We start from the raw sequence: 57671 nt of genomic DNA on the forward strand, positions 1-57671 counted from the left end.
TCTATTTTTCAAAAAAATGATACTTTAAATACAAAAGAAAATACAAAATTACAAATACTTTTTTTGGATAATACGATTATTTCTGTAGGACAAAATTCAATATTAAAAATAAATGATTATTTATTTGAAGAGAAAAATACCAAAGCGGAATTTGCAATGGTAAAAGGTATATTTAGAACAATTACGGGGAAAATCGGTAAAATCGCACCTGAAAATTTCAAATTAAGAACTAAAAGTGCTTCTATTGGAATAAGAGGAACACAAATTGTTGTTGCACTTGAAAATAATAATGAAAAAATATTCTGTACAGAAGGTCAAATTGAAATAAAAAATAACATAACAAAAGATAGTATTATTGTTAATAAAGGTGAATTTATAACTTTTGAAGAAATAAGTAATGATAAATTCAGAACAAAAAAAATTAAAAAAAGTGATTTAAAAGAGATAAATGAAAATTTAGAGATTCAAGAGAATTTACCTATTGATCATATTTCTGTAAATAGCAATAAAGAGAATATTTCTACAAATACTAATATAAAGAATGCTACAACTACAGAGAATATTTCTACAAATACTAAAAATACCACTACTTCAGGAAATGTTTCTGCAAACAAAATGAGTAGTGAAAATATTATTAATACAGAGAATATTTCTTCTAATGAAGAATTATTAACAAATAAAGCACCAAATGCAATTAAAGATGAAACTCCAATAGTTACTATTCCTTCAACAAATGTAAGTAATACTTTAACCGAAGATTTAGATGGCTTAGATAATGTAGCAAATTTTAGTACTAAAACACCTTCATTATTTTTTAAAATAAATAATTCAACTGCGAATTATATTGGTAATTTTCCAAGTGAATTATCATCAAATAATAATTTAGTCAATATAACAGGCCAAACAGTTGCAATTCCTAGTGATAGTAGAATATCTATGGATATAGATTTTGGAAAAACTGCTAATGAGATTTCAAATGGAAAAATAAATATTAGTGATATTGGAAACGGCACAAATAAAATACTTACCTTTGATGGAGAATTAAATGGTAAATCTGCAACTTTTTCCCTAAATCCTACAGGAACAACGCAAGGAAGTGGAGGTACAGGTACATTATATGGAACTACAGCCAATTATATGAAAGGAAATATTGATTTAAAATCTACAGATAACGTAGAAATTAACTCAGATTTTAGTGCAAAAAAACAGTAAAAACAGAATATAAAATACAAAGTAACAAAAAGCATAATATAACTATTTATTAGCTATCATGCCATATTATTTAACTAAAAAATACCGATTTTACGGGAGAATTAAAAATATATGGCTTTGATAGACTTACAAAACATTTCAAAACAATACGACACAAAAATTATTTTAAAAGATGCAAATTTTACTTTAAACAGTGGACAAAGAATCGCAGTAATTGGGCAAAATGGTCAAGGGAAATCTACACTTTTTAAAATAATTATGAGAGATACAGAAGCTGATAGTGGGGAAATGGCTATTGATAAATCTCTTAAAATTGAGATGCTTGATCAACAACCAAAATTTAAAGCAAACCTTCTTGTAAGAGATGCTATTGAAGAGCAATTAGCTGAGCTAAAATCTGCTAAAAATGAGTATGAAGCAATAACAAATAAATTAGTAACAAACTATGAAGATGAAGATTTAATTCGAAGACAAAGTGAACTTGCAAGTTTTATTGATTTTCATAATGCTTGGGATTTAGATAATATGATTGAGAGAGTTTTAGTTGAATTTCAGTTAAAACAATATGAATTTAAAGATGTAAATCTTCTAAGTGGTGGAGAGCAAAGAAGAGTTAGTTTAGCAGGACTTCTACTTAAAAAACCTGATGTTTTACTTCTAGATGAGCCTACAAATCATCTTGATGTTTATATGGTTGAGTTTTTAGAACAATTGCTTTTAAAAAACAATTTCACTCTACTTTTCATCTCTCACGATAGATATTTTATTGATAATATTGCAACAGCTGTTGTTGAAGTTGAAGGTGGAACATTAAAAAAATTTAATGGCGGATACTCATTATATCTTGAACAAAAAGCACAACTTTTAGAAAATATGCAAAAAGATCATGAAAATCTTTTAAGACTTGTAAAAAGAGAAGCCCATTGGATGCAACGAGGTGTAACAGCTAGAAGAAAAAGAAATGAAAGAAGAAAATCAGAGTATTTTGATTTAAAAAAACAAGCCAGAAGTAATCCTGCACAAATAAGAAAAATGAGTCTAGAGCTTCAAAGGGAACAAAAATCATTTAATACTGATGATAATCAAAAAAATAAAAAGAAAATGCTTTATGAGTTAGATGATATTTGTAAAACACTAGGAGATAAAGAGCTTATAAAAGATTTTACAACAAGAATTTTACAAAAAGATACAATAGCAATAGTAGGTCCAAATGGAAGTGGGAAATCAACTCTATTAAAAATCTTTATGGAAAAAATGACAGTTGATAGTGGAGCTTTTAAAAAAGGTGATTTTAATATTGGATATTTTGATCAACAAAGAGATAGTCTAGATGATGAAAGAAATCTTTTAGAAACTTTCTGTCCAAATGGTGGAGATAGAGTTATTTTGGATGATGGAAGAAATATGCATGTTTTTGGATATCTAAAAAACTTTTTATTTCCAAGGGAATACTTAGATAAAAAAGTAGGTGTTTTAAGTGGTGGAGAAAAAAACAGAGTTGCTCTTGCACTTTTATTTACAAGAAAAGTTGATTGTTTGATTCTTGATGAGCCTACAAATGACTTAGATATTCCTACTATTAATATCTTAGAAGAGTATTTACAAAATTTTCAAGGTGCATTGATTTTTGTATCGCATGATAGATATTTTGTAGATAAAATTGCAAAAAAACTTTTCGTATTTCAAGGCAATGCTCAAATTATGGAAAGTTATCAACCATATACTGAGTACTTAGAAATTGAAAAAGAAATCAAAGATTTAGAGTCATTTGAAAAAGAGATCGAAAAAGAAACAAGCTCTCAAAAAGTAGTACAAGTTGCTAAGAAGCAAACAAAACTATCATACAAAGATCAAAGAGAATATGATATGTTACCCCAAGAACTTGAAAAATTAGAATTAAAACTTGAAGAAATAAATGCTTGTTTAATGGATCCTAAATGCTATGAGCAAAAAGGAATAGTTGCCATGTCGCAAGAGCTTGACGCTACAAAAGAGATTTATGAAACAAAAGTTGAAAGATTTTTAGAACTAGAAGAATTAATAGAAAGCTTTAATTCTTAAAAAGATATAATCACTTAATTAATTATAAATATAAGGACTTTATATGAGCTTAAAAGAGCAATTAAAAGAAGATTTAAAAACTGCAATGAGAGAAAAAGAAGTTGTAAAAAGAGACTCTATTAGAGCTATTAATACAATGATCAAACAAATTGAAGTAGATGAAAGAAAAGAACTTAATGATGAAGATGTTATTAAACTAATCCAAAAAGGAATTAAACAAAGAGAAGAAGCTATTACTCAATATAGTGCAGCTTCAAGAGATGATTTAGTTGCAAAAGAGCAAGAGCAAATTGATGTATTTATGTTATACCTTCCAGCGCAAGCAAGCGATGAAGAATTAGAAACTGGAATGAAAGAAATCATAGCACAAACAGGTGCAACAACTATGAAAGATATAGGGAAAGTAATGGGAGCTGCAAGTAAAAAATTTGCAGGTGTTGCAGATGGAAAAAGAATAAATGAAATGGTTAAAAAACTTTTAGCATAAAAAATCAATAATGGAGAATAATCATGATTGAAGACTTTAAAGACATTTTAGAACAATTAACAATAAAAGAGCAAGAGTTTGTAAATACAAATAATATTGATACACCTTTGAAGTTAATACCTCTTTTATTAAAAAGAGTAAGTCCACAAAATGTTCAAATACTAGCTTCACTAATCAAAAAATCAGTTCTCCCTTCAATTTGTTCTAAAACAGATAATGAAATTGATGAACTTTTCACACAAATAGAAAAAGATCCTAATCTTTTATTTAAAAAAGATTTTCAAGATAAAATAGAAGAATTTATAAATAAAAGATTTGAAAGAGATAAAAAAGTTGTAATAGAAAGAACTTCCGATATCTCAAAACTTGTATTACTTATGGAAGAATATTTAAATGATGCTATTTCAAGTAATGGTTCTGGTTCTAAAGTTGTTTTAAATATAAAAGAAAAAATAGAATCAATAAATATAAGTGAAAATGGTCTAGAGGCACTCACTAAACTTCAAAATGAATTAGTATCAGCTGCTATTTCTATTGAAAAAGAGATGAATACTGTTACAAGTAAACTTGAAACGGGTAAATCAAAAGTTCAAGAATTAGAAGAAAAAATAACAACATTAGAAGAAGAGTTAAATAAAACAAAAATAGAAAATATGAAAGATCCCTTAACTGGTCTTTTAACAAGAAAGTCTTTTACAGATGAAGTAGTAAGAATAGAGAGTTCATATGTTCGAATAAATACTCAATATGCTGTTGTTTTCTTTGACTTAGATCATTTTAAAAAAATAAATGATACTTATGGACATGAGTGCGGAGATGTTGTTTTATCAACTTTTGGAAAAATATTAAATAAAAGTATTAGAGACCATGATATTGTTGGAAGATATGGTGGAGAAGAGTTTGTAGCTATTATTCACTTCAACCTAAATAGAGAGCTTTTACAGTTCTTAAAACGCATTAAAACGATAGTTACTGAAAATAGCTTTTTATATAAAGATCAAAAAATTAAAGTAACTTTTAGTGCAGGAGTTGCACTTAGAAGTAGTTATGACTCATATGAGAATACACTACAAAAAGCTGATATGCTTTTATATCAAGCAAAAGAAAATGGAAGAAATAAAATTACTTTAGAAAATGGGATGGAAATTTAATCGACAATGAAAATAAATAAGTTTTTAAATATAGCACTATTTATTACTGCAACATCTGTATTGTTTACAGCATGTGCAAATAAAGCGCCTAAAAATATAAAAAAAGTTGAAAAGCCGAAAGTTGAAAATATCAACAATGTATTAAATGATGCGAAAGTTTTTGAATATGATTCTAGACAAAAACTTTATAGGAATAAGTTTACTCAGGAACAAAATAGAAATGATATATTAATAAAATTTGGAAAACTATGTTCAGATAAAAATGGTAAACTAGTTTATATAGATTATTTTATTAACAAAAGCTATGTTAATTCATATGCAAACAATAAAGCTTATATCTGTGAAGTAGATAATGCTCCTTATTTTTTTGGTCATATTGCAAGTCAAAATGCTAATAGTTTCTTATCTTTAAGTATAGATGAAAAGACAAAAAAAGATTATATGGATAAACAAAAGGATATGCAATTTGAATCAAGTTTAGATACAACAGTAGATTCAACGCCAGACTCAATACCTAATCCAAAATTTCAAGCAACGCCTCCAAGTCAAGAAAGTGCTGAAGATGGTAAAAAAGAAAGAGAAGAAATTCAAAAAAGAGAAAGAGCAAGAGAACAAAAGACTAAACTTTTTTTCAAACAACTATAATATTTAATGAAATTCAAGTAAGTAAATAAAGGTTGTTCCTTTATTTATTTGCGATTCAACTCTAACTTCAATTCTATTTTTTTGGCAAATATTTTTAACAATACTAAGACCTATTCCAAAGCCACCAGTTATTTTATCACCTCTGTAATATCGCTCAAAAATTTTTGAAGTATCTTTTATTCCTATACCTTCATCTTTAAATGAGAGCTTAATTTTTTTCTCTTCTTTTTGTAAAGATATTTCAATAATTGAGCTGTCTTTTGAGTATTTAATTGCATTTGAGATATTATTATCAATAATCCTATATAGTTCTATTTCATTAAAATTTATCATGACATTTTCTTCTATATATTTATTTAATACTATATTTTTAGAAATTGCTAGATCATTAAAAAACTCTACTCTTTTGGCTAAAAAAAGTGAAAAATCAATATCTCTTTTTTCATCTTTAACAGCATTTTGTTGCATGTAATATTCTAAATCTTCATATATAATTGTCATATTTTTCAAAGCAGATTTTATTCGCAAAATATTTTTATCATTTTTTAGTCTTAATTGCAGCATATCTACATTTATTCTTGCAACTCCTATTGGAGTTTTTAACTCATGCATTGCATCTTTTAGAAATTCATCTAAATATTTATTTAATCGTCTATAGGGTTCAATACTTTGTTTAATAATAAAAAAAGATGATAAGAAGATAAAAAAACTAACACATAAAAGTAAAATAATCGCATTATAAATAACTTGGGAATTATCTATATCTTTACAAACAATCAAACTTTTTGCATCTAGAATATTCTCAGAGAGATACTCTTTATAACATATTTTTGTATTTATTGTTTTAAATTCTTCATAAAAAAATATATCTTCATTTCCCAATAAAGAAAAAATTTTTTTATTATTTTTATCAAGGATTGCCGAAGTAAAGATATTAGATCTTGGATAATGAAAAACTTGAGTATTTTCTTTCTCAAAATTCTGCATTTTTGTTCTAACTAAATTTGCATAATTTTTTAAATCCATTTTATCTTTTATTGCTTGATTTTCGAAAGATGCATCCAAATAAAAATATATTGGTATTAAAGCTATAAACAAAGTTAAAAATACTTGTATTATTATATATTTTATTTCATATTGATTATTTATCAATTTTATATCCTACATATCTTTTTGTTTTGATGAAATATTTGTCAGTTTTTTCTCTAATTCTTTTTATACACATTCTAATATCTGAATAAGAAATATCTTTATTTCCCCAAACCCTATCGTGCAAGGTTTCAATAGAAACAAAAAAACTTCTATTTAAAACTAATAAAGCTACCACTTCACTCTCTTTTTGGCTTAAATCAATAGCTTCATTATCTTTATATAAAATTGATTTTTTAATATCAAATTTGAAAGAATTCTCCAATTCAAGAAAATCTTCATTTGTTTTAAAATTATTCTTTATCAGCTGCTCAATTCTAAACTTTAACTCAATCATATCAAAAGGTTTTCTAATATAATCATTACAACCTAACTCATAACCCTTACTTAAATCTTTTATATCTGTTAATGAAGTTAAAACAATAATAGGAACGTCTAATTTTTCTTTTCTTATATATTCCACTAAAGAAAATCCATCCATTCCAGGAACTCTTATATCTAAAAGTAATAAATCATAAGAATTTTCAAAAATAGCATCAAAAGCATCATCACCATTTTCAAAATCATCTACATAAAAATCAAGTTCTTCTAAAAACTCTTTTATTGATACTCTATATAAATAATCATCTTCTAATAGTAATATTTTTATCACTTTATAATAATCTCTCTTTTGTTTTTTTCTTGCATATTACTAAAACTTGAGTTACTATTTATTTCACCCATATATTCATATCTTGGTAAATACTTAAAATTTTGTTCACTCTTATCAAAACAAATTATCATTAATCCTACACTATTTTTTTCATCTATATTTCCAAGAGGTATTTGTGTAATTATTCTATTTTTATTTTCATAATAGAATTTCTCATTTGATAAAAACTCTTTATTTTGAGATAAAAAATCATATAGTTTTTTATCAGATTCCTCTTGAATAACAATATAATCATGTAAAAATATATTATCTTTATAAGATTTAGCAACTTCTAAATATTTCTTTTCTAATAAAGGAATAATTTCTATTCCCATATATTTTAATCTATTTTTTAAATCGGTATAATCCATAATAACTTCAATAGTTCCAATATATTCTTCATTTTTATCAAAAATTGGAGCAATAGCTTTTATATTAAATCTTTTTCCTAATTCATTTGAAACAAAAGGTTTTTTTGTTTCTTTTACTTTTACTAAACCTTTTCTAAAGCTTTCTAGATTTAAACCTATATCTTTATCTTCCCAGCTTCTTACAAATACATCTAAGTTTTTTGTATGAATCTGTATCTGAATGTTATTTTGATTTGTATATGTTTTTATATTACTAAGTAGTTTTAAAAGTTCAATTTTTAAATCACTTGGATTGTTTTTTTCTAAATTGTTTATAATTTCTTGATTTTTTGAAAATAAGATTGCCAAAGATAAGGCTTGATTTTTTTGATTTGTTAATTCATTTTGTACGATTTCTACTTTGTTTGAAACTAAAATATCTATTTGATTTTGATTGATTATATTATTATATTTATATAAAAAATAAAGAAGTGTTATGATAATAACTACAAAAAGTAGTATAAAGTTTTTACTTGTTTTACTCATAAGTAATTTTACCTAAAAGAAAAAGAGAATATCCTTTGATATTCTCTTTTTTATTATTTAATAATTTTTCCAAAAGGCCCAACTTGATGCTCTTTTGATTCAATTGATGGTCTATAAACATCTGGAGCTTTAACAACTTCATCAGGGAAATCATTTACTCTATTTATTTTCTCAGGTCTATAGTGTGAGTCCATATTCATATAAGCTGCAACATTATAAGCCTCTTCATCTGTTAAAATTGGATTCTCTTTAGTAGCACCTAAAGGCATGTTATATTTTATAAAGTCAGCTGCTTTTAAAATTCTATACATTCCTGCACCTTTATTATATGTGTCATCTGTTCCCCAAAGTGCAGGATACATATAACCATTAGCACGACCTTCATTTTTGATACCTTCACCATTCATACCATGACAAGCAGCACATTGTTGCTCATAAACAATTTTCCCTTTTTCAGGATCAGCAGCTGTTGTTTTAATCATTTTTCTATCAATTTTTGCTAGACCTCTACCTTCTAGGTTAGCACCAACTGGAACACCTTGACTTAACCAAAATATATAAGCTTCCATAGCTTTCATTTCTTTTCCATCTACAGGTAGTTTATATCCATTCATACTTCTTTCCATACAACCATTAATTCTATCAGATAAACTTCCAATAGTATTCTCCCTTGGTCTATATTGTGGAAATGCTGCAAATGTTCCAACAAATGGAGCCGAATATTCTTTTGTTCCTGCATCTAAGTGACAACTTTGACATTGAAGATTATTTCCTGCAAATCTCATTTTTACATCTTCAACCTCTGGACCTATATACTTAGAAGTATGAACAATTAGCTCTTTTCCATATTTAACTAGATCTCCAAATTGATTATTTGGAATTGTTTTCTCATCTGGAACTTTATACTCTAATTTAACATCAGATTTATATCCATTATCTGAACGCTCTTTTAAAACTTTAGCATCAAAACCAAATAAAGAACTAATACACAAAGCAGATATAGTTCCTACTAAAATAACCTTTTTCATAATGTTTCCCCCTACTACTATTTAGATGGGAAACTATAACATTTGTATATAACTCGAAAGTAACAAATTTTTATGCTTAGATTTTTATTTTCTCTTGTCCAATTCTATATAGTGCAAAATCATACTTAATAGGATCAAAATTATCAAACTCTTTAAGTTTTTGTGTTATTAAAAGTGCTGATTTTAAATCGTAGCTTTGTCTATCTAAAAGACCTAATTTTTGAGATACTTTAAAAGTGTGAGTATCAAGAGGTAAAATCAAATCTTTTTTATCAACTCCACTCCAAAGTCCAAGATCAAGATTATCATCTCTTACCATCCAACGCAAGAACATATTCCATCTTTTATATGGAGCATTTCCTAGTTCTTTGATTATTCCTTGTTTATCTCTTTTAAAAGGGCTTGAAATCAAAAAAGTAAAACCTTGAGATTTATAGTTTGCTATATTGTGAATAGTTTTTATTAAAGCATCTATTCCTTCTAAAATACTATTATCTTTTTTGTAAGCATCTACAAATATACTGTTTAAACTATCTGTTTGTTTTAATCTTTTAAAGGTTTTAAAAACTGTTTTTATATCTTGAGGATTTTGAAATCTATAATAAAATGAATCTAATTCCTTATCTATTATTTCATCACTTTTTTCAAGAAGCGAGAAATCAAAGGTATCTAATAGCTTTACAATTAATCTTGCATTTCCATAAGCAAACAATGCACATAAAAGTATTATAAATTCATCATCATATCTACTAGCTACTAAAAGTGGATCTGGTTTATCATATGATAATTCAAAATTATTATTTCTTTGATTTACTTCATTATCTAGAAGTTCTTTTATCTCTTTATCTTTTTTTATCATGTATTCCCTAAAATCTCTATGCAAATATTTTTGGTTATAATAGCATTTCAAAAAAGTAAAATGGATTAAAATTATGCAAAATATATTAATAACAGGCTGTTCTTCTGGAATTGGACTACAAACGGCACTTACGCTAAAAGAAAATAATTATAAAGTTTATGCAAGTGCAAGAAAAGAAAAAGATGTTGAGATGCTTAGAAATTTAGGTTTTGAAACATTTCAAATTGATGTTAGAAATAAAAAAGATATTACAAATGCTTTAAAAACAATTATAAAAAATGATTTAAAACTAGATGCTATTTTTAATAATGCAGGATTTGGACAACCAGGAGCTGTTGAAGACTTAAGTGTTGATGTATTAAAAAAGCAATTTGATACAAATTTTTTTGGTCTACATGAAGTTACCTTACAAGCAATGAGTTTATTTAGAAAACAAGGTTTTGGAAAAATCATTCAACATAGTTCAGTTTTAGGGATTATTTCTTTAAAATACAGAGGGGCATATAATGCAAGTAAATATGCAATAGAAGGAATAACAGATACATTAAGACAAGAAGTATTAGGAAGCAATATTTTTATTAGTACAATAAATACAGGACCTGTTACATCAAAATTTAGAGAAAATGCTTTAAAGAAATTTAATAAAAATATAGATATTGAAAATAGTTACTTTAGTGAAATTTACAAAAAAGAGTTAAAAGCTAGACTTGAAACAACTGAAGATAAAGCACCTTTTAATCTACCAGAGTCAAGTGTTGCAAATGTTGTTTTAAAAATCATGAAAACACAAAAACCAAAGCCTAGATACTATGTTACAAAAGCTACTTATATCTTAGGATTTCTAAAAAGAGTTCTTTCAACTTCATTAATGGATAAACTATTAAATAAAATTTAATAGTTTATGATTTTTTGAAGCTTTAATTTTTTATCATCTCTTTTGAATTTGCAAGACTTTGAAGATAATCAGATATTTGTATTAAACAAAAAGTAATTAAAAATATCATTAAACCAGGGAAAAAACTAACCCACCAAGCTATATCAATAACAGCCTTACCATCGCTTAATAAACTTCCCCAAGACATTTGTGGAGCGTTAATTCCAAGTCCTAAAAAAGAGAGTCCTGATTCTGCTAAAATTGAACCACCTACTCCAAAAGTAAATGATATTAAAAAAATTGGAGCTAATATTGGAGCAAAATATTTAAATATGATTTTAAAAGTTGAAACCTTTGAAAGTTTTAGTATCTTAATATAAGGTTTGTTACTAATAGCAAAACTCTCAGATCTAATCAATCTTGACATTCCCATCCAACCTGTAATCGAAATCACAATAATTAAAATCAAAGAAGAAGCTTGAATATAAGAAACTAAAGCCAATAGTAAAAAGAAAGTAGGAAAAGTCAAAAATAAATCAATAACAATAGTAATAGTTCTATCTGTATTCCCTTTAAAATATCCAGCTGTGATTCCTATAACTAATCCTAAGATAGATGAAATTGAAGCTGCAAGAAAACCAATAATCAATGAAGTTTGACCACCTTGTAATACTCTTGCTAGCATATCTCTTCCTAGTCTATCTGTACCAAATAAATGAGTTAAAGAAGGAGCCTCTAGTATTTTACTAGGATCTAGCTGATAAGGAGAAACCGTATAAAAAAAAGGCAATAAAAAAATAGTTAAAATAACTGTAATCAAAAGATATGAAGCTACTTTAAACATATTTTCTACTCTTGTGTATATAAATAATAAGAAAGTGCACTTTTACCAAATGTTTTGGTTTTATTTAGTGTAAATTTTCCTAAAACTTCAGGCATTTCAAGAGAACTTACATGCTCAATTATTATAATAAAAATATTATCTAATTCAATATTTTTTATCATTTCAAATGATTGTAAATATATATCATCCATTCCTTCTCTATAATCAAAAGGAGGATCAACATATAAAACTATTTCATCTTTTGAATTTCTTAAAAAATCTAAAATTAATGGGGTTTGAACAAATGTGTTTGCTTGAACAGTTTGACATTTTTCCATTTCAACAGCTTTACAGTTTTTTAATAAAATTTGATAAGAATTTCTATCTTTTTCTATAAAGTAAGCTCTTTTTGCACCTCTACTTATAGCTTCTAATCCAATAGAACCACTTCCAGCAAAAGATTCTATAAAAACTTTATCTATAATATCAAACTGTAAAACATTAAATAATGACTCTTTTAATCTAGCCTTTGAACTTCTTGTTACATCTAAAGAGGGTAAATCTAAAATTTTTCCTTTATATTTGCCAGCAATTATTTTTGTAGTTGGTCTATCATTTGCCATAAACTAGTCCTTTATATAAAAAATATTTATTATCTAGCATAACTTTCTGCTCTTATTTCTCTAATAACATTTACTTTTATTTCACCTGGATATTGTACTTTTTGTTCAATCTCTTTTGCAATTTCAGTTGCTAATAATATAGCTTCATCATCATTTACAAGTTCAGCTTTTACAATAACTCTAACTTCTCTACCTGCATTTATAGCATAAGCATTTAGAACACCTAATTTACTTGTTGAAATATTTTCAACCTCTTCTACTCTTTTTAAGAAGCTTTCAAGAACTTCTCTTCTTGCACCTGGACGTGCCGCACTTAATGCATCAGCAGCACATACAGAAGCTGATTCTACATTTATTGGTTCTTCATGTCCATGGTGGGCATAAATTCCATTTATTACTGTATCACACTCATCATATCTTCTACAAATATCAGCACCTAAATGTACATGAGAACCTGGCATTTCATGAGTCATTGCTTTTCCAATATCATGCAAAAGACCAGCACGTCTAGCTAAAATAGCATCTCCACCCATTTGTGCAGCAATCAATCCCGCTAAATGAGCCACTTCAAGTGTATGAGCTAAGGCATTTTGACCATAAGATGCTCTGTATCTTAATCTTCCAACAAGTTTAATAAGTTCTGGATGCATAGATTTAATTCCAAGCTCAAGAACAACATCTTCACCCTCTTTTTGAATATTTTTATCAAATTCAGATTTTACTTTTTTATAAATTTCTTCAATTCTTGTTGGTTGAATTCTTCCATCTTCTAAAAGTTCTTGAATAGTTCTTGTGGCAATTGCACGTCTATATAAATTAAAAGACGAGATAGTAATCATATTTGGAGTATCATCTATAATAATATCAACTCCTAATAACATTTCAAGAGCTTTTATATTTCGCCCTTCTTTACCTATTATTTTACCTTTTGTTTCTTCATCATTAATTGGTACATTATTAATAAGTCTTTCAGCTGCAAACTCACCAGCATATCTAGTAACTGCCATTGAGAACATATTATTAATTTCATTTTTAATATTTTGTTCTGCAATTTTATATTTTTTTCTAAATATAGATGCTATTTCAGCACGAGAGTCTTCTTTCACTTTTTTAAGCATTAAATCTTTTGCTTCAATTAAAGTTAAACCTGAAGCATTTTCAAGTATTTTTATAGCTTCATGAGTTTTTTCTTCATAAGTCTTTTTTTGTTGTTCAATCCCTTCTTTGAGAGTTGTTATTTTTTTATTTTTTTCAACTATTTCTTCTTTCTCAAGTCTAATAATTCTTAACTCTGACTCTAAATGTTCATTTAATTCTCTCTCTTTTTTTTCAATCTTAGAAAGCATTATGTCATATTCACGACGTGCATGTTTAAACTCTTTATCACATTCAAATTTTGCTTTTAGTTGAGCATCTTTTAGTGAAACTTCTGCTTCATGCTCGATTATTTTAGCTTTTGCTTTTGCTTGTTCAATAAAAACTTGAAACTTAGCCTTATCTAATTTTTTAACAACAAATATACTCATTGCAGAACTTATAACTCCTACAACGACACTAACAATTATGTATTCCATATTCAAAAACCTTAATTTGTAATTATATAATCAGCTTGAATATCGTAACAATCTGATAGAACATGCTCACTTTTACAAAGTATTAATTGCGTAAAAATCATTATTGGTTTATAATTTAATCTATCAAAAAATCTATCATACATTCCTTTTCCATATCCTATTCTTTTATTCAACGCATCAACTCCAATTATTGGAACTATTGCAAGGTCAATTTTCGCAGGATTGACAAAAGAATTATTTGGTTCTTTAATTCCAAACTTTTTTTTATACAAGGGCAATCTATATTTCACTATTTTAAAACTATCCCCTTGCATATATGGTACATATACACTCATATTTTTTGATTTTCTTAAACTCACGATTAATGGCTTAACATCCACTTCAATACCTAAAGGTATATATAATAAAATATTTTTTGAACCACTTCGTTCTATAAATTTTTTTAATTTTTTAACAATAATCTTATTTTTATAATACTTTAAAAAAAGGCTTGTAAATTCTAATCTTTTTATACACGATTTTCTAAAATCACTTTTGTGATAGTTTTTCATATTTAAGCCTCACTTGGGTAAAATTCCTACCCAACAAATAATTTTACCCAAAGGAATTAAAATGCAGTTTAAAACTATAGCATTTTTATCAATTTTATCTATTTTATTCTTTGCAGGGTGTGATTCTAAAGAAAATAAAGAAGAGACAAGTGACTCAAAAATAGAAAAAGTAGAGAAAATTGAAAAAAAAACAGAATTTCAACTAAAAGCAACTGATAATTCAATAATAAATATAAAACTAGAAAATGATAAAATTATAGTAAAAGAGCATCCAGGAAAGATTATACTTATAAATTTTTTCGCAACATGGTGCCCACCTTGTAAAGTAGAAATTCCTAATCTTATTAAATTACAAGAAGATTATAAAAATGATTTAGTAATAGTTTCAGTTCTTTTAGAAGAAATGAAAACAAATGATGAGATTTTAGCTTTTATCAAAGAATTTAATATAAATTATATTGTTACAAATAGTACAGATGGCTTTGAATTTGCAAAAGAATCTGGTGGTGTCAAATCAATTCCAACAATGTATCTATTAAATAAAGAAGGAACTATTTTCCAAAAATATGTTGGCTTAGTTCCAAATGAAATGATGGAAATAGATATTAAAAAAGTATTACAAAAATAAAGGTAATTTATGTTTAGTTTTTTTAAAAAGAAAAAAGAGAATGATGTTAAAAATGAAGAAGTTTTAGAAGATCAAAATTTATCTCAATTGGATAAAACAGACGAAAGCAATTCTACAACTTCGGAAATTAAACAAATTGAAACTCAAGAAGAAATAAAAATAGAGACACAAGAAGAAAAAAAAGGTTTTTTCTCAAGAGCTTTAGAAAAAACTTTTGCAAGTATAAAAACTGTTGTTCCTCAAAAACAAGAAAAAATCTCCTTTGATGATATTGAAGAACTTTTGATTGAAGCTGATATGGAGTATGAAATCATAGAAAAAGCAATGAATGGACTTCCTTCTGAAATCACAAGAAAACAATTAAGACATAGACTTGTAATGCTTTTTGAACATGCACCTAAAGTTGATTTATCATCTTTACCTAAACCTTTTGTAAGATTAATTATTGGAGTAAATGGAGCTGGTAAAACTACTACTATTGCAAAACTTGCAAATATCTCTAAAAAAAGTGGTAAATCTGTAATTTTAGGAGCTGGAGATACATTTAGAGCAGCTGCAATTGAACAGCTTTCGACTTGGGCATCAAAACTTGAGGTTCCAATTATAAAAACTAAACAAGGTCATGATGCAAGTGCTGTTGCATATGATACTATAAGTGCAGCAATTGCAAGAAATATAGATAATGTTATAATAGACACAGCTGGAAGATTACAAACACAAACAAATTTAAACAATGAGCTAAAAAAAATAGTAAAAGTTTGTGAAAAAGCAATGCCAAATGCCCCACATCAAAAACTAATGATTCTAGATGGAACACAAGGTAATACAGCTATTGCACAAGCACGAGCCTTTAATGAAATGGTAGGAATTAATGGTATTATTGTAACTAAACTTGATGGTACAGCAAAAGGTGGAGCACTATTTTCTATCTCTAATCAACTTGAACTTCCTATATTTTATGTGGGAATTGGTGAAAAACAAGATGATTTAATTGAATTTAGTCCAGATGATTTTGTTGATAGTTTACTTGATGAAATTTATACAGCTGAAAAATAATTAAAGGAGATAAATTGAGAGGAAAAAATAAATCTTTTCTTGAAGATATAATTATATTTTTTATTCTAGGAATTATAATTTATGCAATTTATAGTTTCTTTTTCGCATCTAATGAGGAAGTAGAAATACAAAATGAACCAATTACAGTAGAAAGAAATATTTCGGCAGAAGAACAAAATAAAGACTCTATAAATGATGAAAAAGTTGCTGCTGAAAAAATAAATGAAGACATTGTTCAAACACAAAAAGAAGAACCTCTTCAAATAAAAGAAACCACTAAAGATATAATTGAAAATATTCCTGATGAGAAAATTAAAACCAAAATCGATACTAAAAGTGAAATAAAAAAGACAGAAATTACAGCTGAAACTCAAAGTGTTAATGTAAGTGAAATAACTGATGTTGAATTATTTTATAGAAGTATAGAAGAAAAAATATACGCAAATATAGAAAAAAATGTAGATAAAACTCTAATTAATAATGGTTTTGTAAATATCAGAGTTACTATATTAAAAGATGGAAGATATGAACAATTAACTTTTATGGATGGAAGCAAAGATAATTTTGAACTCTTTAGATCTTCTATTACTCAAGTTTTCCCACTTAAAATGAATGATTCTTTAAAAGAAAATTTCCCAAGATATTTTAGAATGAAAATTGAAATTAAATAATTAATTTCAATTTTCTTTTAATTTAATTCTAAAAACTATATAATACTTGTAAAATATAAAGGATTATAGATGGATATTCAAGGCAGTACAAACACACTAAGTAATGCGTTAAATACTTTTACTCAAAATAGTACTGTTAAAAGTGAAAATATTGAAGTCGAAAAATCACTAGAAGAAATAATAAATGATTCAGCTGTAAAAGTATCAATTTCAATGAATGCACAATCAATACTATTTGCTATGAATTCAGAATTAATTACAAAAGATAATCTAATAACTCAAGCTAGTCTAACTTCTAATGAAAAAGATGTTTTAGATTTTTTAAGTGGAAATGAATCACAAAGTGGAATGAATCTTGAAAATATAGGATATACAGGAAAAGCTATAACCGAACTTACACAAGATGAAGCAAAAGAGCTTGTAAGTGATGAAGGCTTTTTTGGAGTAACTCAAACTTCAGATAGAGTTTCAAATTTTGTATTTAATTTTGCAGGTGATAATCTAGAGATTTTAGAAAAAGGAAGAGAAGGAATAGTTAAAGGTTTCCAAGAAGCTGAAAAGCTATTTGGGGGAGAACTTCCTGAAATATCTTATAAAACACAAGAAAGAACTTTGGCTTTAATTGATGAAAAAATCAATTCACTAAAAGAAAATAGTTGATTTTCTTTTAGCTTATAAAAATTTTATTATCTAGAATTATCTAAAAAATGTGCTTATTTTTCTAAAATATCTCTCTATATCTTCAAAAGAGTGACTTCCACCCTCTTCTATTATCAGTTCTGTATCTTCTAATTTTTCAGCCGCTTCATTGAAATCTAAAACTTCATCATCTTCTTGTAAAAGTGTTATAAAGTTTTCAGGTGTTTTAATAAAATTCACTTCATAATTCTTTAATGATTTTATATGACTTGAATTAAACTCAAATCTTGAATCATCATAATAATTTGTAACAAAATCAACGCCTTCATATCTATCTAAAGTTCCCCATGGATTAACAGCAGGGTTTATTAAAACAGCTTTTAAATCATATTTATTAGCTAAATATAAAGCATAAAAACCACCAAGAGATGAACCTATTAATTGAACTTCTTCATCAATACTAACAAAGGCCTCTATTAATTGCTCTAGGGTATTAATAGCTAAGTTTGGAATAGTAGGAAGAGAAATTGTTATTATTCCTTCATCAAAGTACTCTTTAAACTTTTCAGCTTTTGAACCAAATCCTGAACTTGCAAAACCGTGAATATATATAATCATTTTATTATTTTCCAATTTTTTTATTTGTATAATTAACGAATATTACAATAAAAGGCTTAATAATGAAATTATATTTAAAAATCATAGCTATATCTTTTATCTCCTTGAATTTAAATGCTGAAGTTATTTCTGGATTTATTGAAAATGATGTTATAAATGGTGAAGATAAACACTATACAAATGGCATAGGTTTTTCATACTTAAGTAATAAAGATACAAATGATTTAAATAAATATGATAATAGTTTTTTTGATTTTTTATCGAAAATTCCTACATTTAACAATGATACAAAATATCAATCTTTAGGAATGACATTATCTCATTTAACTTTTACTCCTGATAAAATTGAACAAAAAAATAAAATCATAAAAGATGTTCCTTATGCAGGTGTTATGACTGTTGATTTTAGCTTATATCAATGGGAAGAAGATTTTTTTCATCAATATGTGATAACCCTAGGAATGGCAGGGCCTAGTGCATCTGCACATAGATTTCAAAAAAGCTTTCATCATCTAACAGCAAATACAGAATCTAAAGGATGGGATAATCAATTAGAAGATGATTTTTTATATAATTTTTCTTATGCTTATGGATATAAAGTATTTAAGCACGATTTTTCTTATGGGAAAATGGACATTATAAATAATATTAGAATTGATTTTGGAAATTATAATAGAAATTTAATGGCTGGTTCTACTATTAGATATGGAAGCAATTATCCAAGTAATTTCAATACTATTGGAAGATTTTTAGGAGTAAATGAAAACAAACTTTTAAATCTTGATTCAAAATCAAATAAAGATTTTGGATGGGCCATATCTTATGGCTTAGGATATTCATACAATGATTATTTTTATGTAACTAATTATGATAAATCTTATGAATTAGATAAATTAAAAGATACTTTAGTTCAAGTAATCTCTTACGATACATACTTTGATAATATAGTTTTATCTTTTACCTATAAAACATCTAAATTTTTATCAGTAAATAATAAAAGTGAAAATGAAAATTGGGGAGGATTTAATATTGCTTATTTATTTTAAATAAGCAATATCTTCTCTTAAAGCATTTCTTGAAGCTTTATCTACAAGATTAAAAATATCATCAATTTCATTTTTCAAACTACTTTTTTTATGTCCTTTAACTTTTATAAAAACTAAATTTAATTCATCTAATTTTTCAAAAAATAGCTTATATAAATCATGATTATTCATCAACTTTCCTTTTGATGATTTATAATCATTTCCTTCTAGTTTTTTTCTTCTATCTTCTAAACCAATTATATTTTGACAGTCTGTATATACTTCTATGTAAGTTGTTGAAGCAACTTGTATTTCATTCAAAGCCCAAAGCAGTGTTTGAAGTTCAAGTTTAGTTGAACTCGTATTTTCAAATCTTTTTGTTTTAATATTCTTTTTCATCTCTTCTAAAGATAAAGTTTCCTCAATAAGTTTTAAAAAAGCACCAAAACCTATTTTTTCTTGAGGATTTACACTTGAGTCTGTAAATAGTTTTATTTTTTTCATAATGGATTGTATAATTTTTTATATTACAAAGTGTCATATTTTATTAGGCATAATTTTTTTTTCATTATAATTAGACTATAAAATAGCTAGGAATTAATATGGCAAAGAAAAAAACATCACTATTTGAGTGTCAACATTGTGGAGAGCAAGCTACAAAATGGCTTGGAAAATGTCCCAATTGTGGTTCATGGGATTCATTTATAGAACTAAATCAAGAGCAACAAGAGGTTTTAAAACAAACTTCAAAGGTTGTAAATAGCACTTCTAAAGCTAGACCAATAACACAAATTGAACAAGATAATGTAACTAGATTTTCATCTTATAATGATGAATTTGATTTAGTTTTAGGTGGAGGAATTGTTCCTGGGAGTTTAACACTAATTGGAGGGAGTCCAGGTGTTGGAAAATCAACACTATTATTAAAAGTTGCTGGAAGTATTGCAAAATCTGGGAAAAAAGTTCTTTATGTTTCAGGAGAAGAAAGTGCTGGACAGATAAAACTACGAGCAAATAGATTAGATGCAAATCATGATAGTTTATATTTGTTAAGTGAAATAAAACTAGAAGAGATACAAGATGAACTATTAAGAGAAAACTATGAAGTTTGTATTATTGACTCTATTCAAACAATTTATTCATCAAATCTTACAAGTGCTCCAGGAAGCGTATCACAAGTAAGAGAAATTACTTTTGAATTAATGAGAAAAGCAAAAGAGTCTAATTTAGCTATGTTTATAATTGGACATATTACAAAAGATGGAAGTATTGCAGGTCCTAGAGTATTAGAGCATATGGTTGATACGGTTTTATACTTTGAAGGAGAAGCTAGCAGGGAGCTTCGAATGCTTCGAGGTTTTAAAAATAGATTTGGAAGTACCAGTGAAATTGGTATTTTTGAAATGACAGCAGAAGGACTCATAAGTGCAAAAGATATAGCATCTAAATTTTTTGATAAATCAAAAGCTCAAAGCGGATCTGCACTTACAGTTGTAATGGAAGGAAGTCGAGCTATTATTTTGGAAGTTCAAGCACTTGTAACTGAAAGTACTTATCCAAATCCAAAAAGAAGTGCCACAGGTTTTGATGGAAATAGACTTACAATGCTTTTAGCACTTTTAGAGAAAAAAATAGATTTACCACTAAATAACTATGATGTCTTTATAAATATAAGTGGAGGAATAAGAATCAAAGAAAGTTCTGCTGATTTAGCTGTAATTGCTGCAATTATTTCTAGCTTTAGAGATAGACCTATTTCTAAAGAGTCTGCATTTATTGGAGAGGTTTCATTAACAGGTGAAATTAAAGATGTTTATTCAATAGATTTAAGATTAAAAGAAGCTCAAGCCCAAGGTATGAAAAAAGCTGTAATTGCTCAAAAAACAAATCTGAAACTTGATATTAAAACATTTGCAGTTGATGATGTATCAAAAATGATAGAACTATTTTAAAAATAGTTCTATGCTCTTCTTTTTAAAGCTCCACTCATTAATCTTTCATTTGAAACAATAGCTCTTGTGTGAGTTCCAATTCCAACTTTTCCACCTGAATCTACAACTTCAATAGAAAACTTAAAAAGCTTTCCTTCCATTCCTTCAAATGTAGCAGTTGAAATAGCAGTATCTCCTTCAAGAGTAGGTGCTAGATGCGTGATGTTAACAGAAACACCAACTGATAATTCACCCTCTTTTAGTAAAGGAATCAATATCTTTGCAGCCGAGCACTCCATTAAAGCTACCATTCTAGCTGTTGCAAAAACATCAGGGAAACCATCATATTCTGAGATATTTAGATTACTTGCTAAATCTGATTGCTTTACTTTAAATTCAATTTTATCTTGTGTTCCAATTGTTAAGTTCATAAAATACCTTTAAATTAATTTTGAATTATTTTAACATATATTTTAATTAACCTACTAATATGCATAAATTTTATATAATCAAAAAATTTTAAAGGTAAAAAAATGATTGAATTAGAAAATAATACAGATTTACAAATTGATATTTCAATACTAGAAGAAATAGCAAATTCACTTACAAAAAAAGATATTGAATTAATGCTTGTAAAAAATGATGAAATTCAAACTTTAAATAAAGAGCATAGAAATATAGATAAAGCAACTGATGTTTTAAGTTTTCCAATGGATTTTGATTTTGCTAATATGCCTTTAGGTTCTATTGTAATATCTACTGATTTTGTGCAAGAAAAAGCAAAAGAGTATAGTCATACTTTTAATGAAGAGTTTGCACTTTTGTTTATTCATGGGATTTTACATCTTTTAGGATATGACCATGAGGTTGATAATGGAGAGCATAGAGAAAAAGAAGAAGAGTTAATCAAAGAGTTTAATTTACCAAATAGTTTGATTGTCAGAAATTCATAATATGGATTTTTTAATATTTACAATTTCAATGGCAGCTTTGATATATGGAGCTGATTTTGTAATAAAAGAGAGTGAAAAAATAGCTCTTTATTTTAATATCTCTAGTTTTGTAATAGGAGCAACTTTGGTAGCTGTTGGTACAAGTTTACCTGAAATGGCTGTTTCAATGTCAGCATCTGCAAAAGGAAGTGCTGATATTGCAGTTGCAAATGTAATTGGAAGCACTATTTTTAATATTTCACTTGTTTTAGGACTTGTATTTTTACTTGCTAAAAAAATACAACCAGATAGGGATTTATTTGCAAAAGATTCAGCATGGTCGATTTTTCCTATTTTAATATTTATACTTATGGGAATTGATGGAAAAATATCTATGTTTGATGGTATTTTATTTCTTTGTATGATGGGAGCTTATTTACTGTTTTTAATAAACTCAAATAGTATTGAAAAATCTGAGGGAGATTTAAAAAAAGAAAAATTTAATTGGATTAAAACTATTATTCTACTTTTACTTGGATTTATATTCGTAATTGTTGGAGCAAATTTTGCTATTGATAGTGCTGGAAATATTGCAAGAGGTTTTGGTATAAGCGAATGGATAATAGGACTATTTTTAGTTGCATTTGGTACATCATTACCTGAATTAATCATCTCAGTTAAATCAGCATTGAAAAACAATGCAGACTTAGCAATAGGAAATATCATAGGATCAAATGTAGCAAACTTTACTATGGTTTTAGGATTATCTTCAATTATAAACCCACTAAATGTAGATTTTAATAGTTACTTTTTTGATATATGCGCTGCTTTTGTTGTATCTTTAATGTTAGTACTTATAACAGCTAATAAGTTGTATAATAAATCTGCAGGAATTGCTTTGTTAGTAGTTTTAGGATTAGTAATACAAAATAGTCTAGTTTAAACTAGACTATTTTGAACATTTTGGACAAATACCACTTAAAACAATATTTGTTGAATCAATTTTAAAAGAGCTTAAAGTTGAAACTTCATTTAATAAGCTTGTTGCATCTAAAGTTATATCTTCAATAGCTCCACAACATGAACAAACTAAATGAGCGTGCTCTGTTTTAACTAATTCATATACTGACTTTGAGTTTGGTATTTTTACCTCTGAAAGAAAAACCTTTTCTACCATAGCATTTATATTTTTATAAATAGTTGCCAATGATACAGATGGAAATTTTGATAATAATTTTTTATATAAATCATCAATATTCATATGTCCATTTTTAAAAAGTTCTTCAACTATTGCTACTCTTTGTGGAGTAACTTTTAAATCATATTCTTTTAATAAATTTGTATAATTAGTCATAATGTACTCTTCCTTTCGCGAAATAATACTAAATTAATATTTATTTTCACATAAATTATATAGTCTAATTGGAATTAAACTTATATATTTAAGTGTATTGTATCATAATATTTATTAATGGAGAATAATTTTCTTTTAAGTTTTAATATATTACAATTCTTCAAAGGATAAAAATTATCCAATAATAAAAATATAATTTAAGGAAATAGAATGAAACAATATGAAACTTATAAATGTAATACATGTGGATGTGAAGTTGAAGTACAAGTAACAGGAACAAATGCAAAATTATCTTGCTGTGGACATGAAATGGAAATGATAACTGAAAATTTAACTGCAGTTAATTTAATGAAAGCCTTTGCAGGTGAATCACAAGCTAGAAATAAATATGAATTTTTTGCACAAATTGCTTTTGATGAAGGTTTTCATAAAATTGCAAGATTTTTTAATGAAGCGGCTGAAAATGAAAAGTACCATGCAATTGCTGAGTTTAAAGCATACAATAAATTAGTACACAATATAGAATTAAACTCAACAAAAAATAATATTCAATACGCAGCTGATGGTGAAAAATATGAACATGAAGAGATGTACCCTAATTTTGAAGCAATAGCAAAAGAAGAAGGTTTAAAAGAAATAGCAAGAATGTTTAAAGCAATAGGAAAAGTTGAAGTTGAACATGAAAAAGAGTATTTAGAGTTAAAACAAGCTTTAATTGATGAAGGATTTTTAGAATCACAAGAGGAAGAAGAGTGGGTATGTGAAGTTTGTGGACATGTTCATAGAGGTAAAAAACCACCAAAACAGTGTCCTTTATGTGCAGTTGAAAAAGAGTATTTTAAGAAAAAACCAAAAGATATAACTGCTGGTTAAATTTCGTTAAATAATATTATGTTAGAATTTGAACAATAATTCATAAAGGAGAATAAATATGAAACAATATCAGTCTTATAAATGTAACAAATGTGGAAATGTAGTAGAAGTACAAAATGTAGGTGGTGGAGAGCTACACTGCTGTGGTCAAGCAATGGAAATGATAACTAAAGATTTAACTTCTGTTGTTTTAATGAAAGCATTTGCTGGTGAATCAATGGCTAGAAACAAGTATGAGTATTTTGCAAAAATTGCTCAAAAAGAAGGTTTTAGAGATATTGCTGAGCATTTCCAAAGAGCTGCTAATAATGAAAAAATGCATGCAAAACTTGAGTTAAAAGCTTATAATGTTTTAAATTATGACAAAGAATTTGGAAATACAAGTGAAAATCTTCAATATGCTATTGATGGTGAAAGCTATGAAAATGTTACTATGTATCCAGAATTTGCAAAAGTTGCAAAAGAAGAAGGTCATGCTGATATTGCAAGATTACTTGATATGATTGGAAAAATTGAAATCGAACATGAAAATATGTACAAAAGTCTAAAACATAGACTAGATTCTGGAAAAGAGCATGTTAGTGATGAAGAAGAAGAGTGGATTTGTGAAGTTTGTGGACATGTTCACAGAGGTAAAAAAGCTTTAAAAGTTTGTCCAGTTTGTAAACACCCTATTGAATATCAATCAAGATTAAACTCAAAAAAATAGTTTAACCTCTTAAACATAATATCTTCGATAATATAACAAAAAAATTTATCGGAGATATTCAATTTTGTTCAAATATCTAATTTTATTAATATTTTCAATATCATTAAATGCAAATAATATTACAATTGCTAGCTACAATGTTGAAAACTTTTTTGATTTAAAGAAAGACAATAGTGAATACAGTGAGTTTATACCAAATACAAAAAATCAATGGAATCAAAGAAATTTCAATATAAAATTAAACAATTTATTAAAAGTAATAAATGACCTAGATGCAGATATTATAGCTTTTCAAGAAATTGAAAATAGAGATTTAATGAAATTACTTTCAAGTAAACTTCCAAAATATACATATTATTCATTTATTAAGTACCCTAATTCTGCTGTTGGAATAGGATTTCTTTCTAAAATAGAAATTAAAAACAATAAAAATATTGATGTAAAATTTACAAAAAGACTCTATCGTCCAATACTAGAAACAACTTTTGAATATGAAAATATAGAATTCAAAATTTTTAATAATCACTGGCCTTCAAAAGCAGCACCTGAAAGCTATAGAATAAAATATGCAAAAAGTTTGCAAGATAGGTTAATTCAACTACCAAAAGATTATGATTATATTTTATTAGGTGATTTTAATTCAAATTATGATGAATATCAAACATTTAAAAATAATAAAAAACTAAATAATACTTCATCTATTACAGGAATCAATCAAATCTTAAATACAACATATGAAAATAAATTTGTTACCTATGATGATATTTTAAAATATGATAAAAGGGTTCATTTTAATTTATGGCTTGATCTTTCTACAAATGAAAGATTTTCAACTAAATTTAGAGGACAAAATAATACTCCTGACAGTATTATTTTAGCACCTGCATTATTTGATACAAAAAGAATTTCATATATTCCAAACTCATTTAAAGTTTTTAAAGCAAATTATTTATTTGAAAACAATAATATAAACAGATGGGAAATGAGTGGAAAAAAATATGATAAAATTCACAAAGGTTTTGGTTTTTCAGATCATCTTCCAATTTACGCAGAGTTCTCAATTAAAAAAGAAGATACAAATATACTAAAAAAGATGCAAATAAATGATGAAATAAAAAAAATTAACTCCATTTCAGATTTATATACAAAAGAAAAGTTAATAGATCCTCTTATCCTAAATGATGCAATAGTGATTTATAAAGATGATGAAAAAGCAATAATAAAAAGACAAAATGATAGAGCCATTTATATCTATCAAAATGCACAAAACTTAAAACTTGGATACTCATATAATCTTCAAATTAATCAAATATATAATTATTATGGATTAAAAGAAATTAAAGATTTTACTGTTTTAGATGAAGTCAAAAAAATAGATAATTATCAAGATTTATTTTTAAATGCAAATAGTATCAATATTCTTAATTTTAAATATGAAAATGAGATTATTACAAATCTAAAAGGAGTAATGAAAAACTCAAAACTTTATTTAGATAATAATAAATATATTAAGATTTATTCAAAAGAAAAAAAACTAATGCCAAAAGATGGTGAAAAAATCACTATTTTAAATGCACAACTAGCTTCATATAGGGGAAATATGCAAATTATAATTCATAAACAATCAGATTTTAAAGTAGGATTTTAATGTTAATCAAGTCAATTTTTACAAATAGTTTAGGAATATTAGTTTCAAGGGTTTTAGGTTTTGTGAGGGACTTATTAACAGCCTCAATTTTGGGAGCTAATATATATTCAGATATATTTTTTATTGCATTTAAACTGCCTAATTTATTTAGAAGTGTTTTTGCTGATGGTGCATTTACTCAAGCTTTTATTCCTTCATATGCAAAATCTAAACATAAAATTAGATTTTCATCTATAATATTTTTACAACTATTTGGATTTTTGATTATCTTATCTTTAATTGTAAGCTTATTTTCACATATTGTTGCAAAGGCTTTTGCAATAGGATTTACACAAGAAACAATTGATTTAGCAGCACCTTTATTTGCTATAAATTTTTATTATTTACCAATAATTTTCACAGTTACATTTATGGCAGCTTTATTACAATATAAACATCATTTTGCAACAAGTGCATATTCAACTGCTCTTTTAAATCTAGGAATGATAGCTGCACTTTTAATCGCAAAAGGCAAAGATGAATACGAGATTACATTTTATTTATCATATGGTGTAATTGCTGGGGGAATGTTACAAGTATTTCTTCATCTATACTCTATTAAAAAAGCAAATTTATGTAAAATATTTCACTTTAAAAAACATAAGAAAAAAGAAGAAAATAAATTTTACAAGAACTTCTTTTCTGCAACTTTAGGTTCTTCAACACTACATTTATCAGCATTTATTGATACATGGTTAGCATCATTTTTAATAAGTGGTTCAATTTCATATTTATACTATGCAAATAGAGTATTCCAACTTCCCCTTGCAATATTTGCAATAGCAACTTCAATCGCCCTATTTCCAATGATTGCAAAAGCAATAAAAAATAAAGATGAAAATAGAGCTCTACATTTAATGAAAAAATCATCAACAATTTTATTTGCTATTTTATCACTATCAATGTTAGTTGGAATCGTATTTAATGAATTAATTGTAAAACTTCTATTTGAAAGAGGTGCATTTAATAGTGTAGATACCCAAAATACAGCATTAATTTTAACTATGTATCTAATAGGGCTTTTGCCTTTTGGTTTAGCAAAAATATTTTCTTTATGGTTATATGCAAATGAACAACAATTTTTAAGTGCAAAAATATCTATGAAAAGTTTAGCATGGAATATAATTTTTTCATTAATTTTAATCAAACCATATGGAGCAGCAGGTTTAGCATTTGCAAGTACGTTAAGTGGTTTTATTTTGTTTTTTCTTACAATAAAAGCATTTGGATTTGATAAGTTTATTATGATGTTTAGAAAATAATTATTTATTATTTATAAACCAGATTTTAGCTTTATTTAGTAACATTAAGCTATAATTCGGGTTTTATAAATATTAACTAGGATTTAAATGAAAGAATTTTTTAAACAATATGCGCCTTATTATAAAAACTATAAACTTCAGTTTTTTTACTCATTAATCGGAATTATTTTAGTATCATCATCAACTTCAGGAACAGCTTATGCTATTCAGCCACTTTTAGATGATATTTTCATAAACAAAGATGAACAAATGCTATATATGATGCCTTTTATTATTATTGCATTATATACTGCAAAAGGCTTTGGAAGATATATTCAAGCTTACTATATATCTTTTATTGGACAAGATATCACAAGAATTGTAAGAGATAAACTTTTTTCTCATGTTTTAACTTTAGACATGAATTTCTTTCAAAAAAAACATGGTGGTGAACTTGTAAGTAGAATTACAAATGATATAAATAGAATACAATCAGCTGTATCAAATACGGTTGCAGAGTTTATCAGAGAATCTCTTACAATTGTAGGATTAATTGGTCTTGTAATTTATCATTCACCTGAACTTGCTTTTTATGGTTTAGTTGTTCTTCCTCTTGCTATTTATCCTTTATCTTTACTTGCAAAGAAAATGAAAAAATTATCTTTTAGATCACAAGAGAGTAACTCAGATATTACATCAAGTTTAAGCGAATCATTTAATAACATTGAAATAATAAAGGCAAATTCAACAGAAGAAATTGAAGCAAAGAAATTTTCTATTCATAATATGATTTTCTTCAAATATAATATGAAAGCTGTAAAAACAAATGAATTAGTATCTCCTGTTATGGAAATAATAGGTTCGTTTGCCTTTGCTGCTGTTATTATTGTGGGTGGTTCAAAAGTAATTGAAGGAGAACTTACAACAGGAACATTTACTTCTTTTGTAGCAGCTTTATTTATGCTTTATACTCCTATTAAAAAGCTATCATCTTTATATAATAAAATGCAAGATGCCCTTGCTGCAAATGATAGAATAAATGATATTTTCGGACAAAAAGCTACTATTTTATCAGGTGATTTAATTTGTCCTGATGATATAAGTAAAATTACTTTTAAAGATGTTGAACTAAATTATGATGATTTTACAGCTTTAAAAGATATAAATTTAGAAGCTTCTAAAGGTGAAACTGTAGCGCTTGTGGGAGATAGTGGTGGAGGAAAATCTTCTTTAATTAATTTGATTATTAGATTTTATGACACAACAAAGGGAAAAATATTATTGAATAATAACTCAATTAAAGAGTTTGATATAAAATCTTTAAGAGAAAATATTTCAATAGTAACACAAAGAGTTTATATCTTCAACGACACTATAGCTTCAAATGTAGCATACGGTTATGAAATAGATGAAATAAGAGTTATTGAAGTTTTAAAACAAGCCCATGCTTATGATTTTATTATGCAAATGAAAAAAGGTATTAACACTACTTTAGATGAATTTGGAACAAATTTAAGTGGTGGTCAAAGACAAAGAATAGCAATTGCTAGGGCCTTATATAAAAATCCAAAAATCTTGATTTTAGATGAAGCAACTTCAGCACTTGATAACAAAAGTGAATCAATCATAAGTGAAGTAATAAAAGAAGTAAGTGTAAATAGAATCACATTTATAATAGCACATAGGTTAAGTACAATAAAAAATGCAGATAAAATTGCAGTATTTAAAAATGGTGAAATATTATCTATTGGAAAAGAAAAAGAACTTTTAGAGTCATGTAAAGAGTATCAAAGATTATATAATTCTGCAAATATTTAAATTGTTTTTTTACTATAAAAACCATTAAAACGAATATTTAATCATTTTTAGATAAAATATCTGAATTTTAAAAAAGGGATGTATATTGTTTAGTTATAACTCACTAAAAAAAATATTATTTAAGTTTGATCCTGAAACTGCACATAATATTGCGGAATGTGGTCTTAGAGTATTAGGAAAATGCAAAATTGCAAAAGCATATATGCAAAAGAAAAACTATATTACAGATCCTAAACTAACTCAAAAAGTTTTTGGAGTAACATTTGCAAACCCAGTTGGACTAGCAGCTGGTTTTGATAAAAATGCAACGATGATAAAAGCTATGCAATCATTAGGATTTGGTTTTACTGAAATTGGAACAATGACTCCAAAGCCACAAGATGGAAATCCTAAGCCTAGAATGTTTAGATATCCAGAAGTTAATTCAGTTCAAAATGCTATGGGTTTTAATAATAAAGGTGCGCATAAAGTACTAAAAAATTTAAAAAAAGTTTATCCTTTTGATATTCCAATTGGTGCAAATATTGGAAAAAATAAAACAACACCCGAAGAGTTTGCATTAAGTGATTATAAAAGTTTAATCAAAAAATTTGAAGATACAAGTGATTATTTAGTAATAAATATTTCAAGTCCAAATACTCCAAATTTAAGAGATTTACAAAATGAAAAATTTATCACTGAACTTTTTACAATGGCAAAAGAGCTAACAGATAAGCCAATTTTATTAAAAATCGCTCCAGATATGGAAGTTGATATGGCAATAAATTTATGTAATAGTGCAATCAATGCAGGAGCGGCAGGTATTATTGCAACTAATACTACAATTGATTATTCATTAGTTCCAAACTGCCAGAACTTTGGTGGACTTTCAGGTGCTTGTTTAACACAAAAATCTGGAAACTTATTTAAAGAATTGGCTCGTGAGTTATTTGGAAAAACTATTCTTATCTCAGTTGGTGGCATATCAACAGGGAAAGAAGCTTATGAAAGAATCAAAAATGGTGCAACACTTATACAATCATATTCAGCATTAATTTTTGAAGGACCTTCAATGGTACGAAAAATCAATGAAGAGATTTTAGAGTTAATGGCAAAAGATGGTTATTCAAATATAAGTGAAGCTATTGGTGCTAATTTAAAATAAAAAGGAACAAAAAATGAATAGTATAAAAATTAATAATTATTTAAAAACATTCGCTATTCAGTTTTCATTATTAATAATAATTTCGGGAGAATTAATGAGTAGTAACTTACCAAAATATCATACAAAGACTTTAGAAAATGGATTAGAAATTGTTGCTATTCCTATGAAAAATGATTCAGGAGTTATCTCAACTGATGTTTTTTATAAAGTAGGAAGTAGAAACGAAAAAATGGGGAAAAGTGGAATTGCACACATGCTTGAGCATTTAAATTTCAAATCTACCAAAAACCTAAAAGCTGGAGAATTTGATGAAGTAGTAAAAGGATTTGGAGGATTAAATAATGCTTCAACTTCATTTGATTATACACACTATTATATAAAATCAGCTTCTAAAAATATGGATAAATCTTTAGAATTATTTGCAGATCTAATGGAAAACTTAACATTAAAAGATGAAGAATTTCAACCTGAACGTGATGTTGTAGCAGAAGAACGAAGATGGAGAACTGATAATAATCCTATGGGATATTTACAATTTAGACTTTTTAATAATGCATATATTTATCATCCATACCATTGGACACCAATTGGATTTATGAGTGATATTAAAAACTGGACAATAGAAGACATAAGAGATTTTCATAGCACTTATTATCAACCAAAAAATGCAATTGTTGTAGTTGCAGGTGATATTGATGAAAATGAAGTTTTTGCATCTGTAGAAAAACACTTTAAAGAGATAAAAAACACTAAAGAGATTCCATCAAAAGATTTACATACTGTTGAGCCAAAACAAGATGGTGAAAAAAGAGTAATGATAAATAAGGATTCACAAGTTGAAATGCTAGCAATAACTTATCATATTCCAAATTTTGAACATGAAGATCAAGTAGCACTTTCAGCACTTAGTGAGCTATTAAGTTCAGGGAAAAGCTCAATATTACAAAAAAAATTAATTGATGAAAAAAGATTAGTAAACACAATATATGCCTATAATATGGAACTTAAAGACCCAGGAATCTTTATGTTTATGGCTGTTGCAAATGAAGGTGTAACTGCTTTAGAAATTGAAAATGAAATTTTAGATACAATTGCGCAAATCAAAAAAGGTGAGGTATCTCAAAAAGATATTGACAAGCTTAAAATAAACACAAAAGCTGATTTTATTTTTTCACTTGAAAGCTCAACGGAAGTTGCTTCATTATATGGTTCTTATTTAGTAAGAGATAATATCAAACCTCTTTTAAATTATGAAGAAAATGTGGCAAAACTAACAAAAGAAGATTTAATTAATGTTGCAAATAAATATTTGACTAAAAATAATTCAACAACAGTAATTTTGAAAAAAGAAGAAAAATAATGCATTATAGCGTTAGCAAAACAGAATTTGGAAATAAACCTAGTTTTGATTATCCCAAAGCTATTTTTTTAGAAGAAATGGGAGAAGAGAAGTTAAAAAAACTATTTAGTGATTTTTATGACTTAGTAGTTGATAGTGATATTGGGAATTTTTTCCCACAAGATGAAAAAGAACTTGAAAAAATTAAAGCTCATAATGTGAAATTTTTCATCGAAGCTTGTGGAGGAGAAAAACATTATACAAATGCTGTTGGGCATTTTGATATGTTAAAAACCCATGAACAATTTTCTATAACTGAAAAAGCAAGACGTGAATGGTTAGGTTGTATGGAAGAAGTTTTAAGAAAAGTTGATATTTCAAATGAAGCAAAACAAAGTTTTTGGGACTTCTTAGAAGCATTTTCAAAGCATACAGTAAATGTAGATGAAAGACAAGAATTAGAAGATTTAGTAGTTAAAAAAGGATGAATATGGAAATTATTACAGGTGCAATGACCGCACTTATAACACCATTTAAAAATGGAAAAGTTGATTTAGAAAAATATGAATCATTAATAAAAAGACAAATTGAGCAAGGAATAGATGCAGTTGTTCCAGTAGGAACTACTGGAGAAAGTGCAACATTATCTTTTAATGAGCATAAACAGTGTATTGAAGTTGCTGTTGCTGCTTGTAAAAATACAGGTGTTAAAGTAATTGCAGGTGCTGGATCAAATTCAACACTTGAAGCCTGTGAATTAGCAAAACATGCTCAAGATGTTGGTGCAGATGCAATTTTATCAATAACTCCATACTACAATAAGCCAACACAAGAGGGTTTATATCAACATTTTAAAGCCATTGCAAATGCAGTTGAAATTCCTTTTATGCTATATAATGTACCAGGAAGAACAGCTGTTGATTTGGAAACAGCAACAACTATTAGACTTTTCGATGATGTAAAAAATATTTATGCAGTAAAAGAAGCAACAGGAAGTTTAGAAAGATCAATTGCCCTACTTTCTCAAAGAAAAGATTTTATTGTAGTTTCAGGAGATGATGCAATTGATTTTCCAATGTTAGTAAATGGTGCAAAAGGAATAATATCTGTAACTTCAAATATTCTTCCTAATTTAAAATCTAAATTAGTTCATGATGTATTTGCAGGAAATTTAGAAAGTGCTAGAAAAATCAATGATGATTTATATGCTTTAAATTCTGTACTTTTCTGTGAAAGTAATCCAATACCTATTAAAGCTGCTATGTATATAGCTGGATTATTAGATACATTGGAATACAGACTTCCATTAACTACTCCAAGTAAAGAAAGTATGAAAAAATTAGAAAAAACTTTAATAAAATATGAGGTAATAAAATAATGAGTAATGTAATGTCGGGTAAAACTTTAGTTATTTCTGGTGGTACAAAAGGTATCGGTAAAGAGTGTGTTTACAAATTTGCAAGTAATGGTATTAATGTAGCTTTTACATATAATTCAAATCAACAATTTGCTGAAGATATCTGTAAAGATGTTGAAGAAAAATTTGGTGTAAAATGTAAAGCATATCCATTTAATATCTTAGAACCAGAAAAATATAAAGAATTATTTGAAGAGATTGATAAAGATTTTGATAGAGTTGATTTCTTTATTTCAAATGCTATGATTTATGGAAGAGCTGTAGTTGGTGGATATGGTAAATTTATGAAACTAAAACCAAGAGGATTAAATAATATCTATACTGCAACTGTAAATGCATTTGTTTGTGGAGCACAACAAGCTGCAAAAAGAATGCAAAAAATTGGTGCTGGAGCAATCGTTTCTTTATCATCTACAGGAAATCTAGTATATATTGAAAATTATGCTGGACATGGAACAAATAAAGCAGCAGTTGAAGCAATGGTTAGATATGCAGCAAATGAATTAGGTGAATTTGGAATTAGAGTAAATGCAGTTTCAGGTGGTCCTATTGATACAGATGCTCTTAAAGCATTTACAAATTATGAAGAAGTAAAAGCAAAAACTGCTGAATATTCTCCTTTAAATAGAATTGGTCAACCTGAAGATTTAGCACAATCTTGTTATTTCTTATGTACAAGTGATGCTTCTTGGATTACAGGTCATACTTTAATAGTTGATGGTGGGACAACTTTTAGATAATGTCAAAAGCACTAAATCTTCCAAATACTTTAGCACTTTTTAGAATAGCATTAGCACCGCTAATGCTGTGGTTTTTTATAGATAGAGATAATTCTATCTTCTCTTCATGGCATCCTTCATGGCTTGATTATTTTGCTGGACTTATATTTGTGATTGCGTCTATTACAGATTTTTTTGATGGTTTTATTGCAAGATCTTGGAATCAAATGACAAAATTAGGTGGTATTTTAGATCCACTTGCAGATAAAATGTTAGTTCTTGCTGGCTTCTTAGGTCTTATGGTGATAGATAGAGCATCAGCTTGGGCTGTATTTTTAATACTTTCAAGAGAATTTTTTATAACTGGCCTTAGGGTTGTAGCAGTTAGTGAAGGTAAAAATGTGGCCTCGACAATGGCAGGAAAAATAAAAACTGTTATACAAATGATTGCTATTGGTTTTTTAATTATGAATTGGCCCTTTGCTACTGAGCTTTTATGGTTGGCAGTTATTTTAACAATATATTCAGGATATGAATATACAAGAGATTATTTCAAAAATTAAAGGCTTTTCTTGGGTACTATTACTTTTTTACTTGTTTTATCATTTTTAGTTTTTTTTCATGAATTAGGACACTTTTTAGCAGCTCGTTATTTTGGTGTAAAAGTTCATGTGTTTTCAATAGGATTTGGTAAACAATTATATTCTAAATATTGGATGGGAACTAGTTGGCAAATAGCACTTATTCCTCTTGGTGGATATGTAAAGATGAAAGGTCAAGATGATTCAAATCCTGCTTTAGTTGAAACAGGTGATGATTCATACAATACAAAACAACCTTGGCAAAGAATCATTATACTTTTTGCCGGTCCAGCAGCAAATTTTATTTTAGCAGCAGTTTTATACTTTTCAATAGCTATGATGGGAGCGACAACATGGGCTGCGCAAGTGGGAACTGTACAAGAAAACTCACCTGCTTTTATTGCGGGAATTAAAACTAATGATGAAATATTAAGAATAAATGATACGGAAATTAAAGCTTGGGATGAAATAGGAAAAACAATCATTAGTACAGAAGGAGCTTTAAAATTCTTTATTAGACGAGATGGGGAAATTATTGCAAAAACAATAAATCCTGAAATTTCAGATAGTGAAAATATGTTTAAAGAAAAAATTAAAAAAAGAATGATTGGAATCTCTCCATCTGGTAAAATAATTAATCTTGAATTATCTATTAGCGAATCATTAGTTTATGCCTATGAAAAAACTATTTTTGCTTCAACTATGATTTTTCAAGGGGTTCAAAAATTAATTCAAGGTGTAATTCCAAGTAGTGAAGTGGGTGGAGTAATTACTATTGGAAAAGTCATTTCAGATGCGAGTGAATCTTCTATAATAGCTTTATTTGCGATTACAGCTTTAATATCTGTAAATCTTGGGGTTTTAAACCTTCTTCCAATTCCTGCACTTGATGGTGGACATATTATGTTTAATCTATATGAAATGATTACAAGAAGAAAACCAAGTGATCAGGTGTTTTTATTTTTAACCATTGCAGGATGGGTAATACTAGGAAGTTTAATGCTTCTTGGAATTTATAACGATATTAATAGAATTTTTCTAAATAATTAAGGCAGATAAAATGAATAAACAAACAGCAACTAAAAACTTAGATGAAATTATTACAAAAGTAGAAGGGGCAAGACTTAAGATTTCAGAACATCATATTGTAAAAATAATTGGTATTTCAAAATACTCAAGTTCAGAAGATGTAGAAACACTTTATAATGCAGGCCAAAGAGCTTTTGGTGAAAACAAAGTACAAGATTTAAAAGAGAAGATAGATACCCTAGAAGAGCTACCTATTGAGTGGCATTTTGTGGGAACTTTACAAAAAAATAAAATCAATAATCTTATTGATTTAAACCCTTCATTAATTCAATCTCTTGATAGCTTAGAATTAGCTCAAGAATTAAATAAAAAACTTGAAGCAAAAAATAAAAAACTAAATGCCCTACTTCAAATAAACTCAGCTTATGAAGAAACAAAATCAGGTGTAATGCCAGAAGATGCTGTAAATATTTATAAGCAAATACTTGAAACTTGCCCAAACATTAGATTAAAAGGTGTTATGAGTATTGGAGCACATGTTGAAGATGAAAAAATTATTAAAGAATCATTCAAAATAACTAAAAAAATTTATGATAAATTAGTTTCACTTGGAGCAAAATATTGTTCTATGGGTATGAGTGGTGATTATGAACTTGCAATTGCGTGCGGATCTAATATGATTAGAGTAGGATCAACTTTATTTAAAGATTAGAATTTTTCTAATCTTTAAATAGTTCTATATTTATTTCTTAGCTTCATTTCTTATTTGAGTTACTATTTTTCCACCTATTGCATAATTATCAGTGTTAACTTCTTCAATTATAACAACAGCAGATGAGGCACCTCTTCCATTAAAAGTTTTTGCAAAAAGCTCTGTTATTCCCTTTGCTAATTGCTCTTTTTGCTCAAGGGTTGCACCACCATCTTCATGGGTCATTTTTACATTAATTACAGGCATTTTTAAATCTTTTTAACTCATCTTCAATACTTGGAACTCTCATAAAATGCTCACCTATTAAAAAAGCATCAGCACCAATAGCACTTAATCTTTTAATAGTATCAACATTTGAAACACCTGATTCTGCAACAATAATTTTTCCATTTGGAATTAAAGGAATTAACTTATCACAAAGTTCCATATCCATTTCAAATGTATCTAAGTTTCTATGATTAATTCCAATAATTGTAGCCCCTGATTTAATAGCTTTTGTTAAATCTTCTTTATCATGAATTTCAACTAAAACTTCTAAACCTAAATGAATTGCATAATCATATAACTCTTTTAGCTCTTTAGTTCCTAAGGCTTTTGCAATAAGTAAAATAAAATCAGCTCCGTAAACTAATGCTTCAACAATTTGATATTTATCAACAATAAAATCTTTTCTTAAAAGTGGCGTTGGTACATATCTTCTTATTGCAGTTAAATACTCTAAGTTACCTTGAAAATAATGTGGTTCAGTTAATACAGAAATTGCATTAGCTCCATTTTTACTATACTCTTGAGCAATAACTAAGGGATCAAAATCTTCTTTTATTATTCCCTTACTAGGACTTGCTTTTTTAACTTCTGCAATAATTCTAATAGGCTCTTCTTTAGTTGATATTAAATATGGTTTAACATCTCTTGGAGTGTAAGGGTTTGAAGATAAACTTCTTCCTAATAAATCTAATGTTATTTCTTTTTTTCTTTTTTCTAAATCTAGCTTTGTTCGCTCAATAATCTCATCTAAAATCACTCTTTACACTCCTTTATTTGTTCCCAATGTAATTTGATATCATAATCATCAGTTCCTATTTCATCAACAACTCTTTTCATTTGAATATAAGCTTCTTTACAGTTTTTCATTTTATATTCACCCCAAGCTAAAGTATCAATATATGCAATATTATTAGGTTCTACTTCTAGTGCTTTTTTAACTAATATTAAACCTTTTTTTACGTCTATATTAAAATCGATCAAAATATAGGCAAGATAATTTTCATATATATGATTACTAGTTGTTTCTAAAACTTTTTCAAATTTTGCAATAACATCTGTTAAAACACTCTCTTTATCATTTGTCATTTCAAATTCAAAAATTGCTTGTTGTGCTAAATAATCTAAATTATTTGTATTTACATATAATCTATTTAATAATTCATAAGCTTTTTCTGGTTGATTTGAGATTTTATATAAATTTAATAAATTCTCATCTTCTTCATGATTCTCTTCTAAAAAATCAATAGCTGAGTTAATATCATCTCTTGCTACATATTTTATAAATAAAATTTTAGTTTTGTTTAACAAAAATTGATTTTCACTATTTTTATAGTAAAAAAACATATTTTTTAAAAATGTAATAAGTTTTTCTTTTTGATTTAATTTTTCATAAAAAGACAATAACTGTATTGATAAATTAAAATCATAACCAGACATTTGTATATGATTTTCTAATTTCTTAATTGCTTGTTCTTTTTCTAATAAACTATTAAATTGAATATTAGTAAGTGTTAATAAAGTATTACTATTATTTGTCAATTGATATGCTAAATCAAATAAATTATAAGCTTTTTGATATTGTTTATCTTCTAAATAAATACTTCCTAATAACTGATAGTTAGTATCATTTTTATATTTGAATATCAAGTTTTCACCAATCTTTAATGCTTCTTCTTTTTCATTTAATTTAAATAATGCATATATATACAATCTTAAAATAACTTCTTCTTCTTTTATATTCTCAATCATATATTTTTTTGAATATTTCTTTACTGACTCGAAATCTTTTACAACAGTTGCAATACTTAAATATTTTACTAAATACTCATAATTATTAGTATTTTCAAATAATTTAAAATATAAACTTGTTGCATCATTATATAACTTCTGATTTTCTGATTCTAAAGCCAAAATAATATATTGATTTTCAAGATTATAAGGTTTTGTTTTTACTTCTGTAAATGTTATTTTTGATACATCATCATTCTTATCATTTAATGTTTTTGTACTACATCCATTAAGAACAAGCAATACAAAACATAAAATTAAAGATTTTTTATAGCTGGACACTCTTTATAAACCTCTTCTTCATTTTCTTTAAAATAATCCCAAAAAGGGAAAGTACGACACTGCATTGGTCTTGCATGATAAATAGAACATTGTTTTTTATCTAAATCAAAAAAATAGCATGCAAAATTATTTGAAGCTAATTGTACCTCTTTTATGCTATATTTATAGCCAATTTTATTTAAATATCTAAATTTTACTTCATCAATGGATAAATTTAAATGTAATGCAAGGTTTTTTATCTCTTGAACATTAATCCATATGTATCCACTCTCTCCAATACAACAGTTTCCTGCACATGTATCACAGCCTTTTGGATCAAAAGCAAAATTAAAACCCTCTTTTTTTATTAAACTATTCAATACTAACCTTTATACTATATGTTGATGATTTTTCATATATTTCTTGCACTTCTTTTGTAAAATCATTGTTATTTTCAAATACTATTAAAGGATTAAATATTTTTGTTAGAGATTTTGAATTTTTTTTAGCATAAACTAAAATTAAAGTTGCATCTTTTGAAACTTTTGGATGAACAAATTGTAAAGCTTCTAAATTAAATCTATATTTATTTAATAATATTAATATTTCATTTATTTGCTTAGCATCATAACAAAAAAAGAATTTACCCTCACTTGTTAAAATAGTACTAACTTTTTTAATAAACTGCTCTAAAGGTAAAGAGTCATTATATCTAGCAATTCTCAGATTTTCATTTTCACTTTTAATTACATCACTATGATAAAAAGGAGGATTTGAAACACAAATATCAAACCTTTTATCAAATTCTACTTTATCAAAAGCACCTTTGAACAAAGTTGCTTTTAATTTATTTGTTTGTGCATTTTTAGTTGAGAAGAATTGAAACATTTCTTGTATTTCACATTGATTAAGATTTAATTTCAAATACTCTCTTGCAAGTAATAATCCTAAAATACCACTTCCACTTCCAATATCTAAAAGCTCACCTTTTATATTTTTATATTTTTTCAAATTATCACAAACAAAATTATATAAAAAATGTGTATCACTATTATAACAATAACCATTTATAGGCTGATATAAAACCAAGAATATTCCTTTATTTATTTATATGAATTATATCTAAGTTAAATAAATTTGAGTTTTAATTAATATATTAACTTATACTTTTTATTATTAACTAGTTAAATAGATTAAGTAAAATTACAGTTTAATTACCTAATTTATACAAGTTAATTTTCTTGTTGCAAAATGTAACAAGAGTAAAATTCAAAAAATAAAATCCCCTATTTAAACAATCTTTAGTGCTAGTATAGGTTATTATTCAAACATAATATATTGATTTTATTCAAATATTGATATTAAAATAATTTAAGGAGAAATTATGTCTAATATGGAAGCTCCTGCAAATACTCCAGTTTGGGTTAACGAAGCTAGATGTAAAGCATGTGATAAGTGTGTATCTGTTTGTCCAGCTGGTGTACTGGCTATGAGACAAGAAGTTCATTCTACTTTAGGTTCAATGATTAAAGTTGTACATCCTGATTCATGTATTGGTTGTACAGATTGCGAATTAGCATGTCCTGATTTCGCAATTTATGTTGCTGATAAAAAAGAGTTTAAATTTGCAAAACTTACAGAAGAAGCAAAAGAAAGAAAAGAAGCGGTTATAAAAAATAATTATAGAGAACTAGAGGCGTAAGGAGAATTAATGGCAAGAGAACTAATTTCAACAGGAAATGAATTAGCAGCAAAAGCTGCGCTTGACTCTGATGTTGAGTTTTTTGGTGGATACCCTATTACTCCTTCAAGTGAAATAATGCACGTATTATCTAGCGCATTACCAGCTAGAGGACAAGCATGTATTCAAATGGAAGATGAAATTGCAGGTATTTGTACAGCATTAGGTGCTGCTATGTCTGGAAAAAGATCAATGACTGCAACATCAGGACCTGGTATTTCTTTAAAAGCAGAAAACTTGGGAGTAGGATATATTTCTGAAGTTCCTTTAGTAGTTGTAAACGTAATGAGAGGTGGTCCATCAACAGGTCTTCCAACGAGAGTTGCACAAGGTGACTTATTACAAGCTAAGAATCCAACACATGGTGATGTTAAATCAATCACTTTAGTTCCAGGAAATTTAAGAGAATGTTATACTGAAACAGTAAGAGCTTTCAATTTAGCTGATAGATTTATGCAGCCTGTATTTATTTTATTAGATGAAACAATTGGTCATATGAGTGGTAAAGCAACTATTCCTGATTTAGAAGAAGTTCAAGCAGGTAAAATCTCGAGAAAAAAATTCACAGGTGATAAAAAAGATTATAAACCTTACGGTGTTGGTGCTGATGAGCCAGCAGTTTTAAATCCAATGTTTGAAGGATACAGATATCACTTCACTGGACTTCACCATGGACCAACAGGACATCCAACTGAAGATGCTGAGATGTGTGATGCTTTAATGAAAAGATTATTTAATAAAGTTGATGCTCACCTAGATGAATTAGAATTAAATGAAGAGTATATGTTAGAAGATGCTGACATCATGATTATTGCTTATGGTTCTGTTTCTTTAGGTGTTACTGAAGCTATTAATAGAATGAGAAAAGAAGGTATCAAAGTTGGTATGTTCAGACCATTAACAATTTGGCCAAGTCCTGCAAAAAGAATCAAAGAATTAATGACAAGATTTGATAAAGTATTAGTAACTGAGTTAAATATGGGACAATTTGCTGATGAAGTACAAAGAGTAAGTGGAAGATCAGATTTTGATACATTATTCAAAGTAAATGGTAGACCATTATCTCCACTAGAAATTATTGAAAAAGTGAAAGGAATGTAATTATGGCTTTTAATTATGACGAATATTTAAGAACAGATAAAATGCCAACACTATGGTGTTGGGGATGTGGTGATGGAGTTATTCTAAAATCTGTAATTAGAGCTATAGAAAAACTTGGTTGGAATATGGATGATGTTTGTGTTGTTTCTGGAATCGGATGTTCTGGAAGATTCTCTTCATATATCAACTGTAATACAGTTCATACAACTCATGGAAGAACTTTACCATATGCAACAGGAATTAAATTAGCAAATCCTGATAAAAAAGTTATCGTTGTTGGTGGAGATGGTGATGGTCTTGCAATTGGTGGAAATCATACTATTCATGCAGCAAGAAGAAATATTGACTTAAATTATATTATTATCAATAACTTTATCTATGGATTAACAAACTCTCAAACTTCTCCAACAACTCCACAAGGTATGTGGACAGTAACGATGAGTAGAGGGAATATAGATCCTACTTTTGATGCTTGTAAATTAGTTGAAGCAGCAGGAGCATCTTTTGTTGCAAGAGAAACTATGCTTGATCCTAAAAAACTTGAAAGAGTTTTAGTTAAAGGTTTTGAACATAAAGGTTTCTCATTTATTGAAGTATTCTCTAATTGTCATGTTAACTTAGGAAGAAAAAATAAAATGGCAACTGCTATGGCAAACTTAGAGTGGATTGATTCTATATCTATGGCTAAAGCAAAATTTGATAAATTAGAACCAGAAGAGCAAAAAGGTATTTTCCCTACTGGTATCTTAAAACATGATACTGAAGCAGCAGAATATTGTGACTCTTACCAAAAAGTAAAAGACGCTCACAAAAATAAAACTATGGTTCAATTATAAGGAGATCCACATGGCAGCAAATAGAACTTTAATGAGATTTACAGGTGTTGGTGGACAAGGTGTACTTCTTGCAGGTGCGATTTTCGCAGCTGCAAAAATCAAAGATGGTGGTTATGGTTTAAAAACTGCAACTTATACATCTCAAGTTAGAGGTGGACCAACTGTTGTTGATATTACTTTACAAGATGAAGAGATTTTATACCCTTATGCAAATGATGGAGAAATTGATTTTATGTTATCAGTTGCACAAATTTCTTATAATCAATTCAAAAATGGTGTAAAAGAAGGTGGAGTAATCGTTGTTGAGCCTAACTTGGTTAGCCCAACTGAAGAAGATAGAAAAAAATGGAAAATCTATGAGATTCCAATTATTACTATCGCAAAAGAAGAAGTTGGGAATGTTATTACTCAATCTGTTTTAGCATTAGCAATGGCTAACTACTTTACAGGAGAAACTGTATCAAATGATGTATTAAGAGCTACAATGCTTTCTAAAGTACCTGAAAAAGTACATGAAATTAATAATAAAGCATTTGATTTAGGTCTTAAATATGCAAAAGAAGCTTCAGAATCTTCTGTGGTATCTGCATAAAAACAAAAGCCCCTTGGGCTTCTTGTTTTTAACTTTTAATAAAATTAATCTTTTATATACTTTCTATACTCTTCAATTTTTTCTTCTAATCTTTTTGCTAAATAAATATTTGAATTTCTTAAACACGATAAGATAAAACTAGCTTCTTTTGCATAAGACTTTATTTTTTCATTATCCCAAAAAGATGGAGGAGTTCCTAAGTTTATAATCCTATCAGCAAGTTTTACCATTTGTACTTCATAAGGTTGAGTTAAAAGTCTTTCTATACTATCTCTCATTTGCTCTTGTTTTGAAGGTAATTTTTTATTTTTTGTTAAAGCTTCAACACCATCTGCAATATCAGGACCAAACTTTGTATATAACTCATCATAAGTAATATCTGTATCTTCAATAACATCGTGTAATAAAGCACAAGTAATAGCAAAATCAGCTTTTTTTTCATCTAAAGATGATTTCTCACAAGCATGAATCACTTCCATTGCAACACAAGAAATATGACTTAGATAAGGTAAATTATGAGGTGTTTTTTGACTACCATGAGCATTTGCTGCAAAAGTAAGGAATTTTATATAATTTTCTTGATTAAACATATTAACTCTTTTTTTGATTGGAATTTATCACATTATCACTTTTTGAAAATGCAATTAAATCCTCTACTGTTTTAATTTTATTTGAATCTATATTTTCTAAACTCTTTTCAAAAATAATTGCAGTTGTTAAAGCATCATAATAAGCTCTATGATGATTTTCTATTTCTATATTTAAAAGTTCTTTTAAAAAACTCAAGCCATATCTTTCAGATTCTATTGTTCTTTTTGCTAAATCAATTGAGCAAATTTTTCTATTTAATAATTTACCAAGATTATATTTTTCAAATGATTCAGAAATAAAAGTATAATCAAATTTTATATCATGAGCTACAAAAACATCATCTTCTAAAAATATTTTAAATTCCTTTAAAACATTCTCAAGCCTAGGTGCATCTTCAATCATTTTTGGAGTAATTTTTGTAACTTCTTGAACATAAGGAGGAATTTCTTTTGCATAAACTAAAGACTCAAATTTATCTATTATTTGACCATTTTTATATTTAACAGCACCTAATTCAATAATCTGAAAACCTTTTTTTACACTTCCACCATTTGTTTCAATATCAACTATACAAAATGTTTGCTCTTCAATCAATGTATTTTTTGTTTTTAAAAAAACAAAATCACCATCAAATTCTAAAGGTAAGCCATTAGATAAAAGCAATTCAAATTCAAGTTCTGGATTTTCATACATAGTATCAGTAGCTTTTTCTAATAACTCTAGAAACTCTGTATATAATATTGATTCATTTTTCAATCTTTGTATTATATTTTGTAATTTAAAAGAAGCTTTAGGAATTATTCTTTTATTTGATTTCATTTGCTTCTTTTACAAAAGCTATCATTTTAGCTCTATCTTTTTTACCTTTAATTTCTGATTCAACACCGCTACTTACATCAATACCATAAAAACCAAGACCATCAATTTCTTTCAAGTTATCAACTGTTAAACCACCTGCAAGTATAAGCCTTGAACAATCAATATCTTCAAACCATTCCAATGCAATTCTTTTTCCAGCTCCACCAAAACTATCAACATATGCATCTACCAAATAGAAATCTTTATTTAAATTCCTTAAATCTTTTGCTTCTTTTGCTCTTAATACTTTTAAATATTTTACATTCAATAAATCATAACTTATTATTTCATTATCATCTATTATCTGTGCTAATTGCATTTTTGCTTCAAGACAAATTTCATTTATAAAATTTTCATTTTCATTTACAAAAAGTCCAACTGTTTGTACAAAAGGAGGCAATTTTTCAACTATTTCTTTTGCCTTTGAAACTTCTATATATCTAGGAGATTTACTATAGAAAACAAAACCTAAAGCATTTGCTCCTGCATTTATTGCATCAAGGGCATCTTGTAAATTAGTAATGCCACAAATCTTTACTTTCATACTTATACCTGTAAACTTTTTATTGCTTTTGAGTAATCATCACTTCCAAATACATAAGAGCCAGCAACAACTACATCTACACCTGCATCTTTTAGAATATGAATATTTTTATCATTTACTCCACCATCAACTTGGATTAAACAATTTGGGTTTCTTTTTTTAATTAATTCTTTTAATTTTTTAGCTTTTTCAACTACTGATGGAATGAATTTTTGCCCACCAAAACCAGGATTTACAGACATTAATAAAACCATATCTAAATCTTCAAGTAAATACTCAATAGCTTCAGGTGGAGTATGAGGATTTAAAACAATTGCTGGTTTTATTCCTAATGCTCTTAGTTTTTGGATAACTCTATGTGGATGTCTCTCACTTTCTATATGAAAAGAAATATACATAGGTTTTAAAGATGCAAATAAATCAATAAAAAAATTGTTATCTTCAACCATTAAATGAATATCAAGAGGTTTACTTGCAGCCTTTGCAACTGGATTTACAACAACAGGACCAATAGTCATATTAGGAACAAAATGCCCATCCATTACATCTACGTGTATTAAATCACAACCACCATCACAAATAGCTTTTATATCTTTTTCTAAATTTCCAAAATCTGCTGATAATATTGAAGGTGCAACAAGTATCATTATTAACCTTTTATTCTAAATTTTCGTCGATTATATCATTTCTACTCTTTTAGCTTGTATAAAATACATCTATTAATATATATTAATGTAGAATACGAAAAAAATTAAATGGTTGAAAATGAAAAAATTATTACCCCTATTTATTTATAGTTTATGTTTTAGTGAAGATGTAAACTCTATTTATCAAAAAGCGCAAAATTTAGAAAAAGAAGGTAATTATAAAGAAGCAATGATTCTTTATAAAAAAGCTGCTAATCTAAATACAACAAAAGAAGATACTTATATAAATGAGTTATCTACTAGTGAAAAAAAAGATACTGAAAATTTTTCAGCAGTAAAAAAAGAATTTTATGAAACACAAATAACTAAAGTTGAAGATAAAGAAACAGACAATAATCTTAAACAAATAATTACAAAAGATTTTGGTTTATATCCTTATAAGAATAATTACTTATTACCTGCAACATATAATATAAATAAAATTGATGACCGAAATCAATTTGAAACGGCTTTTCAAATCAGTATTGAGAAACCTATAACTTATGATTTACTAGGATTTGGTGAAACAATAAGTGCTGCATATACTCAAAGATCATTTTGGCAAACAGCAGCAGATTCAGCTCCATTTAGAGAATCAAATTATGAACCAGAAGTTTTTGTTGAATTCCCATTAAAAGATAATGATATTTTTAAAGCGTATAAATTATCTGTAATGCACACTTCAAATGGAAGAAATGATGAAGAATCAAGATCATGGAATAGAGCTTATTTAGAAGGATATTTCCAATTCTCAAATCTATTTTTTGTTCCAAAAATTTGGTATAGGATTCCTGAAGATGCAAAAGATGATGACAATGCTGATATTGAAGACTATTATGGAAATGGAGAATTAACATTTTTATATGCATATAAAAAACATACATTTGAATTAATGTTAAGAAATAATTTAGAGTTTCATTCTGTAAATAGAGGTGCAATTCAGTTTGATTGGAGTTTCCCATTACCTAATGTTATTTCATCAAAGAATACATATGGCTTATTACAAGTATTTTCAGGATATGGAAATAGTTTAATAGACTATGACCAAGAAATCCATAAAATAGGACTAGGAATAGCCTTTTCTAGATAAAAATAAATAAGGCTATTTAAGATTTTTTATATAATAATAAATAGCCTCAATTTCTTCTTCAACTAAAAAGTATGTTGGCATAACATTCGCATAATATATTAATTTTTCACAAACTTGTTCTTTTTCAAACTTTACATTAGGATTCTTTTTAGAGTTTACTTTCGTTGAAAAAGTATCATAATCAATATCTTTAATATTTGGAACACTTAAAACACAGTTATAAATTTTTTTATCATGCTCTTGTTTAAAATCTATAATTTTTTTACCCTTTGCATCATCACCATGACAAGAGTTACATCCTATTCCTCGTGGATTATTATATAACATCTTTCCATATTCAAACTTTGTAATAAATGAATTATTAATATCTAAGGGATTCATAGCTTCTGGATTTGAGCTTGGTAATGGAGTTAAAAATTCTTCATCTGCTGCATTGATAAAAGAATATGTACTTAATAATAAAAAGATTATAAAGAAAATTTTCATACTAAAATCCTAAATCTTTTTGATTTTTCAAAAACCAATAAAAACTAAACATTAAACCAGGAGTTTTTGCTTTAGACTCATCAAAAATTAATTCATCAGATTTCTCAATAGGTAAAAAATGAAGTTCAATTTGCTCATCATTTACTCCTCCACCTTCATGAATTTTCATTGATTCATTTATTTTTGCAAAAAATAGATGCTGACATCCACCACTAATACCTACATTTGTAAAAAAAGAAGTTATCTTTTGAATATCTTGTAAATCTACATTATATCCACACTCTTCATCTATTTCTTCTTTTACAATTTCAACCAAAGATTTATTCTTATCCACTAATCCTGCACATAATTCATAAGTATATGTTTTATTTATATCATTTAAATACACAGGCGCTCGAAACTGCTTTACAAGTAAAAAAGCTTTTTTTTCTTGATGATATAAAAGTACTGCAACACTATCATGACTACGAACAGCCTCCCAAGTTTTATCTTTTCCATTTTGGTTAAAGCTAACTTTTACAGGATGAATAAATCTCGTGTCTGTTAATTCACTTATTTTTAAATTTTTAATTACATTTATCATAAATAATCTTTATTATATTTTTTTGTATTCTAACAAAAAAAATATTCATTTTACTTTTGTAACGTCTCTTTATTTAATATTGTTGTGAAATCAATACTAAATATAGCACCTTCTTTGATTTTAGATTCAACATTTAAAGGTAATAAATATTCTTCACAAATACGTTTAACAATATCTAATCCTATTCCAAAACCACCTTCATTATTATTTCCTCTTTTATATCTTTTAAATATCTCTTTTTGTTCTTCATTACTAATACCAATTCCAAAATCTTTTACACTTAAGATGTTATTGATTAATCTAACATCAATTTGTGAATCTTTATAGCTGTATTTTATTGCATTTGAAATAAGATTATTAACAAGTTTTTGTGTTTTTGTTCTATCCATTTTTATAAAACAATTTTCTAAATCTGAATTTATTACTATGTTTTTAGTAATTGAAATATCATTGAAATATTCAACACTTTCACTCACTAATTCTTTTAAATCAAATTCTTCAAAAACATCTCCATTTATTTCATTAAAAGCTGAAAAATGGATATCATTATAAATTTGAGATATTTGTTTAGAACTACTTAAAATATATTTCATCATTTTTTGTGGATTTTTACCATTTTTTAACATAGAAACAGAAGTCATCAATACAGAAATAGGAGTATTTAATTCATGAGCTGAATCTTTTATAAATTTATCCATTGAATCAACCCTTTGACGAACTGGTTTTAATAAAATTTTTGATAATAAAAAGCCAATACAACCAATAAAAATAGAACTTAAAATAAGAATTATCAAAATAAATATTTTCAATTTATTTTTATCTTGAACTTCTTGGCATGTTTCAATAACAATATATTTAATAGGTATATTCTCATCATCCAAAGTAGTAATAAAGTAGTTGTATAATTCATTTTTATGGGTAGTTTTAGAAAAATCTATTGAAAAGCTCTCATCTAAATATGAAAATATAACTTTTTTATCTTTATCAAAAAGTCCATATTTAATATTTTCATTAGTTAATTTACTTGCATTAAACTCTTGCTTTTTCATATACTTGTTCATAATCTCAGTTTTAATATGCATTGAAGCATTATTTAATTCCATACTACAAGTTTCTTCTAACATTTTTGTTTCATTTTTATAATAGATATATAAAATTACACCTATTAAAAATATTGCTGAAACTATATAAATAGATAAAAAATTAATTAAGGCTTTTCTTTCATCTCTATTCAAATCGATATCCTATTCCTCTTATGGTCGTTATTTTATCTTTTCCAATAATTTCTCTAAGATTTTTTATATAAACTCTAATAGTTGCATCTGTTGGCATATCATCATACGCCCATATATTTTGAAGAAGTTCATCACTTGAAACTACTCTATTTTTATGAGTACAAAAATATTTTAATATATCTCTTTCTTTTTGTGCTAAATTTATAATTTTATCATCTATATATACTTGGCAAGATTGTGATTCAAAAAATATATTATCATCAATTTTTATTTTACTGTTTTGTTCTATTAAAAACTGTCTACAAAGTTTTAATATTCTTTGATCTAATTCTTCTAAGTCGAAAGGTTTTTTTATATAATCATCAACACCATTTTCAAAAGATTCTTTTAAATGTTTTGTATCTTGATAAGCTGTTAGAATAATTGCAGGTGTATTATTTTGATACTCTGTTCTTATAGTTTTTAAAACTTCAATACCACTTATTATTGGTGTATTAATATCTAGCAATGCAATATCATATTTTTGATCTATTAAAGCTTCAAGAGCTTCTTGTCCATCTGTACATAAAGTTACATCATAACCTTTATCTATTAGATGGTCATTTAACAAATCACTTAATGCAACATCATCTTCTAATAATAAAACTTTCATCTTAAATCCTAATAAACTTTAATAATTTACACTTATTATAGTCAAAGTTTGTTTACTTACTGTGTATATTTTATTTTATAAGCTTTAAAAATCTTAAAATTTTACCTTGTAAAAACACATATAAAACTGAACAAATTAAAGCAGTAATTGTTCCATATAAAATTCCAATTTTTTCATAACTAAAGTAAACAATTAAAGAGTAAATAACCACAGAACTTAATCCAAAAGGTGTATTTTTAATAATGGTTCTAGCTTGCAAGTTACTATGTCTAAAATGAATTATTAAAAGTAATGGCAAAAGAATAGTAGGAAATGATGAAAAAATTCCAGCAATATTACTAGGTACATATTTAGGTAAACTTGAAACTATCAAAAATATTGAAATTGTCAATGCAGATCTAAACATAATGTCAGATAATGAAGTTTTAACAGCTTTATCAATTGCAAAATTCTCTTTTTTTGCAAAATATATTGAAGCAATTAACATCAAAGAAATAACAATAACTGGAGTAAAAAATACATGGGGTGGAACATAAGCTAAAATAAACGCAATAACTAAATAGGAAATAAAAGAGATTAATAAAGATAAAAATATTTCAAATTTACCCTTATAAAAAGTACTAATATAATAACCAATAGAAAAAGCAAGTGCTGCAAAAAGTCCATGAATATTATATAAAGCAACTTTAGTTACATAATCAACTCCATATTCAAGAGCAAAAAAAACTAAAGTTATTGAACTTCCAACAGGAAGACCTGATAAAATACCTGAAACTTTTGGGCTAACTTTTTCTGCAATATAACTAAGAGATAAGACAAGAGTTACCACAGCAATTGCTTTTATTATTAAGAGTTCTATAATTCATCCTTTATTTAAAAGATGAATTATATATTAATTATTTGTAAATTACCTATAAATTATCTAAAGTTATCAAATACTAATGGTGCTTTTAATTCAAGAGTTTTTAAATGCTTCATTACAGTTTGTAAATCATCAATGTTTTTACCTGTAACTCTAATCTCATCACCTTGATTAACTGCAGATACTTTTAGTTTCAGGCTTTTGATTTCAGTTTGAATGATTTTTGCTTCATCTTTTTCAATAGTATCTACTATTTTATAAGTATATTTTCTATTTCCACCACTTGAATCTTCTTTTTTTAATTCTTCTAATGAATTTATAGATATTCCTCTTTTATTCATTTTTGAAATTAAAATATCTCTCATTGCATCAATTTTATTATCACTTGATGTTATTAATGTTAAAGTCTTTGCGCCTACATTTAAATCTATCTCTTTTGAAATACCTTTAAAATCATACCTTGTTTCAATCTCTTTTTGAGATTGAATAACTGCATTTTTCATTTCTTGTAAATCAAGCTTTGCAGAAATATCAAATTGATGTTCTTTTGTTGCCATTAATATCCTTCTTTAAAAATTATAATTATCTATGCTAAGAATGAAATCTTAACATTATTTTATAAAGCTTTTGGTAAAACTAAATTTAAAAATACACCAACTATTGCACCAAGACCAATTCCTGCAAAAGGCACTCCGCCAAAATTAAAAGTCATTCCACCAATAGAAAATACTAATATCATAGAAACAATTGCCATATTTCTAGGACAAGAAAAATCTACATTTGCTTTTGAAAGTGTACTCATACCCAAAGTTGCAATAATTCCAAAAAGTAACAACATAATTCCACCCATAACTGGAACAGGAATTGTTGCTAAAATCGCACCTAATTTTCCAACAAAAGCCAATAAAATTGCGCAGATTGCAGCCCAAGTCATAATAGCTGGATTATAAGCTTTTGTAACAGTAACAGCACCTGTTACTTCAGAATAAGTAGTATTTGGTGGTCCTCCAAAAAGTGATGCTAAAGAAGTTGCCAATCCATCTCCTAAAAGAGTATTTTTTAATCCAGGATTTTTTAAATAATCTTGTTTTGTTACATTTGAAATAGCTAGCATATCACCAATATGTTCAATAGCAGGCGCAATTGCAATTGGTAGAATAAAAATAATAGCTTGCCAGTTGAATTCTGGAGCTGTGAAATTTGGGATCCCAAACCAAGAAGCTTTTGCAATACCTGAAAAATCAACAATACCAAAATATAAAGAAACTAAATATCCACCAATTATTCCTAATAAAATAGGTACTAATTTAAACATTCCTTTTCCAAGTAAAGATACAAGAATAGTAATAAATAAAGCTATCATTGAAATAACTATTGCTTGCTCAAAAGGAACTATAACAATAGATCCATCACCTGATTTTCCCATTGCCATATTTACTGCAACAGGAGATAAAATAAGTCCAATTGACATAATAACAGGTCCTACAACAACACTGGGAAGTAATTTATGTAAAAAATTATCGCCTTTTAGTCTAATTAAAAAACTAAGAACTACATACACTAAACCTGCAGCAACTAATCCTGACATAGTAGCAGCAATTCCCCAAGTAGCGACACCATAAGAGATAGGAGCAATAAAAGCAAATGAAGATGCTAAAAATATTGGAGGAACACATTTTCTATTTACAAATTGAAAAAGTAATGTTCCAATTCCAGCTGTAAATAAAGCAACATTTGGATCAAGTCCGGTTAAAATTGGCACTAAAACAAGTGCACCAAAAGCTACAAATAAAAATTGTAAGCCAAGAATTGAATCTTTCATTCTAAAATTATAATCTGTGGGTTTCATAAATACCTCTAATTTTTTTGTAAAATTATAATATCTAATTATGTGTTAATAAAATTTAAATTTATATATAATTTATAAGCAATTTTTTAGTAATATAAAATTTCAAAGGATTACTATGTATAAAGAAAGTACAAACGTTGTTGTAAAACATTTAGTTAATAGATTAAGAGATGTTAGAACTACATCAAATGAATTTAGAATGACAATAGAAGAGATATCAAGAATCATAGCTTCTGAAGCCTTATGTGATTTTGAAACAGTTAGCCAAAATATCAATACATGGCAAGGACCACTTGATGTGAAAATGATAGAAGTTCAAAAATTAGTTCTAGTTCCAATCTTAAGAGCAGGAGAACCAATGCTTACAGGTATTTTAAAAACATTACCTTATGCAAGAAGTGGATTTTTAGCTATGAAAAGAGATGAAGAAACATCTCAAAGTAAACTATTTTATGAAAATATTCCAAGTTTAGAAGATAAAACAGTTTTATTATTGGATCCAATGGTAGCAACAGGTGGATCATTAATAGATGGAATTGAATATTTAAAATCTAAGAATCCAAAAAGAATAATTTGTTTAAATGTTTTAGGTTCACCATATGGAGTTGAAAAAGTACAAAAAGCATTTCCAGATGTAGATATGTATATAGCTCAAATAGATGAAAGATTAGATGAAAACAATTATATTAGACCAGGTCTTGGTGATGCTGGGGATAGAGCTTTTAACACTAATTAAAAATATAGATTAGCTTTAAATTACAAAGCTAATCTTACTTTTATACCTATATTAAATCAAATGCATTCTCATGCTTATAATTAAATCCTAAGTTTTCTATTTTAGAACCATCAATTATTCTATTTAAAAATTCTTCATTTTGAGAAAATATAGGTGAAGGAAAATCATATTTTTTTGCATTGAAACTATATAATTCTTCTTTGCTTGGATGCTCTTTACAACAAAGATTAAATATTCCATTAAGATTATTATCAATGGCAAATTTTGTAGCAGCTATTACATCATTTCTATGAACAAAATTTATTAAACTTTTTGGATATTCAACAAGTTTATTTGAAAGCCTTCTTCCTGAAACTCTATTTCCTCCAACAAGGGCAGAAACTCTAAAAATAACATTACTTTTATTTGATACTAAAGTTTCTGCATCAAAAACTATTTTTGAACTTGAATTTTTTATCTCAAAGTTTTCATAAAAAAAACCTTCAATATTTGGATAAATTGATGTTGAACTAATAAATATAATTTTTTCTATATCTTTAATTTTTTGATGACTATAAATTTTGTTTAAAAAACCTAAATAATCTTCAAATTTTGATGGAGGAAAATTTATAAATAAATAATCTGTTTCAAGTAATTGATCTAAAGATTTTAAATCATTTTCATTTAAAATATATGAAGATAAACCCTCTTCCTCATACATTCTTAATTTATCTTCACTTCGTGATGACACTTTTATTTTATAATTAAATTTAAAAGCTTTTGCTAATTCAAAACCTAACCAACCTGTACCTAATATTGTAAATGTTTTCATTGTTTTTCTTTTCTTAAATTATTAACTTCTTCTTTGAGTAATTTAATTTCTTTTAATAAAATATCTAATTTCAAACTATCTTCATGAATTTCTTGCTTCATATCAGCTTCTTGAAGTTTTTGCATTTCTCCAATAATAACAGCAACAAAAAGATTAAAAAATACAAATGCTGCAATTATGATAAAGGAAACAAAATATGTCCAAGCCCAAGGATACACTTCCATAGCTTCATACATAACATCTGTCCAATCTTCAAAAGTTAAAACTCTAAAAAGTGTCAACATTGAAACTAAAAAATTCTCCCATAATCCAGAAGGAAGTTCTTCAAAAAAGAAATTACCAATTATCGCATAAATATAAAAAATTATAAACATTAAAATAACAATATCAATAATTGCAGGAATTGCTTTGATTAACATATCAATAATAGCTTTTAACTCAGGTCTAGCTGTAAATAATCTTAGTATTCTAAATACTCTCATTAACCTTGCAATTGCAGCATAATTAGAAGATTCTAAAGGAAGAAGTGTAATAAGTACAATTATAAAATCAAATAAATTCCATCCTGATTTAAAGAAATTAATAAATTTTTTTTCTGCAATCATTTTAATTGCTAACTCAAAAACAAAATAAACTGTTACAAAATAATCTGCAAACTTTAAAAATAAATCATAATGAGTATCAACTTCATCCAAAGTTTTAAAACCTAAAATTGAAGCATAAGCTATAATAATTATAGTTGTTAAGTTAGAAAACCATCTTGAGTCTCTTATATGTTCGATTCTTTCCATAACAGTCATAAAATTAATCCTTCAAAATACCATATGATAAAGTAAGCCATGCAATAATAAGTAAAGTTCCACCTATTGGTGTAACTGCTCCTAAAATTGGCATATTTAAAATGGCTAAAAAGTATAATGAAAAAGAAAAAATTATCATACCTATTATAATAAGCCACAAAGAGATTAGGATTTTTTTAGAATTAGGTTTTAATGCATAAATAAAAGTTGCAGCAAAAAGACCTAAAGTGTTATAGAATTGATATTGAACACCTGTATTGTAAATTTTTAAAAAATATTCATCGAGAATAGATTTTAATGCATGTGCACCAAAAGCTCCAAATCCTATACCTAATGCCATCATAAAAGAGGCAATTGCAAAAAATATTTTGATTTTATTATTTAGTATCATATACTTCCTTAATTTAAAAATTTTGGGAAGTATATCAAATTAAACTTTATTTTTTTGATTTCTCTTTTTCTTTAGATGCTTTTTTCTTAGAAAAACCTGCACCTTTTTTTTCTTTTTTTTCTAATTCTAAATCATTTATTAAAGTTCTAAAATCGATAGATTCTTGATTCATTTTAGCAAAACATGTTGCAACTACTGCTATTGCATTTGGTACATGCTTTTTCTTTTTATAAGCTTGAATATTTTTTTCACTAACTTTAATAAGTTCTGTAAACTTTGGAATAGTAAGTTCAGCATCTAAAAGTAATTTTTTAAAATCTATAAAAGTCATATTTAAATCCATTTTTTAATTTTAAATCATTATACATAAAAAATATAAAATTACTTATTTAACATCAACTTCCCAAAAAAAGTCTATCCATTCATTAGCTTCTCTAACACAATAATCAGGTTTTAAAACAGCAGTTTTTTTATAAAAAAGAGTTGCTAATTTAAATTCAACTTTTGGAAATTTTTCATTTAAAACTTTTAAAATTTCTCTCATAGTTTCACCTGAATCAACAATATCATCAACTATTAAAACTTTTTTTGCATGTGAAACATCAGGAATATTAAAAATATTAAAAGTATCTAATTTTAATTCACCTTCATAATGTATTGAATTTAGTGTATATAAATTTCTCATATCCATAGCTTGAGCCATTAAATGAGAAAGTGTTAATCCACCTCTAGCAACAGCCAATAAAATTTCAGGTTCAAAATCTCTACATTTATCAACTAAAACCTGAGTATCTTTTACAAATAATTCATAACTATAATATAGTTTTTCCAAAATAATTCCTTCTTATAAAATAAATATTAATGTACAATAAATGCTAAAGCACTAATAAATGTAATAACTACAATTCCAATATTTAAGTCTTTAAACTCTTTTTTTGCTATTTTAATTATTGTATATACTAAAAATCCTGCAGCAATTCCATTTGTAATAGAAAAAGTCAAAGGCATTAAAATAACAATTAAAAAAGCTCCAGCACTTGTAGCTAAATCAGAATCTTCAAAGTTAATTTTCCCAAGCTCTGTAAACATTAAAACACCAACTACTACTAAAACTGGATAAATTGCATTTGAAGGAATTGATTTAAAAAGTGGTAACATAAATAAGGTCATAATAAAAAGTAATGCTGTAAATACAGCAGTTAAACCAGTTCTTCCACCCTCTTCTACTCCTGCTGCACTTTCTATAAATGCAGTTGTAGTTGAAACCCCTAATAAACTTCCCCCAACAGTTGCAATTGCATCTGCTTCAAGTGTTTTTTGTAAAGATTTATCATCTTTATTATTTTCTTGGAATAAATTTGCTCTTGTTCCTACTCCTGTTAAAGTTCCTAAAGTATCAAACATATCAGTAATTAAAAATGTAATAATCACAGGTAATAAAGATAAAGATATAGCACTTAAAATATCTAATTCAAGGAAAATTGGAGATATTGAAGCTGGCATAGCTAATACAGAATTTGGCGTTTCACCTAAACCAAAAAACCAAGCTGCAACAGAGGTAATTGCAATTGATAAAATAAATGCTCCTTTTAGTCTATAAGCATAAAAACTAAAAGATAAAATTAAACCTAAAACACCTAATAAAACATTAGAGTTTGAGAAATCACCAAGTCCAACTAATGTTGCATCATTTGAAACAATCATACCCATTTGTTTTAAACCAATAAAAGCGATAAAAGAACCAATACCCGCACTAATAGCTCGTCTTAAACTCATAGGAATTGAAGTCATTATCCAAACTCTAAAATTTGTTAAAGATAAGATTACAAATAAAATACCAGATAAAAATACAATACCTAAAGCAGTTTCCCAAGGTATTTTCATTCCTAATACTAATCCATATGAGAAATATGCATTTAATCCCATACCAACACTCATTGCAATGGGAGTATTTGACCATAAAGCAGAAAAAAGAGTAGCTAAAATAGTAATTAAAGCAGTTGCTGTAATAACAGCATCCATAGGAAGACCTGCATCAGCAAGAATAAATCCATTAACAGGAACAATGTACATCATTGTTAAAAAAGTAGTAAAACCAGCATAAAACTCTTTAGAAACTGTTGTATTATGCTCTTTTAATTTAAAAAAGTTCATAAACTTTTCC

Annotated in this window: 68 protein-coding genes (1 of these 68 cut by a window edge); 33 read left to right on the top strand and 35 right to left on the bottom strand. The window is 26.9% G+C overall.

Annotated elements, in window-relative coordinates:
* The 5 genes from ABVS04_RS03505 to ABVS04_RS03525 form a co-directional block, all read left to right on the top strand.
* On the top strand, positions 1–1212 hold the 3' portion of the coding sequence (locus ABVS04_RS03505; protein WP_368029284.1) for a FecR domain-containing protein. The gene continues 132 nt to the left of window position 1, outside the view; only the last 1212 of its 1344 coding nucleotides appear in the window; its start codon lies off the left edge, out of view; it ends in the stop codon at positions 1210–1212.
* A gap of 111 nt (positions 1213–1323) precedes the next feature.
* Positions 1324–3273 (top strand): ribosomal protection-like ABC-F family protein, encoded by a 1950-nt coding sequence (abc-f, locus tag ABVS04_RS03510; protein ID WP_368029285.1) that lies wholly within the window; start codon positions 1324–1326, stop codon positions 3271–3273.
* A gap of 43 nt (positions 3274–3316) precedes the next feature.
* Positions 3317–3760 (top strand): GatB/YqeY domain-containing protein, encoded by a 444-nt coding sequence (locus ABVS04_RS03515; protein WP_368029286.1) that lies wholly within the window; start codon positions 3317–3319, stop codon positions 3758–3760.
* Positions 3761–3783: 23 nt separating this feature from the next.
* Positions 3784–4911, top strand: coding sequence for a diguanylate cyclase (locus tag ABVS04_RS03520; protein ID WP_368029287.1), 1128 nt, complete (start codon positions 3784–3786; stop codon positions 4909–4911).
* Positions 4912–4917: 6 nt separating this feature from the next.
* A complete protein-coding gene (locus ABVS04_RS03525) occupies positions 4918–5556 on the top strand; it encodes a hypothetical protein (protein WP_368029288.1) in 639 nt (212 codons plus the stop codon).
* A 3-nt stretch (positions 5557–5559) separates the two neighbouring features.
* On the opposite strand, the gene ABVS04_RS03530 is transcribed toward ABVS04_RS03525, so the two are convergent.
* The 5 genes from ABVS04_RS03530 to ABVS04_RS03550 all read right to left on the bottom strand — a co-directional run bounded on the left by ABVS04_RS03530 (position 5560) and on the right by ABVS04_RS03550 (position 10179).
* Positions 5560–6708 (bottom strand): sensor histidine kinase, encoded by a 1149-nt coding sequence (locus ABVS04_RS03530; protein WP_368029289.1) that lies wholly within the window; start codon positions 6706–6708, stop codon positions 5560–5562.
* Positions 6698–7357: a response regulator transcription factor gene (locus ABVS04_RS03535; protein WP_368029290.1), complete on the bottom strand. Its 660-nt coding sequence runs from the start codon at positions 7355–7357 to the stop codon at positions 6698–6700. The genes ABVS04_RS03530 and ABVS04_RS03535 overlap by 11 nt, the downstream gene beginning before the upstream one ends.
* Positions 7354–8292 carry a cache domain-containing protein gene (locus tag ABVS04_RS03540; protein WP_368029291.1) on the bottom strand — a complete coding sequence of 313 codons (939 nt, stop codon included), beginning with the start codon at positions 8290–8292 and terminating at the stop codon, positions 7354–7356. The genes ABVS04_RS03535 and ABVS04_RS03540 overlap by 4 nt, the downstream gene beginning before the upstream one ends.
* 53 nt (positions 8293–8345) lie before the next feature.
* On the bottom strand, positions 8346–9320 hold the full coding sequence (locus ABVS04_RS03545) for a c-type cytochrome (RefSeq protein WP_368029292.1): 975 nt from the start codon (positions 9318–9320) through the stop codon (positions 8346–8348).
* Positions 9321–9396: 76 nt separating this feature from the next.
* The gene (locus ABVS04_RS03550; protein ID WP_368029293.1) at positions 9397–10179 is read right to left on the bottom strand and encodes a TIGR02757 family protein; all 783 of its coding nucleotides are present in this window, start codon (positions 10177–10179) and stop codon (positions 9397–9399) included.
* 73 nt (positions 10180–10252) lie between these two features.
* Here ABVS04_RS03550 and ABVS04_RS03555 point away from each other — a divergent pair, with 73 nt between their 5' ends.
* Positions 10253–11074: an SDR family NAD(P)-dependent oxidoreductase gene (locus ABVS04_RS03555; protein ID WP_368029294.1), complete on the top strand. Its 822-nt coding sequence runs from the start codon at positions 10253–10255 to the stop codon at positions 11072–11074.
* A 22-nt stretch (positions 11075–11096) separates the two neighbouring features.
* Here ABVS04_RS03555 and ABVS04_RS03560 read toward each other — a convergent pair whose 3' ends face one another.
* Genes ABVS04_RS03560 through ABVS04_RS03575 form a run of 4 tightly spaced genes read right to left on the bottom strand, consistent with a single transcriptional unit; the run spans position 11097 to position 14624 of the window.
* The gene (locus ABVS04_RS03560) at positions 11097–11897 is read right to left on the bottom strand and encodes an ABC transporter permease (RefSeq protein WP_368029295.1); all 801 of its coding nucleotides are present in this window, start codon (positions 11895–11897) and stop codon (positions 11097–11099) included.
* Between the two features lie 5 nt (positions 11898–11902).
* Positions 11903–12499 (bottom strand): 16S rRNA (guanine(966)-N(2))-methyltransferase RsmD, encoded by a 597-nt coding sequence (gene rsmD / locus ABVS04_RS03565; protein WP_368029296.1) that lies wholly within the window; start codon positions 12497–12499, stop codon positions 11903–11905.
* A gap of 29 nt (positions 12500–12528) precedes the next feature.
* On the bottom strand, positions 12529–14073 hold the full coding sequence (gene rny / locus ABVS04_RS03570; RefSeq protein WP_368029297.1) for a ribonuclease Y: 1545 nt from the start codon (positions 14071–14073) through the stop codon (positions 12529–12531).
* Positions 14074–14084: 11 nt separating this feature from the next.
* A complete protein-coding gene (locus ABVS04_RS03575; protein ID WP_368029298.1) occupies positions 14085–14624 on the bottom strand; it encodes a 5-formyltetrahydrofolate cyclo-ligase in 540 nt (179 codons plus the stop codon).
* A gap of 61 nt (positions 14625–14685) precedes the next feature.
* Here ABVS04_RS03575 and ABVS04_RS03580 point away from each other — a divergent pair, with 61 nt between their 5' ends.
* The 4 genes from ABVS04_RS03580 to ABVS04_RS03595 all read left to right on the top strand — a co-directional run bounded on the left by ABVS04_RS03580 (position 14686) and on the right by ABVS04_RS03595 (position 17639).
* The gene (locus ABVS04_RS03580) at positions 14686–15252 is read left to right on the top strand and encodes a TlpA family protein disulfide reductase (RefSeq protein WP_368029299.1); all 567 of its coding nucleotides are present in this window, start codon (positions 14686–14688) and stop codon (positions 15250–15252) included.
* 9 nt (positions 15253–15261) lie between these two features.
* Positions 15262–16308 (top strand): signal recognition particle-docking protein FtsY, encoded by a 1047-nt coding sequence (gene ftsY / locus ABVS04_RS03585; RefSeq protein WP_368029300.1) that lies wholly within the window; start codon positions 15262–15264, stop codon positions 16306–16308.
* Positions 16309–16322: 14 nt separating this feature from the next.
* Positions 16323–16979 (top strand): hypothetical protein, encoded by a 657-nt coding sequence (locus tag ABVS04_RS03590; protein WP_368029301.1) that lies wholly within the window; start codon positions 16323–16325, stop codon positions 16977–16979.
* Positions 16980–17048: 69 nt separating this feature from the next.
* Entirely contained in the window at positions 17049–17639 is a 591-nt protein-coding gene (locus tag ABVS04_RS03595) for a hydrogenase-4 component G (protein ID WP_368029302.1), read from the top strand.
* A gap of 36 nt (positions 17640–17675) precedes the next feature.
* On the opposite strand, the gene ABVS04_RS03600 is transcribed toward ABVS04_RS03595, so the two are convergent.
* Positions 17676–18236, bottom strand: a complete 561-nt coding sequence (locus tag ABVS04_RS03600) for a YqiA/YcfP family alpha/beta fold hydrolase (protein WP_368029303.1) — start codon at positions 18234–18236, stop codon at positions 17676–17678.
* 62 nt (positions 18237–18298) lie between these two features.
* Between ABVS04_RS03600 and ABVS04_RS03605 the strand changes: the two genes are divergently transcribed.
* Positions 18299–19282, top strand: a complete 984-nt coding sequence (locus tag ABVS04_RS03605) for a lipid A deacylase LpxR family protein (RefSeq protein WP_368029304.1) — start codon at positions 18299–18301, stop codon at positions 19280–19282.
* On the opposite strand, the gene ABVS04_RS03610 is transcribed toward ABVS04_RS03605, so the two are convergent.
* Complete coding sequence (locus ABVS04_RS03610) at positions 19274–19765, bottom strand: ribonuclease HI (protein ID WP_368029305.1); 492 nt, start codon at positions 19763–19765, stop codon at positions 19274–19276. The genes ABVS04_RS03605 and ABVS04_RS03610 overlap by 9 nt on opposite strands.
* A gap of 98 nt (positions 19766–19863) precedes the next feature.
* On the opposite strand from ABVS04_RS03610, the gene radA reads away from it, so the two are divergent.
* Positions 19864–21213 carry a DNA repair protein RadA gene (gene radA, locus ABVS04_RS03615; RefSeq protein WP_368029306.1) on the top strand — a complete coding sequence of 450 codons (1350 nt, stop codon included), beginning with the start codon at positions 19864–19866 and terminating at the stop codon, positions 21211–21213.
* 8 nt (positions 21214–21221) lie between these two features.
* Here radA and ABVS04_RS03620 read toward each other — a convergent pair whose 3' ends face one another.
* Positions 21222–21623 (bottom strand): thioesterase family protein, encoded by a 402-nt coding sequence (locus ABVS04_RS03620; protein WP_368029307.1) that lies wholly within the window; start codon positions 21621–21623, stop codon positions 21222–21224.
* 102 nt (positions 21624–21725) lie between these two features.
* Here ABVS04_RS03620 and ybeY point away from each other — a divergent pair, with 102 nt between their 5' ends.
* The gene (gene ybeY / locus ABVS04_RS03625; RefSeq protein ID WP_368029308.1) at positions 21726–22145 is read left to right on the top strand and encodes an rRNA maturation RNase YbeY; all 420 of its coding nucleotides are present in this window, start codon (positions 21726–21728) and stop codon (positions 22143–22145) included.
* 1 nt (position 22146) lies between these two features.
* Positions 22147–23067, top strand: coding sequence for a calcium/sodium antiporter (locus ABVS04_RS03630; RefSeq protein WP_368029309.1), 921 nt, complete (start codon positions 22147–22149; stop codon positions 23065–23067).
* A 6-nt stretch (positions 23068–23073) separates the two neighbouring features.
* On the opposite strand, the gene ABVS04_RS03635 is transcribed toward ABVS04_RS03630, so the two are convergent.
* Positions 23074–23478: a Fur family transcriptional regulator gene (locus ABVS04_RS03635; protein WP_368029310.1), complete on the bottom strand. Its 405-nt coding sequence runs from the start codon at positions 23476–23478 to the stop codon at positions 23074–23076.
* Positions 23479–23688: 210 nt separating this feature from the next.
* Between ABVS04_RS03635 and ABVS04_RS03640 the strand changes: the two genes are divergently transcribed.
* From ABVS04_RS03640 to ABVS04_RS03700, 13 genes are all read left to right on the top strand, one after another.
* A complete protein-coding gene (locus tag ABVS04_RS03640; protein WP_368029311.1) occupies positions 23689–24351 on the top strand; it encodes a ferritin family protein in 663 nt (220 codons plus the stop codon).
* A 58-nt stretch (positions 24352–24409) separates the two neighbouring features.
* A complete protein-coding gene (locus ABVS04_RS03645) occupies positions 24410–25060 on the top strand; it encodes a ferritin family protein (RefSeq protein ID WP_368029312.1) in 651 nt (216 codons plus the stop codon).
* Positions 25061–25124: 64 nt separating this feature from the next.
* On the top strand, positions 25125–26708 hold the full coding sequence (locus tag ABVS04_RS03650; RefSeq protein WP_368029313.1) for an endonuclease/exonuclease/phosphatase family protein: 1584 nt from the start codon (positions 25125–25127) through the stop codon (positions 26706–26708).
* A complete protein-coding gene (gene murJ, locus ABVS04_RS03655) occupies positions 26708–28009 on the top strand; it encodes a murein biosynthesis integral membrane protein MurJ (RefSeq protein ID WP_368029314.1) in 1302 nt (433 codons plus the stop codon). Before ABVS04_RS03650 ends, murJ begins: the two co-directional genes overlap by 1 nt.
* An 87-nt stretch (positions 28010–28096) precedes the next feature.
* A complete protein-coding gene (locus ABVS04_RS03660) occupies positions 28097–29806 on the top strand; it encodes an ABC transporter ATP-binding protein (RefSeq protein ID WP_368029315.1) in 1710 nt (569 codons plus the stop codon).
* 85 nt (positions 29807–29891) lie between these two features.
* A complete protein-coding gene (locus ABVS04_RS03665; protein WP_368029316.1) occupies positions 29892–30950 on the top strand; it encodes a quinone-dependent dihydroorotate dehydrogenase in 1059 nt (352 codons plus the stop codon).
* Positions 30951–30963: 13 nt separating this feature from the next.
* Positions 30964–32310 carry a M16 family metallopeptidase gene (locus tag ABVS04_RS03670; RefSeq protein ID WP_368029317.1) on the top strand — a complete coding sequence of 449 codons (1347 nt, stop codon included), beginning with the start codon at positions 30964–30966 and terminating at the stop codon, positions 32308–32310.
* A complete protein-coding gene (locus ABVS04_RS03675) occupies positions 32310–32777 on the top strand; it encodes a globin (protein ID WP_368029318.1) in 468 nt (155 codons plus the stop codon). Before ABVS04_RS03670 ends, ABVS04_RS03675 begins: the two co-directional genes overlap by 1 nt.
* Positions 32778–32779: 2 nt before the next feature.
* A complete protein-coding gene (gene dapA, locus ABVS04_RS03680) occupies positions 32780–33667 on the top strand; it encodes a 4-hydroxy-tetrahydrodipicolinate synthase (protein ID WP_368029319.1) in 888 nt (295 codons plus the stop codon).
* The gene (locus ABVS04_RS03685; RefSeq protein WP_368029320.1) at positions 33667–34446 is read left to right on the top strand and encodes an enoyl-ACP reductase; all 780 of its coding nucleotides are present in this window, start codon (positions 33667–33669) and stop codon (positions 34444–34446) included. The genes dapA and ABVS04_RS03685 overlap by 1 nt, the downstream gene beginning before the upstream one ends.
* Positions 34446–34988, top strand: coding sequence for a CDP-diacylglycerol--glycerol-3-phosphate 3-phosphatidyltransferase (gene pgsA / locus ABVS04_RS03690; RefSeq protein ID WP_368029321.1), 543 nt, complete (start codon positions 34446–34448; stop codon positions 34986–34988). Before ABVS04_RS03685 ends, pgsA begins: the two co-directional genes overlap by 1 nt.
* Before the next feature lie 9 nt (positions 34989–34997).
* Positions 34998–36056: an RIP metalloprotease RseP gene (rseP, locus tag ABVS04_RS03695; RefSeq protein WP_368029322.1), complete on the top strand. Its 1059-nt coding sequence runs from the start codon at positions 34998–35000 to the stop codon at positions 36054–36056.
* A gap of 10 nt (positions 36057–36066) precedes the next feature.
* Positions 36067–36747, top strand: a complete 681-nt coding sequence (locus ABVS04_RS03700; RefSeq protein ID WP_368029323.1) for a YggS family pyridoxal phosphate-dependent enzyme — start codon at positions 36067–36069, stop codon at positions 36745–36747.
* A gap of 30 nt (positions 36748–36777) precedes the next feature.
* Here ABVS04_RS03700 and ABVS04_RS03705 read toward each other — a convergent pair whose 3' ends face one another.
* Genes ABVS04_RS03705 through ABVS04_RS03725 form a run of 5 tightly spaced genes read right to left on the bottom strand, consistent with a single transcriptional unit; the run spans position 36778 to position 40152 of the window.
* Positions 36778–36993, bottom strand: coding sequence for a 4-oxalocrotonate tautomerase family protein (locus ABVS04_RS03705; RefSeq protein ID WP_368029324.1), 216 nt, complete (start codon positions 36991–36993; stop codon positions 36778–36780).
* Entirely contained in the window at positions 36980–37771 is a 792-nt protein-coding gene (trpC, locus tag ABVS04_RS03710; protein WP_368029325.1) for an indole-3-glycerol phosphate synthase TrpC, read from the bottom strand. Before trpC ends, ABVS04_RS03705 begins: the two co-directional genes overlap by 14 nt.
* A complete protein-coding gene (locus ABVS04_RS03715) occupies positions 37768–39045 on the bottom strand; it encodes a hypothetical protein (protein ID WP_368029326.1) in 1278 nt (425 codons plus the stop codon). Before ABVS04_RS03715 ends, trpC begins: the two co-directional genes overlap by 4 nt.
* Before the next feature lie 14 nt (positions 39046–39059).
* Positions 39060–39443, bottom strand: coding sequence for a YkgJ family cysteine cluster protein (locus ABVS04_RS03720; protein WP_368029327.1), 384 nt, complete (start codon positions 39441–39443; stop codon positions 39060–39062).
* The gene (locus ABVS04_RS03725) at positions 39436–40152 is read right to left on the bottom strand and encodes a tRNA1(Val) (adenine(37)-N6)-methyltransferase (protein WP_368029328.1); all 717 of its coding nucleotides are present in this window, start codon (positions 40150–40152) and stop codon (positions 39436–39438) included. The genes ABVS04_RS03720 and ABVS04_RS03725 overlap by 8 nt, the downstream gene beginning before the upstream one ends.
* 295 nt (positions 40153–40447) lie before the next feature.
* On the opposite strand from ABVS04_RS03725, the gene ABVS04_RS03730 reads away from it, so the two are divergent.
* From ABVS04_RS03730 to ABVS04_RS03745, 4 genes are read left to right on the top strand one after another with little or no spacing between them, the layout of a single operon-like run.
* Complete coding sequence (locus ABVS04_RS03730) at positions 40448–40765, top strand: 4Fe-4S dicluster domain-containing protein (RefSeq protein WP_368029329.1); 318 nt, start codon at positions 40448–40450, stop codon at positions 40763–40765.
* Positions 40766–40774: 9 nt separating this feature from the next.
* A complete protein-coding gene (locus ABVS04_RS03735; protein WP_368029330.1) occupies positions 40775–41905 on the top strand; it encodes a 2-oxoglutarate synthase subunit alpha in 1131 nt (376 codons plus the stop codon).
* Between the two features lie 2 nt (positions 41906–41907).
* Positions 41908–42741 (top strand): 2-oxoglutarate ferredoxin oxidoreductase subunit beta, encoded by an 834-nt coding sequence (locus ABVS04_RS03740; RefSeq protein ID WP_368029331.1) that lies wholly within the window; start codon positions 41908–41910, stop codon positions 42739–42741.
* A gap of 10 nt (positions 42742–42751) precedes the next feature.
* Complete coding sequence (locus ABVS04_RS03745) at positions 42752–43333, top strand: 2-oxoacid:acceptor oxidoreductase family protein (protein ID WP_368029332.1); 582 nt, start codon at positions 42752–42754, stop codon at positions 43331–43333.
* Between the two features lie 44 nt (positions 43334–43377).
* Here ABVS04_RS03745 and ABVS04_RS03750 read toward each other — a convergent pair whose 3' ends face one another.
* From ABVS04_RS03750 to rpe, 4 genes are read right to left on the bottom strand one after another with little or no spacing between them, the layout of a single operon-like run.
* Complete coding sequence (locus ABVS04_RS03750; protein ID WP_368029333.1) at positions 43378–43923, bottom strand: HD domain-containing protein; 546 nt, start codon at positions 43921–43923, stop codon at positions 43378–43380.
* A 1-nt stretch (position 43924) separates the two neighbouring features.
* Positions 43925–44743: a 3'-5' exonuclease gene (locus ABVS04_RS03755; RefSeq protein WP_368029334.1), complete on the bottom strand. Its 819-nt coding sequence runs from the start codon at positions 44741–44743 to the stop codon at positions 43925–43927.
* Positions 44730–45326: a phosphoribosylanthranilate isomerase gene (locus tag ABVS04_RS03760; RefSeq protein WP_368029335.1), complete on the bottom strand. Its 597-nt coding sequence runs from the start codon at positions 45324–45326 to the stop codon at positions 44730–44732. Before ABVS04_RS03760 ends, ABVS04_RS03755 begins: the two co-directional genes overlap by 14 nt.
* A 2-nt stretch (positions 45327–45328) precedes the next feature.
* Positions 45329–45970 (bottom strand): ribulose-phosphate 3-epimerase, encoded by a 642-nt coding sequence (gene rpe, locus ABVS04_RS03765; protein WP_368029353.1) that lies wholly within the window; start codon positions 45968–45970, stop codon positions 45329–45331.
* Positions 45971–46091: 121 nt separating this feature from the next.
* Here rpe and ABVS04_RS03770 point away from each other — a divergent pair, with 121 nt between their 5' ends.
* Complete coding sequence (locus ABVS04_RS03770) at positions 46092–47102, top strand: phospholipase A (RefSeq protein WP_368029336.1); 1011 nt, start codon at positions 46092–46094, stop codon at positions 47100–47102.
* A 12-nt stretch (positions 47103–47114) separates the two neighbouring features.
* Here ABVS04_RS03770 and ABVS04_RS03775 read toward each other — a convergent pair whose 3' ends face one another.
* The 7 genes from ABVS04_RS03775 to ABVS04_RS03805 all read right to left on the bottom strand — a co-directional run bounded on the left by ABVS04_RS03775 (position 47115) and on the right by ABVS04_RS03805 (position 52769).
* Positions 47115–47588 carry a c-type cytochrome gene (locus ABVS04_RS03775; protein WP_368029337.1) on the bottom strand — a complete coding sequence of 158 codons (474 nt, stop codon included), beginning with the start codon at positions 47586–47588 and terminating at the stop codon, positions 47115–47117.
* A 1-nt stretch (position 47589) separates the two neighbouring features.
* Complete coding sequence (locus ABVS04_RS03780; RefSeq protein ID WP_368029338.1) at positions 47590–48171, bottom strand: NUDIX domain-containing protein; 582 nt, start codon at positions 48169–48171, stop codon at positions 47590–47592.
* A gap of 50 nt (positions 48172–48221) precedes the next feature.
* Complete coding sequence (locus ABVS04_RS03785; protein ID WP_368029339.1) at positions 48222–49406, bottom strand: sensor histidine kinase; 1185 nt, start codon at positions 49404–49406, stop codon at positions 48222–48224.
* Positions 49399–50058 (bottom strand): response regulator transcription factor, encoded by a 660-nt coding sequence (locus tag ABVS04_RS03790; RefSeq protein WP_368029340.1) that lies wholly within the window; start codon positions 50056–50058, stop codon positions 49399–49401. The genes ABVS04_RS03785 and ABVS04_RS03790 overlap by 8 nt, the downstream gene beginning before the upstream one ends.
* Positions 50059–50128: 70 nt before the next feature.
* Positions 50129–50887, bottom strand: coding sequence for a hypothetical protein (locus tag ABVS04_RS03795; protein ID WP_368029341.1), 759 nt, complete (start codon positions 50885–50887; stop codon positions 50129–50131).
* A gap of 89 nt (positions 50888–50976) precedes the next feature.
* Positions 50977–51477, bottom strand: a complete 501-nt coding sequence (locus ABVS04_RS03800) for a YajQ family cyclic di-GMP-binding protein (protein WP_368029342.1) — start codon at positions 51475–51477, stop codon at positions 50977–50979.
* 59 nt (positions 51478–51536) lie between these two features.
* Entirely contained in the window at positions 51537–52769 is a 1233-nt protein-coding gene (locus tag ABVS04_RS03805; RefSeq protein ID WP_368029343.1) for a uracil-xanthine permease family protein, read from the bottom strand.
* A gap of 115 nt (positions 52770–52884) precedes the next feature.
* Here ABVS04_RS03805 and upp point away from each other — a divergent pair, with 115 nt between their 5' ends.
* On the top strand, positions 52885–53505 hold the full coding sequence (gene upp, locus ABVS04_RS03810) for a uracil phosphoribosyltransferase (protein ID WP_368029344.1): 621 nt from the start codon (positions 52885–52887) through the stop codon (positions 53503–53505).
* Between the two features lie 46 nt (positions 53506–53551).
* Here upp and ABVS04_RS03815 read toward each other — a convergent pair whose 3' ends face one another.
* From ABVS04_RS03815 to ABVS04_RS03840, 6 genes are read right to left on the bottom strand one after another with little or no spacing between them, the layout of a single operon-like run.
* Positions 53552–54316: a hypothetical protein gene (locus tag ABVS04_RS03815; protein WP_368029345.1), complete on the bottom strand. Its 765-nt coding sequence runs from the start codon at positions 54314–54316 to the stop codon at positions 53552–53554.
* Positions 54313–55116 carry an ion transporter gene (locus ABVS04_RS03820; RefSeq protein WP_368029346.1) on the bottom strand — a complete coding sequence of 268 codons (804 nt, stop codon included), beginning with the start codon at positions 55114–55116 and terminating at the stop codon, positions 54313–54315. The genes ABVS04_RS03815 and ABVS04_RS03820 overlap by 4 nt, the downstream gene beginning before the upstream one ends.
* A 4-nt stretch (positions 55117–55120) precedes the next feature.
* Positions 55121–55507, bottom strand: coding sequence for a DUF423 domain-containing protein (locus ABVS04_RS03825; protein WP_368029347.1), 387 nt, complete (start codon positions 55505–55507; stop codon positions 55121–55123).
* A gap of 46 nt (positions 55508–55553) precedes the next feature.
* A complete protein-coding gene (locus ABVS04_RS03830; RefSeq protein ID WP_368029348.1) occupies positions 55554–55838 on the bottom strand; it encodes a hypothetical protein in 285 nt (94 codons plus the stop codon).
* A 54-nt stretch (positions 55839–55892) separates the two neighbouring features.
* Entirely contained in the window at positions 55893–56339 is a 447-nt protein-coding gene (locus tag ABVS04_RS03835) for a phosphoribosyltransferase (protein WP_368029349.1), read from the bottom strand.
* A 26-nt stretch (positions 56340–56365) separates the two neighbouring features.
* Positions 56366–57661 carry an NCS2 family permease gene (locus tag ABVS04_RS03840; protein ID WP_368029350.1) on the bottom strand — a complete coding sequence of 432 codons (1296 nt, stop codon included), beginning with the start codon at positions 57659–57661 and terminating at the stop codon, positions 56366–56368.
* Between the last annotated feature and the right edge of the window lie 10 nt (positions 57662–57671).

The organism is Arcobacter sp. s6, from assembly GCF_040884245.1.
GTDB lineage: Bacteria > Campylobacterota > Campylobacteria > Campylobacterales > Arcobacteraceae > Aliarcobacter.

What these genes read in the sequence shown, in the direction of transcription:
- abc-f (WP_368029285.1), top strand. Translation starts at nt 1,324, where the DNA reads ATGGCTTTGATAGACTTACAAAACATTTCAAAACAATACGACACAAAA.
- ABVS04_RS03515 (WP_368029286.1), top strand. Translation starts at nt 3,317, where the DNA reads ATGAGCTTAAAAGAGCAATTAAAAGAAGATTTAAAAACTGCAATGAGA.
- ABVS04_RS03520 (WP_368029287.1), top strand. Translation starts at nt 3,784, where the DNA reads ATGATTGAAGACTTTAAAGACATTTTAGAACAATTAACAATAAAAGAG.
- ABVS04_RS03525 (WP_368029288.1), top strand. Translation starts at nt 4,918, where the DNA reads ATGAAAATAAATAAGTTTTTAAATATAGCACTATTTATTACTGCAACA.
- ABVS04_RS03540 (WP_368029291.1), bottom strand. Translation starts at nt 8,292, where the DNA reads ATGAGTAAAACAAGTAAAAACTTTATACTACTTTTTGTAGTTATTATC.
- ABVS04_RS03545 (WP_368029292.1), bottom strand. Translation starts at nt 9,320, where the DNA reads ATGAAAAAGGTTATTTTAGTAGGAACTATATCTGCTTTGTGTATTAGT.
- ABVS04_RS03550 (WP_368029293.1), bottom strand. Translation starts at nt 10,179, where the DNA reads ATGATAAAAAAAGATAAAGAGATAAAAGAACTTCTAGATAATGAAGTA.
- ABVS04_RS03555 (WP_368029294.1), top strand. Translation starts at nt 10,253, where the DNA reads ATGCAAAATATATTAATAACAGGCTGTTCTTCTGGAATTGGACTACAA.
- ABVS04_RS03560 (WP_368029295.1), bottom strand. Translation starts at nt 11,897, where the DNA reads ATGTTTAAAGTAGCTTCATATCTTTTGATTACAGTTATTTTAACTATT.
- rsmD (WP_368029296.1), bottom strand. Translation starts at nt 12,499, where the DNA reads ATGGCAAATGATAGACCAACTACAAAAATAATTGCTGGCAAATATAAA.
- rny (WP_368029297.1), bottom strand. Translation starts at nt 14,073, where the DNA reads ATGGAATACATAATTGTTAGTGTCGTTGTAGGAGTTATAAGTTCTGCA.
- ABVS04_RS03575 (WP_368029298.1), bottom strand. Translation starts at nt 14,624, where the DNA reads ATGAAAAACTATCACAAAAGTGATTTTAGAAAATCGTGTATAAAAAGA.
- ABVS04_RS03580 (WP_368029299.1), top strand. Translation starts at nt 14,686, where the DNA reads ATGCAGTTTAAAACTATAGCATTTTTATCAATTTTATCTATTTTATTC.
- ftsY (WP_368029300.1), top strand. Translation starts at nt 15,262, where the DNA reads ATGTTTAGTTTTTTTAAAAAGAAAAAAGAGAATGATGTTAAAAATGAA.
- ABVS04_RS03595 (WP_368029302.1), top strand. Translation starts at nt 17,049, where the DNA reads ATGGATATTCAAGGCAGTACAAACACACTAAGTAATGCGTTAAATACT.
- ABVS04_RS03600 (WP_368029303.1), bottom strand. Translation starts at nt 18,236, where the DNA reads ATGATTATATATATTCACGGTTTTGCAAGTTCAGGATTTGGTTCAAAA.
- ABVS04_RS03605 (WP_368029304.1), top strand. Translation starts at nt 18,299, where the DNA reads ATGAAATTATATTTAAAAATCATAGCTATATCTTTTATCTCCTTGAAT.
- ABVS04_RS03610 (WP_368029305.1), bottom strand. Translation starts at nt 19,765, where the DNA reads ATGAAAAAAATAAAACTATTTACAGACTCAAGTGTAAATCCTCAAGAA.
- radA (WP_368029306.1), top strand. Translation starts at nt 19,864, where the DNA reads ATGGCAAAGAAAAAAACATCACTATTTGAGTGTCAACATTGTGGAGAG.
- ABVS04_RS03620 (WP_368029307.1), bottom strand. Translation starts at nt 21,623, where the DNA reads ATGAACTTAACAATTGGAACACAAGATAAAATTGAATTTAAAGTAAAG.
- ybeY (WP_368029308.1), top strand. Translation starts at nt 21,726, where the DNA reads ATGATTGAATTAGAAAATAATACAGATTTACAAATTGATATTTCAATA.
- ABVS04_RS03630 (WP_368029309.1), top strand. Translation starts at nt 22,147, where the DNA reads ATGGATTTTTTAATATTTACAATTTCAATGGCAGCTTTGATATATGGA.
- ABVS04_RS03635 (WP_368029310.1), bottom strand. Translation starts at nt 23,478, where the DNA reads ATGACTAATTATACAAATTTATTAAAAGAATATGATTTAAAAGTTACT.
- ABVS04_RS03640 (WP_368029311.1), top strand. Translation starts at nt 23,689, where the DNA reads ATGAAACAATATGAAACTTATAAATGTAATACATGTGGATGTGAAGTT.
- ABVS04_RS03645 (WP_368029312.1), top strand. Translation starts at nt 24,410, where the DNA reads ATGAAACAATATCAGTCTTATAAATGTAACAAATGTGGAAATGTAGTA.
- murJ (WP_368029314.1), top strand. Translation starts at nt 26,708, where the DNA reads ATGTTAATCAAGTCAATTTTTACAAATAGTTTAGGAATATTAGTTTCA.
- ABVS04_RS03660 (WP_368029315.1), top strand. Translation starts at nt 28,097, where the DNA reads ATGAAAGAATTTTTTAAACAATATGCGCCTTATTATAAAAACTATAAA.
- ABVS04_RS03670 (WP_368029317.1), top strand. Translation starts at nt 30,964, where the DNA reads ATGAATAGTATAAAAATTAATAATTATTTAAAAACATTCGCTATTCAG.
- ABVS04_RS03675 (WP_368029318.1), top strand. Translation starts at nt 32,310, where the DNA reads ATGCATTATAGCGTTAGCAAAACAGAATTTGGAAATAAACCTAGTTTT.
- dapA (WP_368029319.1), top strand. Translation starts at nt 32,780, where the DNA reads ATGGAAATTATTACAGGTGCAATGACCGCACTTATAACACCATTTAAA.
- ABVS04_RS03685 (WP_368029320.1), top strand. Translation starts at nt 33,667, where the DNA reads ATGAGTAATGTAATGTCGGGTAAAACTTTAGTTATTTCTGGTGGTACA.
- pgsA (WP_368029321.1), top strand. Translation starts at nt 34,446, where the DNA reads ATGTCAAAAGCACTAAATCTTCCAAATACTTTAGCACTTTTTAGAATA.
- ABVS04_RS03700 (WP_368029323.1), top strand. Translation starts at nt 36,067, where the DNA reads ATGAATAAACAAACAGCAACTAAAAACTTAGATGAAATTATTACAAAA.
- ABVS04_RS03705 (WP_368029324.1), bottom strand. Translation starts at nt 36,993, where the DNA reads ATGCCTGTAATTAATGTAAAAATGACCCATGAAGATGGTGGTGCAACC.
- ABVS04_RS03730 (WP_368029329.1), top strand. Translation starts at nt 40,448, where the DNA reads ATGTCTAATATGGAAGCTCCTGCAAATACTCCAGTTTGGGTTAACGAA.
- ABVS04_RS03735 (WP_368029330.1), top strand. Translation starts at nt 40,775, where the DNA reads ATGGCAAGAGAACTAATTTCAACAGGAAATGAATTAGCAGCAAAAGCT.
- ABVS04_RS03740 (WP_368029331.1), top strand. Translation starts at nt 41,908, where the DNA reads ATGGCTTTTAATTATGACGAATATTTAAGAACAGATAAAATGCCAACA.
- ABVS04_RS03745 (WP_368029332.1), top strand. Translation starts at nt 42,752, where the DNA reads ATGGCAGCAAATAGAACTTTAATGAGATTTACAGGTGTTGGTGGACAA.
- ABVS04_RS03750 (WP_368029333.1), bottom strand. Translation starts at nt 43,923, where the DNA reads ATGTTTAATCAAGAAAATTATATAAAATTCCTTACTTTTGCAGCAAAT.
- ABVS04_RS03755 (WP_368029334.1), bottom strand. Translation starts at nt 44,743, where the DNA reads ATGAAATCAAATAAAAGAATAATTCCTAAAGCTTCTTTTAAATTACAA.
- ABVS04_RS03760 (WP_368029335.1), bottom strand. Translation starts at nt 45,326, where the DNA reads ATGAAAGTAAAGATTTGTGGCATTACTAATTTACAAGATGCCCTTGAT.
- ABVS04_RS03770 (WP_368029336.1), top strand. Translation starts at nt 46,092, where the DNA reads ATGAAAAAATTATTACCCCTATTTATTTATAGTTTATGTTTTAGTGAA.
- ABVS04_RS03775 (WP_368029337.1), bottom strand. Translation starts at nt 47,588, where the DNA reads ATGAAAATTTTCTTTATAATCTTTTTATTATTAAGTACATATTCTTTT.
- ABVS04_RS03780 (WP_368029338.1), bottom strand. Translation starts at nt 48,171, where the DNA reads ATGATAAATGTAATTAAAAATTTAAAAATAAGTGAATTAACAGACACG.
- ABVS04_RS03790 (WP_368029340.1), bottom strand. Translation starts at nt 50,058, where the DNA reads ATGAAAGTTTTATTATTAGAAGATGATGTTGCATTAAGTGATTTGTTA.
- ABVS04_RS03800 (WP_368029342.1), bottom strand. Translation starts at nt 51,477, where the DNA reads ATGGCAACAAAAGAACATCAATTTGATATTTCTGCAAAGCTTGATTTA.
- ABVS04_RS03805 (WP_368029343.1), bottom strand. Translation starts at nt 52,769, where the DNA reads ATGAAACCCACAGATTATAATTTTAGAATGAAAGATTCAATTCTTGGC.
- upp (WP_368029344.1), top strand. Translation starts at nt 52,885, where the DNA reads ATGTATAAAGAAAGTACAAACGTTGTTGTAAAACATTTAGTTAATAGA.
- ABVS04_RS03815 (WP_368029345.1), bottom strand. Translation starts at nt 54,316, where the DNA reads ATGAAAACATTTACAATATTAGGTACAGGTTGGTTAGGTTTTGAATTA.
- ABVS04_RS03820 (WP_368029346.1), bottom strand. Translation starts at nt 55,116, where the DNA reads ATGACTGTTATGGAAAGAATCGAACATATAAGAGACTCAAGATGGTTT.
- ABVS04_RS03825 (WP_368029347.1), bottom strand. Translation starts at nt 55,507, where the DNA reads ATGATACTAAATAATAAAATCAAAATATTTTTTGCAATTGCCTCTTTT.
- ABVS04_RS03830 (WP_368029348.1), bottom strand. Translation starts at nt 55,838, where the DNA reads ATGACTTTTATAGATTTTAAAAAATTACTTTTAGATGCTGAACTTACT.
- ABVS04_RS03840 (WP_368029350.1), bottom strand. Translation starts at nt 57,661, where the DNA reads ATGAACTTTTTTAAATTAAAAGAGCATAATACAACAGTTTCTAAAGAG.